A 57459-nucleotide genomic window follows, 5' to 3' on the forward strand; every position below is an offset into this window, starting at 1 on the left:
GTATTCAGCTTTTTTCATAGCTTCGACTTCACGCTCTGCCTCGATGGCACGGCGCTCACGGTTTGAAGATTGAGTCGCAATCTCTGGAATGACCTGTTCAAAATGCTCCGCCACTTCCTTAGAACGTCCATAGTCGCGAATCATTCGGTGAACCAAGAGGTCCGGATAACGACGAATTGGACTAGTAAAGTGAGTGTAATAGTCCGCAGCAAGTCCATAGTGACCATGATTATGCTCAGAATATCGAGCCTGCTGCATGGAGCGGAGAAGCATCATTGATAATACATCTGCATAAGGCTCTCCTTCAACAGCACGCATGATATCTTGGAGAGCTTCCTGACTAATCTCACTCGCAGTCCCATAAATTCTCAAACCAAAACTAGAAGCGTAATCAATAAATTTTTGAACTTTTTCAGCTTTAGGTTCCTCATGGATACGATAGATAAAAGGTAAATCAAGCTTGCTAAAGTGTTCCGCAACTGTTTCGTTAGCAATCAACATAAAGGACTCAATCATACGTTCAGCAACACCACGATGACGAAGAACAATATCAACTGGCTTCCCTTTTTTATCGACTAAAATCTTAGCTTCATTGGTATCAAAATTTAAAGCACCACGCTTAATTCGCATACTTTCCAAAGTCTCATGGAGCTTGGCCATAAGTTCGATACTAGGAACAATTTTCTTATAGTCTTGTCTCTTCTCCTCGTCACCTGCTAGGATGTCATTGACATCGCTATAGGTCATACGGAAACTTGTCTTGATAACAGTCTGGGTAATCGTATAATTACGAACACGACCATGTTTATCAATCTCCATAATAGCAGACTGGGTCAAGCGGTCCACTTGAGGATTGAGGGAACAGATACCATTTGAGAGGCGCTCTGGAAGCATTGGAACTACACGGTCTGTCACATAGACAGAGGTCGCACGATTGAGGGCTTCTTTGTCAAGAGCAGAACCCTCTGTCACATAGTAAGAGACATCAGCGATATGAACTCCAAGTTCATAATTTCCATTCTTCAATAGCTTGATGTGAACAGCGTCGTCTAAGTCCTTGGCATCAGCCCCATCAATGGTAAAGGTAATTTCATCTCTCAGGTCCAGACGGCCTTCCAGATCCTTCTCTGATGGAGCATCTGGCACACTTTCAACTTCTTTGAGAACTGCCTCTGGAAACTCTGATACAATATCCATAGACTCCAAGACTTCAAGGACATCAATCCCTGCATCCGTTGAATGTCCGACAACATCTAAGACACTAGCGACAAAGAAATCGTGTTTCTTACTTGGATACTTATCAATAAAGACCTTGAGAACTTCTGTGCCTTCCAATTGAATAGCTGGCTTTTTAACATAGATTGGTTGACTAATTTTTTGATTTTTTGAACGGATATAGCCCGCATACTTGGGCTTTTCCTCATCAAGAACGATTTGCCCAACAACTGTCGTTAGACTGTGCTCTAGGATGTCGATAATCTTTGCTTCTGCAGCGGTTCCTTTGTTACGGTCAGCAACTTTCTTAATGACAACTTCAACAGTATCGCCATCAATGGCATAGTTAACATCACTTTTTCCAACAAAAAGATCGTCTTCTTCGCCTTCAAGACTTACAAAACCGAACCCATTTTTATGGGCATGGAAAATTCCTTTCAGGGTAATCTCATGTTTTTTCTTCTGTTCTAGGGTTAAACTACCATCTTCTTCAAAGCGAATCTGGTGCTTACGTTCCATCAAGGAAAGAGTTTTGATTAACTCACGGAAGTCCTTTGAACCATCCTTCCCGAGAGCTTGAGCCAAGTCATTGACAGTGACTCGTCCCTTTTCTTTTAAATATTCTTTTATTCTATCTTTCATGTTTTCTTTCTAGATTGTTAAATTTTTTTGGTGTAAAACCTTATTTCTTTTAAAAATAAAAATAGGCTAAGACCCAGTCCCGCCCATTATTTTCTTATCTACTTGATAATACAGTCAATGCTAAGGCAATGGCTAGCCAGAAAAAGACTAAAACTCCTGTCAAACGTTGCATCACAGCTTCAAAACCGCGTGCTTTGCTACGCTCAAACAAATCACCTGCACTGGCATCAAATACATTGCTAGATTGGTTTTTAGTTGGTTGCATAAAAATTGCAATCACAATCACAACAGATAATACTAATAGAATGGTTAATAATAGGTTATACATATCAAACTCCTTAAAATCCCTATTATTCTACCATAATTTCTACTTAGATTCAAGATGTAGAGTCACTTTTCTTTCTTTTGGGCAATACTTTAAGACCTCAATCTTGTCTGGATGTGTTTTGGAGTTCTTACTGGTTAGATAATTGATGCTGCCACAAGAGGAGCATTTGAGATTGATTTTTACTCGCACTAGATTTCCTTCACTTTTAATAATGTTTTAAATTGGATAAGGTTAAATAAACAACTGAGAGCTACACAAAGAGCTGTTGCATAAAATACTGAGTGATAGCCAAATTGTCCCACTACTGCTGATCCTGCTAAGGGACCTATCACTCCTCCTAGATAAAAGAAGACTTGATTAAAGGCAAATACCCTTGAAATGCCAACTTTAGGGGTCATTTTGCTTAGGAGAGCATTGACACCAGGTATCAGAGCTCCCGTCCCCAGACCAAATAGAAAACGATAGAAGCCTAATTGGAATGGGCTAGTCGCATTTGCACATAATAGATATATGAAAACTGAATATACCTGAGCTACGACAAGTAGTCGATGATTGCCCACTTTATCACCTAATTTACCCATGATACCTGCGCTCATCATACTTGAAAATCCCATGCTGGATACAATCAAACCAGAGACAAAGAGAAGATTCTCTTTCTGCCCCAGATCTCGTACATAGAGGGCAAGGATGGGACCGATAGATTGGGCAGCAAATTGAATCACAAAGCTAGTTAGAAATAGATTTATCAAGAGAAAAGGATATTTAACAGAAGTAAAGAGCTCTTTTGTAGGGAGTGCTTTTTCTTTTGGCACTGGTTGAAAGTTTTCTTTGATAAAAAGAATGGTTAAGATAGCTGCCAAGAACAGGAAACTACCGACCAATAAAAAGACATTTCGAATTCCAAAAATTTCGGCAATGAAACCACCTACAAACGGACCGGTCAAAGTTCCAGCGACAACACCAGTTGATAAAGTCCCTAGAGCGTATCCCGATCTATCTTTGGGAACTTGACTTGCAATTAAAGCTGTCGCATTAGGTACAAATCCTGTAAAAACTCCATTAAGAAACCGTAAGAACAAGAGCCAGAAAACATTTGGAACAAAGGCCAGACCACCCATAGTAATAGTCATGGCTAGCCCTGCACGAATCATCATGGGTTTTCGACCATACTTATCTGCCAATATTCCCCAAATTGGTGATACAAAGGCTGCAGAAATGGCTGAGACTGATATAGCTAAACCTGAATAAAAGGCAACTTGATCCCCTTTAACTCCTAACTGTTCCACAAAAATAGGCATGAAAGGGACAACAAGAGAAATGCTGGCTCCCGTTAAAAAGCAACCAAACCAAGCAATACGAAGATTATCCTTCCAACTAATCTCTTGCATGGACATCGCCTCCTTCAAGTAAGGTCACTACTTGATTCAAAAGCTGCTCTCGACTGCCATTATTGTCTAATATATAAGTAGCAAATTTCTTCTTTTCTTCTAAAGGCCACTGTGAAGCTAAACGAGTTTTAGCTGACTCTTGGGATAACTGATCACGGTTCATTAAGCGATCCAGCTGGGTATCTCGCCTTACATAAACTAGCCAAGTTTCATCGAACCATGAAGCATAGTCCTGTTCAAAAAGCAATGGAATATCCATGAAAAATATGTCCTCAGTCTGAGCGAACTTGTCTCTCAAAGAGCCCAATTCTTCACGGATGATTTGTCCTTGAGTCTGTTTAGACCATTCTCTCTCCTCATAGTTAGAAAAGATAAGACTGGCAAGTAATGGACGATTCAGTTCCCCATCTTCTAGAAGGACTTTTTCACCGAAATGCTCTACTAAAATCTGATAAAGGCGACCACCAGGTTTTTGAAGTTGGTGAACAAGAGCATCCGCATCTACCACTTCAAACCCTTTTTGTCTTAGAAAATTTGTGACAGTGGACTTACCTGACGCAATACCACCAGTGATTCCGATTATTTTTCCCATCACTTTCTCCTTTGACATTTTGGACAAAAATGGGTTCCACGACCACCGAGTTGAATTTTTTCGATGATGGCTCCACAGCGAGAACATGCCTCTCCAGTCTTATCATAGACCTGATGAAAGTCCTGCATGGTCCCATCCTCGCCAAAAGCATTGGTATAGGTCCGAATGGTGGAACCACCTTTCTCGACAGCCTGCCCCAATACTTCAATAGTCTGTTCATGAATAGCTGTCGCTTCAGCTCTTGTCAAACTCTGAGAAGAACTAGCTGGATGAACCTTTGCCCTCCAGAGAACTTCATCCACGTAGATATTCCCCAATCCAGCAACCAAAGTCTGGTCGAGAAGATGCGATTTGATCGGTTTTTTAGATTTCTTCAAGAAACCTCTAAAAATCTCTAAGTCAAAATCCTGTTCAGTAGGTTCTGGTCCAAGCTTTTTAGATACAAAGTAAGCATCTAAGAGTTCAGGAGCAAGCAATTCCATAGTCCCAAACTTGCGGACATCCTCATAAACAAGCGTGCCACCATCTTCAAAATGAATCAAAACATGGGCATGCTTACGTTCAGGGACTTGGTCTGGGTAATAAAAATACTTTCCTTCCATTCGCAGATGCGAAATCAAGACCTTGTCTGTCAAATAAAAAAGTAAATATTTCCCACGGCGCCCCATCGATTGAATCTCTTGACCAGGCAATTCTTTCTGAAACTGATCCAAATCTGTCTTAATCATCTTGGGATAACGAATATCAAGACTAGCAATCTTCTTCCCTAGAATCAGTTTTTCAAGACCTCGTCGAACCGTTTCGACTTCAGGTAATTCAGGCATAACTCCTCCTTCTCTAAAAACAAGAAGCAGGCTACCGCCCACCTCTTCTTAATATTCTTTTTCGTTATAGCCAAAGTCAGCCAAATCTAGCTTTTTATCTCGCCAGTTTTTCTTAACCTTGACCCAAGTTTCTAGGAAAACCTTGTCCCCTAGCATAAGCTCGATATCACGACGGGCCATAGTCCCAATTTTCTTGAGCATGGCACCACCTTTACCGATGACAATCCCTTTTTGGCTATCACGTTCGACCATGATAGTTGCTCGAATATGAACCTTGTCTGTATCCTCGTCTCGTTTCATAGAGTCCACCACTACTGCAACTGAGTGTGGAATTTCTTCACGAGTTAAGTGTAAGACCTTTTCACGAATCATCTCAGAAACCAAGAAACGCTCTGGATGGTCTGTGATTTGATCGGCTGGGAAATACTGGAAACCTTCTTCAAGATTTTCACTGAGAATATCGACTAAACGTGAAACATTATTTCCCTGAAGAGCTGAAATAGGAACAATTTCCTTAAAGTCCATCTGATTGCGGAAATCATCGATTTGAGCCAAGAGCTGGTCTGGATGAACCTTGTCAATTTTATTGACCACCAAAATTACAGGAACCTTAGCAGCCTTGAGTCGTTCGATAATCATATCGTCACCCTTACCACGCGCCTCATCTGCTGGCACCATGAAAATTACGGTGTCCACTTCACGAAGGGTGCTATAGGCAGACTCTACCATGAAATCTCCGAGTGCTGTTTTAGGCTTGTGAATGCCTGGTGTATCAATAAAGACGATTTGCTCCTTATCAGTGGTGTAAATCCCCATGATTTTATTGCGCGTTGTCTGCGCCTTATCACTCATAATAGCAATCTTTTGCCCCATAACGTGATTTAAAAAAGTTGACTTCCCTACATTTGGACGTCCTAAAATGGCTACAAAGCCTGATTTAAATGTCATAATTTCCTCTTACTGTTTAAAATAATAAATCCCAAATCCGTGGGAGAAAGATGAGTGCACCTGTCAAAGCGGCAAAAATTGAGACTACAAGCACGGCACCTGCTGCCATGTCCTTAGCTTTCTTTGCCAACATAGAAAAGTGATAGTGACTAGCCAAATCTACTACATTTTCAATAGCTGAATTAATAATCTCAAAAGCTACCACCATGAAAATGCTCATAAGTAGAAATAACCATTCGATTCGTGACACCTGAAAAACAAAACCTGCAAGGACAACTATTAGAGCCGTCACTGCATGCTTTCTCATATTACGTTCTTCCTTAATCGCAGTAAAAATCCCTGTAATGGCAAATTCTAAACTGGATATTAGGTCACGATTTTTCCATTTTCGTTTATTGTCTTGTGAGTCCATAGGCTGTCAAAATTTCTTCTTGTAAACCGAACATCTCCGCTTCTTCCTCGGGAGTGTAGTGATCATAGCCGTTAATGTGTAAAAAGCCGTGCACTGCCAAGAAGCCCATTTCACGTTCAAAACTATGACCGTACTCCTCAGCTTGCTCATGAGCCTTATCAATGGAAATGAAAAGCTCACCGATATAAGCATCAAATTCTGACATCATATCTGCCAAGTCGGGATCATTTTCCAGATCTTCCTCATCAAAGGCAATCTCTAACTCCGGCTTATATTCAAGACTGATGACATCTGTTGGACGATCGGTATCACGAAACTCTAGATTGAGTTCATGGCTTCGTTCGTTGGTCACAAATGTGACCGCCATTTCCTTGTCTTCTTTTCCAATTTTTTTTGCAGCAAATTCTAAAATTTCCTGTGTTTGTTCTAGTATTTCTTTTGAAACTTGTCCAGTTTCATCTACCATTTCAATATACATGTGCTTCTCGATTCTCTTTACTTGGCTTTATTATATCACATTTCTATGATTTTATTCTACCTTTTTGATATAATACTATGGAATACATTCACGAGGAGAGAACCATGTCATTTGATGGATTTTTTTTACACCACATGGTTGAGGAATTGCGATCTGAACTACTAAATGGTCGCATCCAAAAGATTAATCAACCCTTTGAACAAGAACTGGTCTTGCAAATCCGTAGCAATCGTAAAAGTCATCGTTTGCTCCTGTCTGCCCATCCAGTTTTTGGACGCATCCAGTTAACAGAGTCCACCTTTGAAAACCCTGCTCAGCCATCTACTTTTATTATGGTATTGAGAAAGTACCTTCAAGGAGCAGTTATTGAGTCAATCGAGCAGATCGAAAATGATCGTATCGTGGAAATCACGGTTTCCAATAAAAACGAGATTGGGGACCATATCCAGGCCACACTCATCATCGAGATTATGGGGAAACACAGTAATATTCTACTTGCAGATAAGTCTAGTCACAAAATCCTTGAAGTTATCAAGCATATCGGTTTCTCTCAAAATAGCTACCGTACCTTATTACCTGGTGCTACTTATATTGCTCCTCCCGGCACAGAGGCTCTCAATCCTTTTACCATCAAGGATGAAAAATTGTTTGAAATCCTACAAACTCAAGAATTGACAGCTAAAAACCTTCAAAACCTCTTTCAAGGTTTGGGAAGAGATACAGCAACCGAGTTAGAAAAACAACTGCTTAATGATAAACTAGCCACTTTCCGGAACTTCTTTAGACAAGAAACCAAACCTTGCCTAACAGATAAATCCTTTTCTTGTATGCCTTTGTCAACTAAAATTGAAGGACATTTTTCAAGCTTATCTCAACTTCTTGATGTCTATTACAAGGATAAGGCAGAGCGTGACCGTGTGAAACAACAGGCAAGCGAACTCATTCGACGTGTTGAAAACGAACTACAAAAAAATCGGCAAAAACTAAAGAAACAAGAAAAAGAACTTCTGGCTACTGAAAACGCAGAAGAATTTCGGCAAAAAGGTGAGTTACTAACCACTTTCCTTCATCAAGTTCCCAATGACCAAGATCAGGTCATTTTGGAAAACTACTACACCAACCAGCCTATCACGATTGCACTTGATAAGGCACTAACGCCAAACCAAAATGCTCAACGCTACTTCAAACGCTATCAGAAATTAAAAGAAGCTGTTAAATACTTGACTGACCTGATTGAAGAAACTAAGGCAACCATTCTCTATCTGGAAAGTGTAGAGACAGTTCTCAATCAAGCCGGACTCGATGAAATTGCTGAAATTCGTGAAGAATTGATTCAAACAGGATTTATCCGCAGAAGACAAAGGGAAAAAATCCAGAAACGACAGAAACCTGAGCAGTATCTAGCTAGTGATGGAAAAACAATCATCTATGTGGGGCGCAATAACTTACAAAACGAGGAATTGACCTTTAAAATGGCCCGTAAAGAAGAACTCTGGTTTCACGCTAAGGATATTCCTGGAAGTCACGTTGTTATTTCAGGCAATCTCAATCCTACTGATGAGGTTAAAACAGACGCTGCAGAACTTGCAGCCTACTTCTCTAAGGGACGTCTCTCCAACCTCGTTCAGGTGGATATGATTGAAGTTAAAAAACTCAACAAACCAACTGGTGGAAAACCTGGTTTTGTCACCTATACTGGGCAAAAGACCCTCCGTGTTACACCCGACCCTGAAAAAATTCAGTCCATGAAAATCAAATAAGTCTTGTATACTGGTGGGCTGTTACTGCTATAGACTCAATTAAAAATGGGAGGTACGTTCAATGCTACGGCATATCAAATCTATTTTAACCATTATATTCGGAGCTGCCATTTATGCCTTCGGACTCACGTACTTTGTTGTGCCCCACCACTTATTCGAGGGTGGAGCAACGGGAATCACCTTGATTACCTATTATCTCTTTAACATCCCTATCTCCGTGATGAACCTCATCATCAATATCCCATTATTCATTTTAGCCTGGAAAATATTTGGTGCAAAGACCCTATACAGCAGCCTGCTTGGTACTATTTCCTTATCCATTTGGCTAGCAATCTTTGAAAAGATTCCTCTCAGCTTTAATCTTGAGGGAGATCTGGTCATCGTGGCTTTAGTTGCGGGTGTTCTTTTGGGACTTGGTCTAGGTATTATCTTCAATGCTGGTGGTACCACTGGTGGAACAGATATCGTCGCTCGAATTCTGAACAAGTACACCAATATCTCCGTGGGGAAATTACTCTTTGCACTAGACTTCCTCATCTTAATGCTCATTTTAATTATCTTCCAAGACCTTCGTCTCGTTACTTATACACTTCTATTTGACTTCATCGTCTCAAGAGTTATTGACTTGATTGGTGAAGGCGGATATGCTGGAAAAGGTTTTATGATTATCACACAAAAGCCTATGGAAGTGGCAGATAAAATCAATGAAGAGTTAGGTCGAGGTGTCACCTTCATATCTGGACAAGGTTACTACAGTCAAAAAGATTTAAAAATTATCTACTGTATCGTAGCAAGAAATGAAATGGTTAAGATGAAAGAATTGATTCATACGATTGATCCTAAGGCCTTTATTACCATCACTGAAGCTCACGAAATTCTAGGAGAAGGCTTCACCTTTGTAAAAGAAGAAACTTCCTAACACATAGACAACAAAAATAGTAACTTCGAATTTGAAGTTACTATTTTTTGATGATAAAAACGGAAGAAGCAAATCTTCCGTTTTACAAATCATTATTTTTCAGCTGTAAGTGCAGCCATTGTGATGTAATTGTATGGTTTGTTGAAGTGTGGCAAGAAGAATAGGTCTGTCAATGCCAATTTTTCAATTGTAACATGTTCTTGGATAGCCAATGAGAACATGTGAATTCCCATGCTGATTGCTGAATCACGAGATACCATTTGAGCACCAAGGATTTCACGGCTGTCTTTATCAAAGACAATCTTGATTGCTACTTCATAGTTGTCATGTTTCATAAATTCTGGTTTTTGAAGATCGTTGAAGCCTGTTTCAACAGCATTGTATCCTGCTGCTTTAGCTTTTTCAAGAGTCAAACCAGTTGAAACCATGTGAAGACCATAGATAGAGATACCGTTTGATCCTTGAACACCGATTCCTTCAAGTTCATGTCCACAAGCATTGTAAGCACCTACGATACCAGTACGTACAGCATTTGATGCAAGAGCGATGTAGCTAGTGTCTTTACGAGCGTTGTCATAAACAGTCGCACAGTCACCCACAGCGAATACTCCTGGAAGTGATGTTTCTTGTTTCTTGTCTACAAGGAAGGCACCGTTGCGGAAAAGTTCAATCTTGCCATCAGCAAGAGCTGTGTTAGGACGGAAACCAACTGCAAGAACAACCATGTCAACATCGAATGTTTCTTTGTCAGTGATCAAGCGTTCAACTTTACCGTCACCTTCGATAGCTTTAACAGTTTGTCCAAGTGCCAAACGGATGTTGTGGTCTTCCAAGTTCTTAGCCATCAATTGAGTGAAGTCTTTGTCGTAGTAACCGTTCAAGACTGTGTCTACGATGTCAACAAGGACAACTTCTTTTCCAAGACGTTCGAATGCTTCAGCAAGCTCAACACCGATGTATCCACCACCTACAACAGCGATACGCTCAAGATGTTTGCTCTTGTCAGCAAGTTTGTTGATAACTTCTTCTGCGTTTTGGTACAATTTAACGAATTGTACATTTTCAAGAGTTGCTTTGAATTCGCGGTTACCTTTAACAATTTCAACACCTTCGATTGGTGGTAAAATTGGAGTTGAACCAGTCGCAAAGATCAATTTTTCGTATGATTCTTTGTGTTCTTTTCCATCAACTTCAGCAGTAACAACTTTATTATCATAGTCAATTGAAAGAACTGGTGAGTTCATATAAACTTTAGCACCTTTTGCTTCCAATTTTTCTTTATCTGAGTAGAAGAGACCTTCTGGACCATCGATTTGCTCACCAATCCAAAGAGCCATTCCACATCCTAGGAATGAAATGTTTGAGTTTTGGTCAAAGACAACGATTTCATTTTCACTTCCAAAATTGTCCAACATAGTGTTGATACAAGCAGTTCCAGCGTGGTTAGCACCCACGACTACGATTTTACTCATAAGATAATTCCTACCTTTAATTTTTTATTTACCTTTCTAGTATATCATTATCTGTGAGCGTTTACAAGCTTTTTGACTAGTTTACTGTTTTTTTGAAATTTTTTTGAAATATATATCAATTTATTTTCAATCTTTTCAAAGTTTTTTGCACATTTTTTATTTATTCAAGCATATTTCTTGACTTTTTGTAAAAAATAATTTGTGAAAACGCTGACTTTATGATATTCTATTTGTATGGAAATGAAATATAAATCTTCAGATTGCTTTCATATCTGGATTTACAACTATTTCCAATTGATTTGAAGGGAGTTGATTTTTTGCCTTTCAGTTCATTATCTGAACGGTTAATGGGAACTACGATTACTATTTCCTTGGTACATGAACAAGCGGATAATCTTCTCCGTCAAGCTTTTGATTTGCTCAAGGAACTTGAATTTCGATTTAATGCGAATAGCACCGAATCGGAATTGATGGAAATTAACTATCAGGCGGGAATTGCCCCAGTTAAGGTCCATCCTGATTTGTTTGAACTGATTTCTTTAGGATTAGAACACAGTCTAGCTCCTGGAAGTCATCTCAACATTAGTATTGGTCCCTTGGTACAAACCTGGCGTATTGGTTTTTCCGATGCAAAAGTTGCTAGTCCTGAAGAAATTTCTTCGGTTTTACCATTGATAGATCCCCGTTTTATCAAGCTTGATTCAATTGATTCTACTGTTTTTTTAGAAAAAAAAGGGATGAAAATTGACTTAGGTTGTTTAGCTAAGGGCTATAGCGCAGATAAGGTTGCAACTTTCTTAAAAGAAAATGGCGTCACTTCTGCTCTTATCAATCTAGGAGGAAACATCCTTACCATTGGAAACAACCAATCAAAAGATGATCGACCGTGGCAAATCGGTATTCAAGACCCTAATCACCCACGCGGTAATCACCTGATGACCTTGTCTATTACTGGAAAGTCAGTTGTTACATCTGGAATTTATGAACGGCATCTTGAAATCGATGGAAAGGATTATCATCACATTTTTGATAGTGAAACTGGCTATCCTATTGAAACGGATTTGGCTAGTTTAACGATTATATCTAACCGCTCAGTTGATGGTGAGATATGGACCACACGATTGTTTGGTGAGCGCAGCGCTTCTATCATGTGGCAAATCGAAAATATCGATGGAATCGAAGCCATCCTTATTGATAAAGATGGACATATCGCTTGTTCATCCGGTATCCAAAGATAATTAATAAATAATGCAAAAAGAGAAAGGAAAGCTCATGCTAAAACTTATTGCTATTGTAGGAACTAACTCTAAACGTTCCACAAACCGCCAACTGCTTCAATATATGCAAAAACACTTTGCTGATAAAGCAGAAATCGAATTGGTAGAAATTAAAGACCTACCAGTCTTCAACAAACCTGCAGATAAACTTATTCCTGCAGAAGCCTTAGAAATTGTTGCAAAAATCGAAGCAGCTGATGGTGTAATTATCGGCACTCCTGAATATGATCACTCAATTCCTGCTGTTCTTATGAGCGCTCTTGCTTGGATTTCTTATGGAGTATTTCCACTTCTTAACAAACCAGTGATGATCACAGGTGCCTCATACGGTACACTCGGTTCTTCACGTGCTCAATTGCAACTCCGTCAAATCCTAAATGCGCCTGAAATTAAAGCAAATGTTCTCCCAGATGAGTTCTTGCTCTCTCATTCTCTTCAAGCATTCGATAAGAATGGTGACTTGGTAGATCTTGATGTTATCAAGAAATTGGATGCCATCTTTGATGACTTCCGTATCTTTGTCAAGATTACAGAAAAATTGCGTAATGCACAAGAACTTCTTCGTAAAGATGCAGAAGAATTTGACTGGGAAAATTTGTAAGATAGGAGATCGAAAGAATGAAATTTGTTGGACTTGTTGGATCAAACTACGACCAATCATATAACCGCAAACTCTTGGAATTCATCCGTCGTAACTTCAAACTGAAATTTGAATTAGAAGTTCTTGAAATCGATGAAGTTCCAATGTTTAACCAAGACGAAAAATGGGACGAAAGCTTCCAATTGCGCCTTCTTTACAATAAAATTACTCGTGCTGATGGTGTGATTATTGCCACTCCTGAGCACAACCATACAATTTCTGCTTCACTCAAATCAGTTCTTGAATGGCTTTCATATGAAGTACATCCATTTGAAAACAAACCAGTGATGATCGTGGGTGCTTCTTACTACGACCAAGGTACTTCACGTGCTCAAGTTCACCTTCGTAAAATCCTTGACGCACCTGGGGTGAATGCCTACACATTACCAGGTAATGAATTCCTTCTTGGAAAAGCTAAAGAAGCTTTTGATGCTAACGGAAATATTATCAACGAAGGAACTGTTAAATTCCTTGAAACTTGCTTAGATAACTTTGTCAAATACGTAGGAGTCGTTTCTAAATTGAAAAAACCAAAACCAATTGAACCAGAAGACTTGGATTGTGGAAAACCAATCGCTACAACTATTACAGAAGTTGATCCTGACGATCCAAACTGGGTAGAAAAAGTCGCTGAAATTACAGGTGCTGTTTCAGGTGATACATATGTTAAACTTGACCATGGTATCTTGACTGTTAACCAAATCGATATGTTCTTGAAAGCTATGCCTTTTGAATTGACATACGCTGACGATAACAACCAATTCCTCTACTACAACAACGCTCACCAAGATCCTGATACAATGTTTGCAAAACGTGTACCATCTCAATCTGGTAGCCGTATGTCTACAGTTCACGGATCACTTCCACCAGCACGTATGAAAAACGTTGAGTGGGTAATCGGAACTCTTCGTAACGGAAACCAAGACTACGTACGTACAATTGTTCCAGGTTCACCTGCTGGTGTTATCAATACTCACAACTACCAAGCAATGTACTATCCTGATGGATCATATGCTGGTATTAATGAAATCGTCTTTAACTTCCAGCCATGGCTTGACTGGTACTTGAAAGAAACTGGCCAACGTTTGGTAGGTGGTTGCGGACCTTTTGCTCCCGCTGCAGGTCATGGTGATGCAGATGCTACTTCTGGAGCTTCTGACTCAGCCGATGGTGGCCATGGAGCTGCTGATGCTACTTCTGGAGCAAGCAACTAAAAACTACTGATAAAGGAACCATTTTAGGTTCCTTTTTTAAGAAACAACAAACCTCGGTTAGCAGACACTAACCGAGGTTTTATTTAGCTTATGAATTTGGATCGTCAAGACTTCGACCATGCAAACCCTTTTCACGTTGTACCTGACGAAGTTTTTCAGGAGTCACATCATTTCCATCGTCATCTACGATTTTGATTCCTTCAATGTGATGACGAACTGAACGACGATAGCCTTCAATATATTCCTCACGAAGTTTAGCTTGTTCTACTTTTTCTTCTGCAGTCAAGCCTTCTGTTTTTTTCTTTTTCGCAAGCTCATTAATACGAGCGATTTTTTCTGGTGTCATATTTGGACCTCCAATCTACTATTTAATTTCTATTTTGTATTAAGAAGATTAAAAGCAGCGACTGTTTTCGCTTTATTCACAAGTTCAGTTAGAATAGCTAGACGATTATTCTTAACATCAACATCCTCTGCCATAACCATAGTATTGTCAAAGAAAGCATCAATAACAGGACTAAGGGCAAATAGTTGCGTCAATTTATCGTTAGCTGAACCTTTCAATTCAAGACTTTCGACAGCTTGAGCTAGTTCTTTTTCTTGTTCATTTTCAAAGAGGCTAGTATCAACTTTGACTGAGCCTTCTGCTTTTTCCGCTAGATTAAAGGCACGAGATAATGATTCAACTGATGATTTGTAGTTTTCAGTTTTTGCAGCTTCAGTTAAGGCTTCTGCTGCTTCAATCATATCTGCAACAACAAAGTTTGAACTTGCTAGAACAGCCTCTTTAATATCTTTTGCAGTAGAACCCATCATCTTATCAACACGAGCTTTGATGAAGTTAAGCACTTCTTCTTGATTATCGTAAGTTAGGCTATCAAATGATAAAGCATAAAGGCTAGCAATCAATTCGTCCATTGGAATATTCCATCCAAAGTCTTCCAAGATACGGACAATCCCTTGTGTTGCACGACGAAGAGCATAAGGGTCATTTGAACCAGATGGAATCAAGCCAACAGAGAAGAAGGACAAAAGAGTATCCAATTTATCAGCTAGTGCAAGGATAGCTCCGACTTTAGACTCAGGGAGAGCACCATCTGCAGAATCTGGAAGGTAGTGTTCACGGATAGCTTGTGCCACTGCAGCATTTTCACCTGCAAGAAGCGCATACTTCTCACCCATGATCCCTTGAAGCTCATCAAATTCACCAACCATACCGGTTAAGAGGTCAAATTTATAAATGGCTGCAGCACGAGCAAGATCAATAGATTCATCGACTGATAGACCAGCTTTTTCTGCCAAAAGGATAGCAATTTGCCCAGTACGAATCATGTGTTCACGAAGTGAACCAATCTTTTCATGGAAGGTAACGTGTGATAATTTAGCTACAAGATCTTCAATCTTCAATTTTTGGTCTTCACGCCAGAAAAATTCACCATCTTCAAGACGCGCAACTAAGACTTTCTCATTTCCTCGGATGACATTATTCAAATACTCTGCATTTCCGTTACGAACAGAAATAAAGTTTGGTTTTAGATTTCCATCAAGGTCACGAACTACAAAGTAGCGTTGATGAGTCTCCATTGAAGTGACCAAAACCTCTTCTGGAACCTCTAGGTACTTAGGATCAAAATTCCCCATGAAGGCAGTTGGGTATTCAACCAAATTCAGAACTTCATTCAAGAGTCCTTCATCAATTTGTACCTGAACACCTTCTTCAGCTTCAATAGCCTTAATTTGCTCACGAATCATATTTTCGCGTTCAGTGCTATCAGCAATAACATAAACTCTGCGCAGGTCTTCTTCATAGCTGTCAGCATGCTGAATTTCTACTTCGTGACCAAGGAAACGATGTCCACGACTGACTCTTCCTGAGTGAATATCTAAGAAATCCATATCGAGTGCCACATCATCCAAAAGAACTGTCAATGTATGGACTGGACGGATATATTCAAAGGTATTGTTTGCCCAGTGCATACTTACTGGGAAGCTTAAACTAGCCAAAACTTCTGGAATTCCAGCCAAAACTTCCTCAGCTGGTTTTCCAGCTTCATGTTTGGTCACGTAAACATATTCTTCACCTTTAATTTCACGGAATTCAATATCATCCACAGTTAAGCCTTTTCCACGGACAAAGCCTTGCGCTGCTTTAGAGAAATTTCCTTCTGCATCCAAAGCAATTTTTTTAGAAGGTCCTTTAAAATCTTCAGTCAAATCCGTTTGTTGGTCTGCCAAACCAAGTACGCGAACAGCCAAACGACGTGGAGTTGAGAAGGTTTGAATCCCTTCGTATGAAAGACGGTTATTATCCAAGAAGGCTGCCATTTTTTCGCCTAGTTGTTTTTCACTTGGTGTGACAACGTAGGCAGGTAACTCTTCGAGTCCTAGTTCTACTAATAAGTTTTTTGTCATGTTTTTTCCTTTACAAAATTAATTTTCTTCAACAAGACCTTTAGTAGTGGGGGACGCAAGCAAACCTTCGGTTTCATTGCTAACTGCCAAGCCTTAAGTCTCGTCAGTTCCCCAGTCGAATAAGAAACTTCTTATCCGACTTTCACTACAGCGGTCTTGTTTTATTTAGCGACCTACGGTCGACTTTCAGTCATTTATTCCTGTAATTCTGTCTATTCTTCCTCTTCTGCTAGGAGTTTTGCGCGTGTAGCTTCGTCAAGAAGTGGGTATCCAAGTTTTTTGCGTTCTGCTACGAATGTTTTAGCTACGACACGGGCTAAGTTACGGATACGGGCGATATAACCAGCACGTTCTGTAACTGAAACTGCTCCACGAGCATCAAGCAAGTTGAAGGTATGTGAACATTTCAAAACGTAGTCGTAGGCTGGATGCACAAGACCTAGTTCTAATGCACGTCCAGCTTCTTTTTCAAATTTTTCGAAGTTTTCAAGAAGCATGTCTTGATCTGAAACTTCAAAGCTGTATTTTGAATGCTCGTATTCAGGTTGAAGGAAAATTTCTCCGTATTTAACACCAGGAGCCCACTCGATATCGTAAACTGAGTCTACTTCTTGGATATAAGAAGCCAAACGTTCCAAACCATAAGTTACCTCAGCAGTTACAGGCCCTGTTGCCAATCCACCTACTTGTTGGAAATAAGTAAACTGAGTGATTTCCATACCATCAAGCCAAACTTCCCAACCAAGACCAGCTGAACCAGTTGATGGGTTTTCCCAGTTATCTTCAACAAAGCGGATATCATGTTCCAAAGGATTGATTCCTAATTTTTCCAATGACTCAAGGTAGAGTTCTTGGATGTTTGAAGGCGATGGTTTCATAACCACTTGGAATTGGTGGTGTTGGTAAAGACGGTTTGGGTTTTCTCCATAACGTCCATCTGCTGGACGACGAGAAGGCTCAACATAAGCTGCATTCCATGGTTCAGGACCAATGGCACGAAGGAAAGTGTAAGGACTCATGGTTCCCGCACCTTTTTCATTATCATAAGCCTGCATAAGCATACAACCCTGATCATTCCAGTATTGTTGCAAAGTCAAGATAATCTCTTGGAAGGTTAGTTTTTTAGACATTATTAACTCCTTTTTTATCTAATTTCTTGCGACACGAGTCTGCCTCGTCGATTATACGAGGCAAGACGAGTTAGTACTGCGTCTAGCTCAGACACCCTAGTACTGAGCGTAAGGCAGTCCGACTGTAAGGAGGTCTCTGCCACTGACACAGTAAAATGTTAATTTCTTAGACATTGAATACTCCTTAATTAAAATTAATTTCTTGCGACCTAGAATACAAAAAGAACCGTGTCTTTGCTCCTAAGTCAAGTGACCTAGGGGCGTCAGAAACGCGGTTCCACCCTAATTTATTACTTCATTATTTATAAAAAATATACCAAAAGCGCCACACTCATCCCTCAATCACCTGACTCTCACTACCACAGGCTCGCTTAGGATTTACTGATAAGATATTCTTTCTTGTCGTCTATTATATCAAAAAGGAATAAAAAAGTAAAATTATTTTATTAGGAAACTTACAAAATAAATTAGATATAGATACACAAAATAATGATCTGTTCCCTTTTTTGCCCCTTCTCGAACAAAAAGAAAAACCGCTACTCCTAAGAATAGCGGTTTAATCATGTTTTTAAGCTACTAAAGTAGTTGCTCTATTATTTAAGAGTAACTGAAGCTCCTGCTTCTTCCAATTTAGCTTTAAGTTCTTCAGCTTCTGCTGCTGCAACACCTTCTTTAACAAGTGCTGGTGCACCATCAACAAGTTCTTTAGCTTCTTTAAGACCAAGACCAGTGATTTCACGTACAACTTTGATAACGCCGACTTTTTTGTCGCCTACAGCTGTCAATTCAACGTCAAATGAATCTTTAGCAGCTTCTTCAGCACCACCAGCAGCAGCTACAGCTACAGGAGCAGCTGCAGTTACACCAAATTCTTCTTCGATAGCTTTTACAAGGTCGTTCAATTCAAGGATTGAAGCTTCTTTAATTTCAGCAATAATGTTTTCAATGTTCAATGCCATTGTTATTTCCTCCAAATAAGTTTTAAAATTAGTTTTTTATTTTTTTCGTAGCTAGGCTACGCTGCGTAGCTTAAGATTAAGCTGCGTCTTCTTTGCTTTCTGCAACCGCTTTGACTGCAAGAGCAACGTTGCGCACTGGCGCTTGAAGTACAGAAAGGAGCATAGAAAGAAGTCCTTCGCGGTTTGGAAGAGTTGCAAGAGCAACGATTTCTTCTTTTGATGCGACAGCGCCTTCGATTGCACCACCCTTGATTTCAAGTGCGTCAGCAGTTTTAGCAAAGTCGTTCAAGATTTTCGCTGGTGCGATAACATCTTCGTTCGAAAATGCTACAGCAGATGGTCCAACAAAAACAGATGCCAATTCTCCAAGTCCAGCTTGTTCAGCTGCACGACGTAAGATTGAGTTTTTGATAACTTTGTACTCAACTTCGCTTCCACGAAGCTCACGACGAAGAACTGTATCTTGTTCAACTGTCAAACCACGAGCATCTACAACGACGATTGATGCAGCAGCTTTCATTTTCTCAGCTACTACGTCAACTAGTTCCGCTTTTTTAGCAATAATTGCTTCACTCATTAGTGTGTTCACCTCCGTAATTATTTTGCTTGGGGAATTTTCCCAAAAGAAAAACGCGCCCAAACCTAGACACGAAAGTACAATACGCTTCTTTTTAAATGATACGTTTTGTCCTCGGTAGGATATTTATGAGTCGAGCTCCCCTACTGTCTTAGGCAGTTTTTTCAAACCGTTTATAAGTATACCACACTACTTTGATTAGTGCAAGAGTTTTTGCTTATTTTTTTAAAATTTTATTGATTCTTTTTAGCATTCTTTTTCCTCACTTAAAAATAATCTTCTCTAAAATCAATTTTGCCTCTTGACTTTCTTGATTTTTTATTGTACTATACAACTGTATATACAGATAAAAAGGAGTTATTATGAATACACAAAAGAAAACACAATTCATGACCTTGACCGCATTGCTAACCGCTATCGCTATTTTGATTCCTTTGGTGATGCCCTTTAAAATTGTCATTCCTCCCGCTTCTTACACTCTAGGAAGTCACGTTGCTATTTTTATCGCTATGTTTCTTTCTCCCTGGATGGCAATTTTTGTCATTATAGCTTCTAGCCTAGGATTCCTCATGGCTGGTTATCCAATTGTCATTGTACTTCGAGCTTTTTCCCATATCTTTTTCGGAACTTTGGGAGCCTTCTATCTTCAAAAACATCCTCAAACCTTAGATAATCCTAAATCCTCTTTGATTTTTAACTTTATCCTAGGTTTGGTTCATGCCATCGCCGAAGTTTTTGCATGTATTATCTTTTATGCAGGAACTGGAACAAATGTAGAAAATATGTTCTATGTCTTATTTGTCTTGGTCGGTATTGGTACAATTATTCATAGTATGGTAGACTATTACTTAGCCTTAGCTGTTTATAAAGCATTAAAAAAACGTCATTAAGAAAGAAACTATGACAAAAAATAGAAAAGAAATCCTTTTACAACTCTTAAAAGAAGCTCAAAAACCTCTAAACGGAAAAAGCTTAGCAGACCGTTTTCATGTAACTCGCCAGATTATTGTTCAGGACATTGCTGTTCTTCGTGCAGACGGTGCTCCTATCTTATCAACCAATCGTGGCTATATTTATAAAGAAAGCAAAACCAATCCGTATGTTCACAAGCTGTTTAAAGTAAAGCACGAGATGGAAGAAATCGGTCAAGAACTTCTAGCTATCGTCGATAATGGAGGACGTGTTCAGAATACCTTGATTGATCATCCTGTCTACGGAGAAATTGAAACCTTGCTCAAACTCTCTTGTCGCCGTGACGTTCAGCATTTTTTAGAGCAAGTCGAACGGTCTGACTTTAGACCACTTTCTGAATTAACAGATGGCGTCCATTATCACCTAGTCGAAGCTGAAAACGAACAAGACCTCCTCTATATTGAGAAGGCCTTGGACAAATTAGGATATTTGGTAAAGGATTAAAAAGTTCTCTTTTCCCATCCATCTTCTGTACGGCGAGGGTAGAAAAATTCTGACTTATCAGGAGCGTCCATCATCTCCATCAAAGGTAACATATCATAGGCCAGATCCAAGTTTGGAATCTGGTTTTTTTGCACCCAAGAAACTTCTCCTTCATCTGAAGAACGAAGGGTACCAGAGAACTCAGTCGCCTTATAACAAACGACAATATAGCGGCCACCTGTATCTAGTGGCCAATTTTTAATGCCGACAAGTTGAGGATTTTGAATCGTTAGACCTGTTTCCTCATAAATTTCACGAATAACAGATTCTGCAAAAGCCTCTCCATCTTCAACATGGCCTCCTGGAAAAGCATAGCCAGACCAGCGATTGCTTTCGGGTGAACGATACTGCATGACTACGCGCTGATTTTCAAGGTCTTCAATCAGGCAAATATTAGTTAAAATGGTTAATTGTGCTCGAGACATAGGACTCACTTTCTAATGTTTAATTTTTTTCTACATACTTAACTTTAGATTTCATAATCAAAGGATTAACTAAGTCATGATATTCATGAATTTCATGGAGTAAGAATCCTCTGATGATTCTGATTTCATTTTTTTCCCTAATCACATAGTAGTCTAAATTGATAGGCATAGATGAATCTGGAACCGTGGAGAAAAAGAAAAATATCATAAACCAGATTATGAGAGCAACGAATCCGCTGAGAGCTTGAAAAATCAGATGATGCCATTGAAAGATTCTAGATTTATAAAAGATAGTCCACGGATGGATAAATAGGGTTAAACAAAGACCAAAGAACCAGAAATTCCACAAGACTGGCGTAAAGGCTAAGCCAAACAATCCTAAGATAAAATGAATAAGGGCGAATAACAGGAACAGAAGGTAAATTACCCTAAATATAGTTAGATGTTTTATCATGATTAACTCCTTTTCTTTTCAATATAATTCATTACTAGAGTTATAATAGATGCCAAACTGAAAAAGATCATATAAGTTGCAATAGGAAACCAGATGTAGCGGTGATCTAGGGATAAGAGAGAAGGCAAAATTCCTTTACTATTTTTCCCACCAATCCCAATAAAGAGATGAACTATTAAACCGATACTATTAAGATAGATAAATAAATCTGCATATCTTTTTATCGTCATTCTTGTCCTAGTCAAGTCTAGGAACCAATAGTCAAATAATCGATACACCAGACAAAAAATATTTATATATATTGGAAAACTATAGTTGATATCTCTGTAGGGCAACGGAATAGGAAGGAGTTTAAAAACAAGGGTAACACCTAGCCCTATTCCTAAGATTAGACCAAATACCAAGAAGAAACCTAATAATTTATGAGAATCCATCCAAAGCCGAAAACTTTCGTTCCTTGGGCGATTCTTTTTTGTATTTGAGTTACTTTTATTTGAATGTATTTTCCCCATTATTTTCTTCCTCCTTTTTCTTTTCAATATGCTTGGAAATTATAATTGTCACAATAGGCAATAGAAAGAAAATAAAATAAGTAACGAGGGGAAACCAGATATAGCGATAGTCTAATGCCCATATCGGAAGTAATCTTCTTCCTCTTTTAGAGGTCATCCCAATCGTTAACTGTAATACACAAGCAATTCCGTTAAGATATAATAACATTTTTGCAAAATTTTGCAAGGAAATCCAGTCTTTCCTAAAGGTACGAAGGAAAGAATGATAAGATGCATTCACCAAAAAAACGATATTTAAATAAAGTGGAAAACTATAATCCAGTTCCCGATAGGGACTTGAAATAATGGTTGTTCCGTACAATAGATATAATATTCCTAGAGCAGAAAAGAACAGAACGCTTGCATCAAGGATCCAGGCAATTGTTGAATGTTGCACAAATCACAGATTCATGCGGTCTAGTAGACCAAGCTTTCGCTTTGATTTCTGGTGTTTTTTTAATGTTTTCTGTCTCTTATTTTTTTGTTTCATGATAGTTTTTAACTTCTTCTGCTACTTTTTGGAGATGCTCTTCACGCATACTTGCTGTATTCACATCCCGGCCGACTTCTCCCAAAATGCTGACACGCTTGGTTTTAATCCCACAATGGTTCAAGACGGCATTTTTCAAAACAGAGATACCATAGCTGTCTGGAATGTTGAAAGGACCCGAAAAGATTTTGTACCACCAAGTGGGCGCCATGGAAGTTGCGTAAATACTGGCTGTTTTCCCTTTTAATAACTTTTTAAACTGCTTGCCTCTGAGGTAATTCCAGATAAAACTCCCCTGATCGTTAGCAGAGTAAGCAATCCCCGGTGTAAAGACCCGGTCAATCCAGCCCTTCATAAGGCTCGGCATACTACTCCACCAGATGGGATAAACAAAGATCAGGTGATCCGCCCACTGGATTAATTCTTGGGAACGAAGGATAAAAGAATCTTCTTCCATACGTTTTCGATAGCCATAACGTAAAACAGGATCAAAGTCCTCTTCATTAAGGTTGATGACTTCAAGTTCATGGCGACCTGAGTCAATATTTTCTACAATGGTTTGAAAAATAGCCTGACAGTAACTTTCCTTATCAGGGTGTCCATTGATGACTAGAATTTTCATTCGTCTTCTCCTTCATCTCTTTGTTTCATTCTATCTATTTCACTTTTTATACTTGATTAATTGATAATGGTTCAAAGATTGATAGATACTTACTTTAGGAATTTTTATTTGAAGAACACATCATCCGCAATTCCTTAACAGGTTTTCCAAGTTTAAGTATTTTTTCTTGGCCATCGAAAGTAAAACCTATTTTTTGATAGAAAGCAATGGCTCGCTCATTATCTTTCAATACCCATAAATAAATTTCAGAGAAATGATCGAGAGCAACAAATGCAGCATGCATTAGCTGTTCACTCACACCTTTTCCATAGTAATCTTTTAAAACATATAAGGCTATGATTTCACCAGCTTGAATGGCTTCATCACGAAAATTTCCATAGCTGATAAATCCAATGACCTGCTTTCCATCCATAGCAATCAAGGTATTTTCTGGATATTTTTGACTAAAGAATCGACATCTTTCTAATGTCATCGTCTCCTGAAATTCCGCAGGTAAAAGATCGTCATAAGCCTCTCTCCACGTTTGCCAATGAACGAGGGATTTCCCTTCTACCTCTTCAGGAGTCTCCATTGTTTTAATGATAATCTTCATTCGCTTTATCCTATCTAATCCAACGCCTTGACTTCCAACATCATATCACGAATCTGAGCAGCCAGTTCAAAGTCAAGCACTTCGACGGCTTCTTGCATTTGTTTTTCCAGTTTCTTGACCAATTCTTTGCGTTCTTGTTTGTTAAGGCTATTGATATCGACTTCCTTGTCCTCTTCTTTAGCCACAGTTTTGGTAACAGAAATAAGATCACGGATTTCCTTCTTAATAGTTTGTGGCACGATACCGTGTTCTTCATTATAAGCCATCTGAATCTGACGACGGCGGGCCGTTTCATCGATGGCTTTTTGCATAGATTGAGTCATAGTATCAGCATACATGATCACATGCCCTTCGCTATTACGAGCAGCACGACCAATGGTCTGAATGAGTCCACGCTCATTACGAAGGAAGCCTTCCTTGTCAGCATCGAGAATGGCAACTAAACTTACTTCAGGTACGTCAATCCCTTCACGAAGGAGATTAATCCCGACCAAGACATCAAATACTCCCAATCGCAGGTCACGGATAATCTCCGTACGCTCTAAAGTCTTGATATCCGAGTGCATGTATTTGACCTTGATGCCCATTTCTTTGAAGTAGTCAGTCAAGTCTTCTGCCATTTTCTTGGTCAAGGTTGTAATAAAGGTCCGTTCGTTCTTTTCAACACGGGCATTGATTTCACCCAAAAGATCATCAATTTGTCCCATAGTCGGACGGACTTCCACTTCTGGATCCAAAAGACCAGTCGGACGAATGATTTGCTCAATAACGGTGTCCGTTTGTTCCATCTCATAATCACCAGGTGTCGCTGAAACATAGACAATCTGATGAACATGACTTTCAAACTCTTCACGACGAAGAGGACGATTATCCAAGGCAGATGGCAAACGGAAACCATAATTAACCAACATTTCCTTACGCGAACGGTCACCATTGTACATGCCCTTGATTTGCCCCATAGTCATGTGACTCTCATCTATCATAATCAGGAAATCATCTGGGAAGAAATCAAGAAGCGTATAAGGTGGTTCTCCTTCACTTCGTCCATCCATGTGACGTGAGTAGTTTTCGACACCATTTGTATAGCCCATCTCACGCAACATCTCGATATCGTACTCTGTCCGTTGTTTCAAGCGTTGCGCTTCAAGGAGTTTACCTTCTTTTTCAAAGATAGCTAACTGCTCCTCCAATTCAGCCTGAATCTTAGCAATAGCTACTTCCATGTGGTCATCATTGGTCACAAAGTGAGTCGCTGGGAAAATCGCCAAATGATCCACTTCGCCGAGAACTTGACCAGTTAAAGCTTCGACTTCACGAATACGATCAATTTCATCTCCAAAAAACTCTACACGAAAGGCATGCTCATCACGAGAGGCTGGGAAAATCTCCACCACATCCCCACGAACACGGAATCTTCCACGCTGAAAATCAATGTCATTGCGTTCGAACTGAATATCAACCAAGTCATTGAGCAGTTTATCTCGAGAAATCTCAAGACCCGGACGCAGACTTACGACGCTATCAGCGTATTCCTTAGGCGAACCCAAACCGTAGATACAAGATACAGATGCTACAACGATGACATCGTTACGCTCTAAGAGTGCTGAAGTCGCGGAGTGACGAAGCTTATCAATTTCATCATTGACCGAGCTATCTTTTTCGATGTAGGTATCGCTCGATGGCACATAGGCTTCTGGCTGGTAGTAATCATAGTAAGATACGAAGTACTCGACGGCATTTTCAGGGAAAAATTCCTTAAACTCCCCGTAGAGCTGGCCTGCAAGAGTTTTATTGTGGGCGATGACTAGGGTTGGTTTATTAACTTGAGCAATGACCTGGCTCATGGTATAGGTCTTCCCCGTACCAGTCGCTCCCATCAGGATTTGCGCCTTCTCACCACCCTCGATATTATCTACTAACTGTTCAATAGCTTGCGGTTGATCCCCAGAAGGTTGGTACTTGGATACGAGTTTAAATTTGTTGTCTGTAATTCTATTGATCATCTCTTTGTCCTCACATATATAGACCTTATTTTACCATAAATCACCAGAATTCTCTGAGTTGGGGAATAAAAGGGGAATAAAAGATGTAACAAAATAATCCAGTAAATAAGTACATCTTTAAATTACAAAATAATTAAATGAACTCATATTAGAAGTGAAAACTAAACAAGACTCTCGAAATTACTTCGATAGTCTTGTCTTTTATTCTAAAACAATACAATACGTAATAAACGTCAACGTCAATGAATTACAGAATTAGTAAAGCTTGTTCATCAGCATCATTTTTATGAGACCACTTTACTACTTAACTTCTTGATTCTTTATCAAAAGGTAAAGAGTTGCTCCAAGTGAAAACACCAATTCAAGAGCATAAACACATAGTTGCAGGTAGGAAGCTCTCCCTAGTATTGTATCCGCAACAATATTATAAAATAGATAACTAGTCATTGGTTCCACTACTCTTTCTATGAAAGGTTGTAACAAAATAGGAAATAGCAACAAAATAGCTAAACTCCCCATTGGACTTTTGAAAAAATAACTTAAAAAGTAAGAAATTAAAAAGTATTGGATGGAACCAATCAAATAGAAACTGAAAATTTCTAAACCGACACCATTTTCGCTACTTAAAAAATGAAACCATATATGCAGTACAATGAAATATAAAGTTGATTGTAGTAACACATCAAATAACTCTACGAACAGGATACTCGTTGAACTTAAGATCCTTTTTCCACTCACCAAATAAACTAATTTTGTTTCATGTGATTGTAAGTCTACAAATGCATTAACACACCCAATAGCAACAGAGAACATTGATGCAAAAACAAGAGCTTGCTTTAAAGATAATTCTACAATTCTACCATTGATTGCAACTGGTAACACACTTAGTAGGCACACAAATCCTACCAAAATTGACTGTATAGCTATCTGGTACTTTACGGGTTTTAAGCTATATTTTTTGACGATAAGACTGATAAATATTCTTGCCATTCTTCCTCCTCATTCGAATCATTTCTACAACAATTATCAATACCAAGAATACGACTCCTTCTACTACTAAAAGAGTAAATCCATACAATTGGCTCGTTTGAGTCCCTTCAATTCGACCAAAAGCAAATGACTTTGCTCCAATCAAAGGCAATAGATTCTCTATGTTAGAAGAAAGTCCTCTTAGAATACCTGATAGAGTGATTACTAATAATAAAACGATTGCAATTAATGATGAAATGGATTTTTTTGTGACTCTTACTAAAAATATAGCTAATAAAGTGAGGACAATCGCAAATATCATAACTCTTACCGTAACATCTAAAAACAAAGTAAATTCTATATAGTTCTTTAAAGTAGAATCTAGAAAAATGAGTAAAACAACAGCATTTACTATCGAAAATATTACAGTAGAAAGTAGTGATAAGACAATCGAACTAGCAATAAAACCAGTAAGTCGAACTTTCCAGTTAGGAATTATTAACTGAGTAAAATAATTATCACCAAATTGATAATGGGTTGAATAAACAAGTGAAACCAGAATTGGCAAGAAAATAACACTAGCTTGGTAGGGTGAAGATAAGAGAGCATCCCTGACTGTATAGACTGAATTCGATGATAAGATAGATGGATCAAGGTTTACTTCCCGTCCATTTCCTTCTACTAAGGCATTTATCACCTGAATATTTTGAATTGTAAAAAATATGCTGACTCCCAAAATAAGAGAAAAAGTTATTTTAAAAGTAGGTAAGCTACTATATTTATAAAGGTCACTAAAAAAGGAACGCTTTAACATATTATTCACCTTCTTTCCCTTCGAGCGCTTTAAAATATGCTTCCTCAAAAGAGCCAAACTGTTTCAAAATATCTTTTGTAGGAGCATCAATAACGATCTTCCCATTAGAAATACCAACTAAATGATCTACAGTTAATTCTAACTCACTCATATAATGACTTGTCATTAATACAGTTTTACCTTCACTGACAAAAGATTGTAAAAAATTGCGTACCCAGCGTATCCCCTCTGGATCTAGTCCATTGATTGGTTCATCTAAAATTAAGATGTCAGGCTTTGCTAATAAGGCTGTTGCTAATCCAAGACGTTGCTTCATTCCTAATGAATAGTCTTTTACTTTTTTATTTCTAGCTTCACTTAACCCCACCAAGTCTAAACATTCCTTGCACCTATTTCTGTCAACACCACAAGCCAAGCCAATCCACCGAAGATGCTGAAATCCTGTTCTTGTTGGATAAGGTTGGCAACTATCGAGGAATGATCCAACAATACAAAAAGGATTATTACCCAATTGCGAGTATTTTTTGCCATTGATCAATGCCATTCCTGTTTGACTATTTTCTAAACCAAGTAAAATTCTGATTAAAGTCGATTTCCCAGAACCATTTGGTCCAATCAATCCAGTTACCTCTCCTTTCTTAGCTTTGAAAGACACATTTTTCAGAACAATTTTATTATTATATTCCTTATGTAGATTTTGAATTGTTATCATTCCTTCTTTTCCCTTCTAACTTTTTGTGAAATTTCACCTTCACTTGGAGCAAGTATATCAGGCGAATATCAGGAAAAAATCAGAATAAACATTTTTATAATTATTTTTTCATTTCTAACAAATTACTTTTTATGTTTGCTATAATATACACAAGTAATTGGAGGAACTATGAAGTATAAAATTTTAGCAATTGATGATGATGAAAAAATCTTACGATTAATAGTGAATGCATTAGAAGCAAACAACTTTAACGTAGAAACTCGGTCAAATACAGAAGAAATCGACATCTGCGACTTTACTGGATTCGATCTGATTTTACTTGACGTCATGATGCCTATTTCTGGTTTAGAGATTTGTCGCTCCATTCGTTCACAAATTACTACTCCAATCCTGTTTCTAACCGCTAAAAATTTTGAAGAAGATTTACTAAAGGGGATACAAGCTGGAGCAGATGATTACATCACAAAACCATTCAGCATTAAGGAATTGATTGCAAGAATTCAAATGCATCTTCGTAGAGAGGAAAGATCTCACCCTGCCTCTAAAGAAGAATTGATTTCAGATATAACTTTTTATCGAGATAGTCAAGAAGTTTATTATCAATCCAAGAGCATTTCTCTAACTAAGCGAGAATTTGATCTACTTTATCTTTTAGCTAAAAATGAGAACCGAATATTTAGCGCAGAGGAACTTTACGATTACCTCTATCCTGTAAGCTCTGATGTACAGCTACGGTCAATCACCGAATACATCTATCAAATCAGACAAAAATTTAAGGCTCATCAAATTGATCCTATCAAAACGGTTTGGGGAGGAGGATACAAATGGCAAAAGAAATGACAATCAAGCAACTCATTAAGCGTACTTATCTTACAATCATTTGGCAATTTCTTTTATGTCTTTTACTTTTTTACATAGTCCCAGCTCTTCTATCTTCTGTATCTGGAATCAATGAGAAAAATGCCAATTTCTTTGCTTTATTTTTTAGCGTCAGTTCTTGGATTTATCTTTGCATCATTTTAATTCTTATCATTGTAACAAATATTCGACAATTATTAACCAAGATTCAAAAAGAAATGAACATGGTTTATCATAGTGGTCTATATTTCAACAAAAATAATCATCAGCATTTTCAGATTAAAGAATTTATTGAAACAAATGATCTGATCGAAAAAATGCAATCTGATATAAAAAATAGGATTGAAAATGAAAAAGAACAAAAAAAAGAACTCATGTTTCAAGTATCTAGCGCTGCACATGATCTTCGAACTCCTCTAACTGTCATCAGAGGAAATGCTGAATTCCTACAATCTACCAAACAAACACCCCAAGTAATGGAATGCCTAAAAGATCTGGAGCAAGCAAGTATTCAGTTAAATGAGTATTTCAACCACTTCATCCAATACTCCAAAACTTTTTATGACCATGATATTCAACTTGAAAACATATCAATTAAACAAGTAACTCATCAATTAAAGGAACATATCACACCTTTACTTCCTAGAAATACACACTTTGTTTTTACAAACACAGTAAATCCATCAACACAAATTGCAATTCATTCCAATCTATTTTTCCGAGCAATCACAAATATTATTAATAATGCAATACAACATCAAAAAGAGAATGATGCACAAATCCACCTAACAATTTCACAAGAAAATAGTCAATTAGTTCTAACTATATGGAATAACCAATCTTGTTTTTCAAAAAACATATTACAAAATGCTGGAAATCTTTTCTATAAAGATGACCAAGCAAGAACACCCTCTCAAGAAAGTCACTATGGACTTGGTTTATCTTTCGTCAAGCGCGTCATGAAACTTCATAATGGAACTATGCACTTAGAAAATAGTAATCATGGTGCACAAGTCAAGCTAATCATTCCCATTATATAGAACAAGCCGAACTCATCAACATGTGTTCGGCTTTTCTTCCTTTTTAGATCAAAAAATCAGTATCATAAAATTTTTATGTAACATCTTCTTACATAAAAACACTAAATATTTGCCAACTTTTTTAGTTTCTGCTATAATGGGTAAATATTCTAAAAAGGAGACTAAACATGAAGAAAAAAATCCTTGCATTTTTATTATTTTTATTTCCGCTATTCTCTTTAGGCTATGCTAATGCGGACACTATCAAGATTGTTAGTGATACTGCTTATGCGCCCTTTGAGTTTAAAGATACAGACCAGACTTATAAAGGAATTGATGTTGACATCATCAATAAAGTCGCTGAGATAAAAGGATGGAATATCCAAATGTCTTATCCAGGCTTTGATGCTGCTGTCAATGCGGTCCAATCAGGGCAAGCAGATGCGATCATGGCTGGTATGACAAAAACCAAAGAACGTGAAAACGTCTTTACCATGTCTGATACATACTATGATACAAAAGTTGTCATCGCAACGACTAAGTCTAATAAAATCACTAAGTATGAAGAACTCAGTGGTAAAACTGTTGGTGTTAAAAACGGTACTGCTGCACAACGTTTCCTAGAAAGTATCAAAGATAAATATGGTTTCACTATCAAAACCTTTGATACTGGCGATTTGATGAATAACAGTCTCAGTACAGGTGCTGTAAATGCCATCATGGATGACAAACCAGTTATCGAGTACGCTATTAACCAAGGGCAAGATCTCAGTATCAACATGGACGGAGAAGCCGTTGGAAGCTTTGCTTTTGGAGTTAAAAAAGGTAGCAAGTACGAATACCTAGTTACAGAATTTAACGAAGCTTTAGCACAAATGAAAAAAGATGGTAGCTTGGACAAAATTATCAATAAATGGACAAATTCTTCTAAAACTAGTTCACAAGTGACTTCTCTCACTTCAACTACAAGCGCAGGTCAAAAAGCTACTCCAGTCAAATCAAAATACGTTATCGCTAGTGATTCTTCATTCGCACCATTTGTCTTCCAGAACTCAAGCAACCAGTACACTGGTATTGATATGGACTTGATCAAGGCTATTGCCGAAGACCAAGGTTTCGAGATTGAAATCACTAACCCAGGATTTGACGCTGCTATTAACGCAGTTCAATCTGGTCAAGCTGATGGTATGATTGCTGGTATGTCTGTTACAGACGCTCGTAAAGAAACCTTTGATTTCTCTGATTCTTACTATACAGCTAATACTATTCTTGGAGTTAAGGAATCAAGTACCATTTCTTCTTATGAAGATCTGAATGGTAAAACCGTTGGTGTTAAAAACGGTACTGCTTCTCAAACCTTCCTAACTGAAAATCAAAGCAAATATGGTTATAAAATTAAAACCTTTGCAGACGGTTCATCTATGTATGACAGCTTGAACACTGGTTCAATCGACGCTGTGATGGATGACGAACCAGTTCTTAAATACTCTATCAGTCAAGGTCAAAAATTAAAAACACCAATCGAAGGTACTCCAATCGGTGAAACTGCTTTTGCAGTTAAAAAGGGAAGCAATCCTGAATTGATTGAAATGTTCAACAACGGTCTTGCAAATCTTAAAGCAAGTGGTGAATTCCAAAAGATTCTTGATAAATACCTTGCAACTGATTCAACAAGTGAATCATCAACTGTTGACGAAACTACTATCTGGGGCTTGTTGAAAAACAACTACAAACAACTTCTAAGTGGACTTGGAATTACCCTTTCTCTAGCTTTGATTTCCTTTGCAATTGCGATTGTTATCGGGATTATCTTTGGTATGTTCAGCGTTAGTCCTTATAAATCACTTCGTCTTATTTCAGAAATCTTTGTCGATGTGATTCGTGGTATTCCATTGATGATTCTTGCTGCCTTTATCTTCTGGGGAGTTCCTAACTTTATCGAATCTCTTACAGGTCAACAAAGTCCAATCAACGACTTTGTCGCTGGTACAATCGCCCTCTCCCTAAACTCAGCTGCCTACATCGCTGAAATTGTTCGTGGTGGTATTAAGGCTGTTCCTATCGGACAAATGGAAGCTAGTCGAAGTCTTGGTATCTCTTACAGTAAAACCATGCGTAAGATTGTCTTGCCACAAGCAACCAAACTCATGCTTCCAAACTTCGTCAACCAATTTGTTATCGCACTTAAAGATACAACTATTGTATCTGCAATCGGGCTAGTAGAACTCTTCCAGACTGGTAAGATTATCATCGCCCGTAACTACCAAAGTTTCAAAATGTATGCAATTCTCGCAGTCTTCTATCTTGTGATTATCACTCTTCTTACTAGACTTGCAAAACGCTTAGAAAAGAGGATTCAATAATGGCTAAATTAAAAATCGATGTTGATAATTTACATAAACAATATGGTAAAAACAAAGTCCTTAAAGGAATCTCAGCAAAATTCTACGAAGGAGATGTTGTTTGTATCATTGGACCTTCTGGTTCAGGTAAATCAACTTTCTTGCGTAGCTTGAATCTCCTTGAGGAAGGTACAAAAGGTCATATCACGGTTAATGGTTATGATTTGACGGATAAAGCAACCAACGTGGACCACGTTCGTGAAAATGTCGGAATGGTTTTCCAGCACTTCAATCTTTTCCCACACATGACAGTATTAGAAAATATCACTTTCGCTCCAGTAGAGCATAAGTTGATGACTAAGGCTGAAGCTGAAAAATTGGGAATGGAACTCCTTGAAAAAGTTGGATTGGCTGATAAAGCTAATGCAAACCCTGAAAGCCTATCAGGTGGACAAAAACAACGTGTAGCTATCGCTCGCGGTCTAGCCATGAACCCTGATATCATGCTCTTTGACGAACCAACTTCTGCCCTTGACCCTGAGATGGTCGGCGACGTTCTTAACGTTATGAAGGAATTGGCTGAACAAGGCATGACTATGATCATCGTAACCCACGAAATGGGATTCGCCCGCAAGGTTGCCAATCGTGTGATCTTTACTGCTGACGGTGAATTCCTCGAGGACGGAACACCCGACCAAATCTTTGATAACCCACAACATCCGCGTCTTAAAGAATTTTTAGACAAGGTTCTAAACGCCTAGAAAAGATAGGACTAAAAGTCTTTATAATCAAAAAAACGCATTGTATCAGGTGTTAAAAGCTTGATATTATGCGTTTTATTGTGGGAAAATTTACTTCGGTTTCTCCTAATACTCAATGAAAATCAAAGAGCAAACTAGGAAGCTAGCCGAAAGCTGTACTTGAGTACGGTAAGGCGACGCTGACGTGGTTTGAAGAGATTTTCGAAGAGTATGAAATTGAGTTTTGCCTAACCTCTTAGTATAGCCGTATTGGATTTTTGGATTTTTTAGAAAATTATGATAAAATAAAGGATATGAAAAATGGGGACTCCTCATGCCTAGTTTAACTAGGAAACAAAATAGAAATTAGGTAGCTAGATGTCATCAAAAGTTATTGTTACAATTTTCGGTGCAAGTGGGGATTTGGCCAAACGTAAGCTCTACCCTTCACTTTTTAGACTTTATAAATCAGGTAATCTTTCTGATCATTTTGCTGTTATTGGAACTGCTCGTAGACCTTGGAGTAAGGAGTATTTCGAATCTGTCGTTGTCGAATCTATTTTAGACTTGGCAGATAGTGTGGAAGAAGCTCAAGCATTTGCGAGTCATTTTTACTATCAAAGCCACGATGTTAATGACACTGAGCACTACATCGAATTACGTAAACTTCAGGCTGAATTAAACGAGAAATATCAGACTGAGCACAACAAACTCTTCTTCCTCTCAATGGCACCTCAGTTCTTTGGTACCATCGCCAAACATCTCAAATCAGAGCAAATTGTTGATGGTAAAGGCTTTGAACGTTTGATCGTTGAGAAACCTTTTGGAACAGACTATGAGACTGCAAGCAAACTAAACGAAGAACTCCTAGCTACTTTTAACGAAGAGCAAATCTATCGTATCGACCACTATCTTGGTAAGGAAATGATTCAAAGCATATTTGCCATTCGTTTTGCTAATATGATTTTTGAAAATGTTTGGAATCGTGAACACATCGATAATGTTCAGATTACCTTTGCAGAACGTCTAGGGGTTGAAGAACGTGGTGGCTACTATGATGAGTCTGGTGCCCTTCGTGATATGGTTCAAAACCATACACTCCAACTCCTGTCGCTCTTAGCTATGGATAAACCAGCAAGCTTTACCAAGGATGACATTCGCGCAGAGAAAATCAAGGTCTTCAAGAACCTTTACCACCCTACAGATGAGGAACTTAAAGAGCACTTCATCCGTGGTCAATATCGTTCTGGTAAAGTTGATGGCATGAAATATATTTCATACCGTAGCGAACCAAATGTCAACCCAGAATCAATGACAGAAACCTTCGCTTCAGGTGCCTTCTTTGTAGATACCGACCGCTTCCGTGATGTACCTTTCTTCTTCCGTACAGGTAAACGCCTAACTGAAAAAGGAACACACGTGAACATTGTCTTCAAACAAATGGATTCAATCTTTGGAGAACCTTTAACACCGAATGTTCTGACCATCTACATCCAACCAACCGAAGGATTCTCTCTCAGTCTTAACGGTAAAAAGGTCGGAGAAGAGTTTAGCCTCGCACCAAATTCGCTTGACTATCGAACAGATGCTACAGCTACAGGTGCTTCACCAGATCCATATGAAAAACTCATCTATGATGTTTTGAACAATAACTCAACTAACTTTAGCCACTGGGATGAAGTGAGTGCATCATGGAAATTGATTGACCGTATTGAAAAGCTTTGGGCTGAAAACGGGGCTCCACTTCATGACTACAAGGCTGGTAGCATGGGACCTCAAGCTAGCTTTGAACTCCTTGAAAAATACGGTGCCAAATGGACATGGCAACCAGATATCGCCTATCGTAAAGATGGTCGTTTAGAATAATCAAAAACAATCCTGCAAGAATTCTTGCAGGATTTTCTTTTATATCAAACCTTCTAGAAGGCCCTTCATAAAGTTTTCAGAGTTAAATTCACCGATATCATCGATTTTTTCACCAAAACCAATCAACTTAACAGGGATATTCAGTTCTTCACGGATAGCAAGAACGACACCACCTCGGGCAGTTCCATCAATCTTGGTTAAGACAATTCCTGTAACAGGAGTAATTTTTGAAAACTCTTTGGCTTGTACAAGAGCGTTTTGTCCTGTTGAGGCGTCAAGTGCTAGGAAGGTTTCATGCGGAGCTTCTGGCACGACACGTTTAATGATACGACCAATTTTTTCCAACTCTGCCATCAAGTTTTCCTTGTTTTGTAAACGGCCAGCTGTATCAATCATCAAAATGTCAACACCTTCTGCTACTGCACGTTCCATCCCATCAAAGACAACACTAGCCGGATCTGCTTTTTCAGGTCCAGTAACCACAGGAACATCTACACGACGGCCCCATTCTGCTAGCTGAGCTACCGCACCAGCACGGAAGGTATCCGCAGCAACAAGCATGACTTTCTTGCCTGCTTGCTTGTAGCGATGCGCTAATTTACCGATTGAAGTTGTTTTCCCGACACCATTAACACCTACAAAGAGCATGACTGTCAAACCATCTTGGAAGTTAATGTTTTCATTGTATTGTCCATCTTTTTCGTAAAGCTCTACCAATTTTTCGATGATCACACGACGGAGAACATCTGGTTTCTTGGCATTTTCAAGTTTTGCTTCATAGCGCAATTCTTCAGTGAGATTTGAAGCTACCTGTACACCAACGTCACTCATGATTAAGAGTTCTTCTAGTTCTTCGAAGAATTCTTCATCAACAGAGCGGAAGTTAGCAAAGAAGGCATTCAAACGAGCACCAAATCCCGTACGAGTTTTCTTGAGACTACGGTCATATTTTTCCTGTACAGTCTCTTGAACTTGAGGAATTTCTTCGATTACTAAATCTTCTTCCACTTCTTCAGAAGTGTCTGCTTCCGTTTCGTCTGATTGAACTTGATTAGCTTCTTCATCGTCGCTATCACTTGAAGGTACTTCTTCGACTGGTGACTCAGGTTCTTCTGCAACAAACTCAACTACTTCTTGAGAGCTGTCTTCAGTTTCTTCAACTTCTGTTGACTCTGACTCTTCCTGACAACAATGACACTCAGTTTCCTCTTCAAACTGAGTTGCTTCTGGTTCAACTGTTTCTAGAGTAGCTTCTGCCTCTGGTTCTGCAGACTCACTAACTTCTTTAGAATAAGTTTCCTCAACTTCTGAACTTTGATCGATTTCCTCAGTATTTTTCACTTCAACTTCTTCAGTTCTAAGTGCTTCAACTTCCTCGCTAGGTTCTGTCAGATCCAAGTTTTCCAAAGCTTCTTTAACGACTTCTTCGATTTTTGGTTCTTCTTTTCTCCCAAATAAACGGTCAAATAATCCCATTCTTTAGTTCTCCTTCAGTACATATTTTTCAATGGCCCAGGCAACAGCTTCCTCGTCATTGGTCATAGGGGTTACTACATTTGCAACTTCCTTGACCTCAGGAACAGCATTTTGCATAGCAACACCAAGTCCTGCCCATTCAATCATGGAAAGGTCATTGGCCTCATCTCCACAAGCCATCACTTGACTTTGGTCAATTCCTAGATGGTCGATCAATTTAGCTAATCCAGTAGCCTTATGAACGTTCTTAGGTGACCATTCCAAAAGCATGTCGCGAGATTTAAAAATTTCATAATTGTTAAACAAGTCTGGTGAAATATTAGCAATTGCGACATCCAGTGGTTCTTGGGCAAAAGCGGTCACACATTTGTTGTAGGTCATTTGACTAGACAAATCTTCAAAGTCAATTGGAACAAAAGTCAGAGCAGGATTAAATTTAGCATACAGACTTTCTTGATCTGATTGGATTTGGTAAACTGTACCTTCTGAAATGGCATCTAAAGGAATGCCTAGTTTTTCAGTTTCCTCGTAAATACGTGTCACATCATCAATAGAGAATACTGTCTTATCGAGGATTTCACCTGTATTTTTCTGAACTAATCCACCATTAAAGGTGATAGTATACTCGTCATCATGGCCGTCTGTTCCAAGCTCTTTAAGGAAGAAATCCATAGCCTTGAGGGGACGTCCAGTTGTCAGTACCACTTTGACTCCCTGATCACGCGCAGCCTTTAAAGTTGCCTTAGTACGATCAGTCAATTTCTTGTCTGTCGTCAGCAAAGTCCCATCTAAGTCTAGGGCAATTAATTTAATATCTGCCATTACAATCCCTCCATATAAGCAATAACTGATTGGTCTTTGTGATGTCCGATAACTGTTTCAGCTAGTTCTAAAATCTCTGGACGAGCATTTTCAGGTGCGACTGGGTGCCCTACAACTTGCATCATGTGCAGGTCATTAAGATTATCACCAAAGGCCATCACCTGGTCCATATCTAGATTTAACTTCTTGGCCAATTCGACAATAGCAACTCCCTTGTCAACATGGTCTAAAACGATGTCAATGGATTCAAAGCCTGTCGTCATAGCCTTGACCCCAGGAACATGTTCATTGACCCAAGCTTCTCCAGCGTCAACCGTTTCTTCAGTAAAGTTAGTTGTGAATTTGAAAATCTCATCGGTAATATCTTCTAGTCTGGCTACTTTTTTGATATTTTCATTGTAATGATGGCTAAACATAAGATAGATTTCATCTACTGTATCTAAGACATAGCAAGCCTCTTTACCAGTCAAGAGCATCTTCTTCTCATCGAAATAAGGTGAAGTCTTTAGCTTTTCAAAAGTTGATAGGTAAAAATCTCTAGGCATGGTCGCTTCATAAAGGTCCTCTCCATGAAAACGAACCAAACTACCATTTTCAGCAATAAAGATTATCTCATCTTTGACATCCGCAAAATGCTTTTCAAGTGACAAAAGCCCACGACCAGATGCAACAGCAAAATAGATTCCTTTTTCTTTATAAGAATGGAGCAACTTTTTCAGACGCTCCATATCAAATTGACCGGCACCATCCAAAAAAGTACCGTCCATATCCGTTGCTACTAATTTAATCATAAAATTCTTCATACTCCAATTAATAAATCTACCTTCTATTATACCATAGAAAAAGTAAAAAAAGACGTGCTGAATTGACACGTCTTTGTCTTCTATAAATAATCCCATAGGGCCAATTTAAAGGCCAGGCTGATTTGCTTACTTTCTTTTAAATCCAACCTCTCAACACTTTTCTTCCAAAGTTCTTGATTGAAGTCTATTCTGAGAGTTCATCAGCTATTGCGTAAAAATTATCAATCTTTGGCTGAGATACATTTGTCACAATCATAAATAGCATATAGTTCTTGACATATAATCTTGCATATGAAAAAATACTTGTTGGAGGTTAATAATATGACTGAAAAAATCAAAAACTGGGTTAATATTTGCGTTTTGAAAAATCAAGAAATTTTATTACTTAATAGACAGCACGATAATTTTCCTGGCTGGATTCCACCGGGGGGAAAAGTTGAATTCCCTGAAAGTTTTTTTGAAGCTGCATTACGGGAACTTAAGGAAGAGACTGGTCTCACTGCATTAAATCTTGAATTAAAAGGAATTTCAGGCTTTACTAATTCAATTGGTAATGAGAGATTTGTCTTCTATGACTTTTTATGTACTCAGTTTACTGGTGAACTAAGTACATCTGCTGAAGGTGAGCCAAAATGGTGGAATCTAAAAGATATTGATAAAATACCAATGCAAGATGAAATAAGAAAAAGGCTACCGCTTTATTTAAGAAAAGGAAGCTTTGAAAGTATTAATTATTGGGATGATAATAAAAAATGCATTAGTGAAAACAAAACAATTTTATTTGACTAATATTCTATACGGTATAATCAAATGCAAAAATCTCAATACATTAGTAAATTTTGTATAATTCAATACTCAACATAATCTGTCTTTAACAACATATAATTTAACGTTTTACAAAACATGAGTATCCAAATAAAAATCATCTACTCTAGCAATCTTTTCCTTCTACCTATAGATAGCTATAAGAGTCTGGGACAATAGTCGCCTAGCACCAAAAAAAGCAACGGATTTGCCGTTGCTTTTTACATGGTTGCGATAGTCTTGGTAAAATAGAATTGCACAATAAACCATTTAGAAAGGCTATCTCATGCATATTCACTATAACACAAATCAAACAACTTTACCACTAGAAATCTGTTCTTTCTTGCCACAAGACCATCTCGTTTTTACGATTGAAAAAGTGGTGAATTCATTGGATGATAGTCACTTCCACGCCTTCTATCATGCCTTTGGTCGCCCGTCTTATCACCCTAAAATGCTTGTAGCTACTCTTCTATTTGCCTATTCACAAGGGATTTTCTCTGGTCGAAAAATTGAAAAAATGATGATTGAAAATCTAGCTATGCAGTACCTAACAGGACAGTTGGTTGTCAGCTATCGCACCATCAATCGTTTTCGTGTCGCTGAAGGGATGGAAGAACTCATTCGTAATCTTTTCATCGACCTCAATCTTCGTCTAAAATATGTGGGACGCTAAACGTCGCGTATTGAAAATAAAATCACTAAAACATGGAATTATTCAAGACAAAAGAGGTAATGTCATGCGTACAGTATTTGGAATTGATGCAAGTAAAACAAGTTCTGAGGTAGCAATTTTAGTCAACGGCGAAAAGGTTCATGGCTACACCATGCTCAATGATGCCATTGGATTCAATCGCCTGTTGGGGGACTTGAAAGTCGTTCATAACCCTGAGATTATATTTGAGGCCACAGGCGTCTATTCTCGACGTCTTCAGGCCTTTCTTCTTGAGGAATGTGGTTACAGCTTATACACGGCTAAATCCACTGGAAGCTAAGAAGCAACTGGACAGTCTGCGAGTTCGTAAAACAGATAAAATTGACGCTGAAAAGTTGGCTAAATCTCAGCTTGTGCACAATCGTAAACCAACTTGCGTGCAGGAAGAAATTTATCAACACCTGCCTGATTTAAGCCGTTTCTATCAAAATATGACTGAAGATCTTGTTCGAGCTAAAAACCGTCTGCACAAGGTCCTTCAAGTCACCTTTCCTGAATGGGAAAATCTCTTATCCACACCAACTGGAGAACAATATTGGAACTTAGTGATGGCTTTCCCATGCAAAGAGTTTGTATTAAGCCTATCTCAAAGTGACTTGTGTGAGATTATCCGTCAATCTACTTCCAAACGCATCTCTGAAAAGCGTATTGCTTACCTGACTGATAAACTTATAAAACTCGCTAAACAATCTTTTTGTGCGGTCAAGAAAACCTCTCCAATGCTTGAAGAGGTTCGTTACTATGCCCAAGAATGGCTTCGTCTTTCTGAACGCAGACAAGTTGTCTTAAACGACATGGTAGCTCTAGCTCAGCCTTTACCAGAGTATGATATCTTACGGTCAATTCCTGGCATCGCAGAAACCACAGCGACATCTATCATTGGCGAATTGGGAGATATTCGTCGCTTTCAGTCTACCAATCCCTGCCATATCGCTGACTTTTATGAGAAACGAAAAAGACAATCGACAATAGCTTCAACTAAGAGCCCAAATTTTACAATCGAAAACACAAAAAAGGCTCTATAATATTTGTAGTGGGTAAATCCCTATGGATATTATGGAGCTTATTTTGTTGCAGAAAAAAATCCCATAAGATCTATAATGAAAAGCGATCAAACAACTCATTAGAAAGAATCATATGGAACCATTACATTTTATCACAAAACTACTCGATATCAAAGACCCTAATATCCAGATTCTAGACATCATCAATAAGAATACTCACAAGGAAATCATCGCTAAACTGGACTATGACTCCCCGTCTTGTCCTGATTGTGGAAATCAAATGAAGAAATATGATTTTCAAAAGACTTCTAAGATTCCTTACCTTGAAACAACTGGTATGCCTACTAGAATTCTCCTTAAAAAACGCCGTTTTAAGTGCTATCATTGATCTAAATTGATGGTCGCTGAGACTTCTATCGTCAAAAAGAATCATCAAATTCCTCGCATCATCAATCAAAAGATTGATCAAAAGTTGGTTGAAAAGACTTCTATGACCGATATTGCCCATCAGCTGTCCATTTCAACTTCAACTATCATTCGTAAGCTCAATGACTTTCATTTTAAGCATGACTTTAGCCGACTTCCTGAGATTATGTCTTGGGACGAATATGCCTTTACAAAAGGAAAGATGAGTTTTATTGCTCAAGATTTTGACAAACTCAATATCATCACCCTTCTTGAAGGTAGAACTCAAGCCGTCATCCGAAATCACTTTCTTCGCTACGATCGAGCTGTCCGTTATCAGGTGAAAGTCATTACCATGGATATGTTTAGTCCTTATTATGACTTGGCTAAACAGCTTCGCTTTCGGATTTCTAGGCTCAGGCTGAAACAGTCTCCCAGACTGTTTCACTCCCATGTGCTAAAATTGTTCTAGATCGTTTCCATATTGTCCAACACTTGAGCCGTGCTATGAGTCGTGTGCGTGTCCAAATTATGAATCAATTTGAACGAAATTCTCATGAATACAAGGCTATCAAACGCTACTGGAAGCTCATTCAACAGGATAGTCGTAAACTCAGCGATAAACGTTTTTATCACCCTACTTTTCGTATGCACTTGACGAATAAAGAGATTCTAGACAAGCTTTTAAGCTATTCCGAAGACTTAAAATCTCACTATGAACTCTATCAGCTATTGCTTTTTCACTTTCAGAATAAAGAGCCCGAGAAATTTTTCGGACTCATTGAGGACAATCTAAAACAGGTCCATCCTCTTTTTCAGACTGTCTTTAAGACATTTCTCAAGAATAAAGACAAGATTAACAACGCCCTTCAATTACCTTATTCCAACGCCAAATTGGAAGCTACTAATAATCTCATCAAACTTATTAAACGAAATGCCTTTGACTTCCGGAACTTTGATAACTTTAAGAAACGAATTTTCATCGCTCTGAATATAAAAATGGAGAGGTCAACAATTGTCCTCTCCAGATGTTAGCCGCTTTTATTCAACCCACTACAGTTGACAAAGAGCCGGAACCTCTAGCTTTTTTGTGGCTGAGAACTATTTTGTCTCAGACGCTTTTTTGTTTATTTAGATTTGATATAGTTGATACCATCTGCCTTCGGTGCAACTGCTTTACCAAAGAAGGCTGCTAGAACGACGATGGTCAAGAGATATGGTGCAATTTGCAAGTAAACGGCTGGAACTCCTTGCAAGAAAGGAAGTTGAGAACCGATAACTGCCAAACTTTGAGATAATCCGAAGAAGAGACTTGAAAGCATAGCTCCAACAGGATTCCACTTACCGAAAATCATAGCAGCAAGTGCGATAAATCCAGGTCCAACGATGGTAGTAACTGAGAAGTTAACGGAAATTGACTGAGCGTAGATAGCTCCACCGATTCCTCCAAGGAAACCTGAAATCACAACTCCAAGATATCTCATCTTGTAGACATTAATCCCCAAAGTATCTGCTGCTTGTGGGTGTTCACCAACTGAACGGAGGCGAAGTCCAAAGCGAGTTTTAAAGAGGACAAACCATGCTAAGAATGAGAAGGCAATTGCTAGGTAACCAAGTAAACTTGTTGACTTGAAGAAGATATCTCCGATAACTGGGATATTAGCCAAAAGAGGGAAATCAAAACGTCCAAAAGTTTGCGTTAAGTTATCCGTTTGTCCCTTGTTATAAAGCACTTTGACTAAGAAAACAGCCAAGGCTGGCGCCATCAAGTTAAGTACGGTACCACTGACAACATGGTCAGCACGGAAATGAACTGTAGCTACTGCATGAATCAGTGAAAAGATAGCTCCAACTAATCCACCAACTAGCAAAGCCAACCAAGGAGTTAATGCTCCCAAATCTTGTGCAAATTCAAGATTAAACACAACTCCAGAAAAGGCACCCATAACCATGATTCCTTCAAGTCCAACGTTAACAACTCCACCACGTTCAGAGAAAACGCCTCCGATACTTGTGAAAATAAGTGGTGCTGAATAAATCAACATTGAAGAAACCATAAGGGTTAACATTGTTGTAATCGACATCCTTATTTACCTCCTTTAAGTTGTTTTCTTGGTTTGACAAAGCGTTCGATGATGTAGTGAACGCTGACAAAGAAGATAATTGAGGCTGTAACGATACTTACAAGCTCTGATGGTACTTGTGCTGCATTCATACCAGGGGCTCCAACTTGAAGCACTCCGAACAAGAAGGCTGCAAAGAGAATTCCAATCGGTGAGTTTGCAGCAAGTAGACTTACCGCCATACCATTAAATCCGATTGCCAATGATGAACCCTGAACATAGACGTTTTGGAAGGTACCGAGTCCTTCTACAGCTCCACCTAGACCTGCAAGAGCACCTGAGATAATCATTGATAGAATAATGGTGCGTTTCGCTGAAATCCCTGCGTATTCAGAAGCATTTGGATTGAGACCAACTGCACGGATTTCAAAACCGAGAGTTGTCTTCTTAAGCAAGAACCAGATAACTGCAACTGCAATGATGGCAAAGAAAATCCCAATATTCATACGAGAGTTTCCTGTTAACTCAGCAAGCCAAGGTGTTTGATAAGTTGCGTTTGCACTTACTCGGATTGATGAGTCTGTACTTTGCATGATATCTTTAGGGAAAGAGTGGATAAAGGCATTACTTGTATAGAGAACAATGTAGTTCATCATGATGGTTACGATAACTTCAGATGTTCCAAGATAAGCTCTTAAAATACCAGGAATGGCGCCAACAATTCCTCCAGCAACCAGCGCAATGACAACTGTCGCAAGAATCAACAATGGACGTGGTAAATCCGGATTCGAAAGAGCAAACCAACCACTCATAACCCAACCAGCGAGTGCTTGTCCTGGAAGACCAACGTTAAAGAAGCCAGCACGACTCGCAACTGCAAATCCAAGAGCAATCAAGACTAATGGTCCCATGGCACGGAAAATTTCACCGATTCCACGAACACTACCGAAGGCTGTGTAGAACAACTCTTCATAACCCCAAATAGCATCGTAGCCAAAAATCCACATGACGATGGCTCCAAGCAAGATTCCAAGGATAACAGAAATCAAGGGAACCGAAATTTGTTGTAATTTTTTAGACATCACTCTTCTCCTTTTTCCAATTCACCACCAGCCATCAAGACACCAAGTTCTTGCTTGTTGGTTGTTTCTGGTGTTACGATCCCTTGAATCTTACCATCATGAATAACAGCGATTCTATCTGAGACATTTAGAATCTCGTCTAGTTCAAAGCTGACTACAAGGACAGCTTTTCCATTATCCCGTTCTTGAATCAAGCGTTTGTGAATGTACTCAATGGCACCGACGTCCAAACCACGAGTTGGTTGGCTGACGATGAGGAGATCAGGATTTCGATCAATCTCCCGAGCGATGATTGCTTTTTGTTGATTTCCTCCAGAAAGGGCCGAAGCTGGAACAATCTCGCTAGCAGCACGAACATCAAACTCCTGCATCAATTTTTTTGCATAGTCAATGATATTCGTATAATTTAAAATTCCCTTTTTGCTAAGAGGTTCCTTATAGTAGGTTTGAAGAGCGATATTTTCAGAAATCATCATTTCCAAAACCAGACCATCACGGTGACGGTCTTCAGGAACGTGACCTACGCTTAGTTCAGTGATTTGGCGAGGATGCAAACCTACGATAGATTGGCCTTTCAACTCTACGCTACCAGATTCAATCTTACGAAGTCCTGTGATAGCTTGAATCAATTCAGACTGACCATTCCCATCAATACCGGCAATTCCGACAATTTCACCAGCTCGAACATCGAGTGAGAGATTTTTAACAGCAGGAACGCCACGGTTTTCATTAACAACCAAGTCTTTAATGGACAGTACAACTTCTTTTGGTTGAGGTGCCTGCTTCACAGTTTTGAAGGAAACTGAACGCCCTACCATCATTTCTGCCAAGTCAGCGTTAGTCGCACCAGCAATCTCAACTGTTTCGATAGACTTACCACGGCGGATAACTGTAACACGATCAGATACTGCGCGAATCTCATCCAACTTATGGGTAATCAAGATGATTGATTTGCCTTCTTTGACAAGGTTCTTCATGATGGCCATCAACTCATCGATTTCTGATGGCGTCAAAACGGCAGTTGGTTCATCAAAGATAAGAATATCGGCACCACGATAAAGTGTCTTTAGGATTTCAACACGTTGTTGAGCACCAACAGAGATATCTGCTACTTTGGCAGAAGGATCCACAGCAAGACCATAACGCTCCGATAGTTCGTTAATTTCTCGAGTTGCTCGAGCAATATCTAGGACACCATTTTTGGTTAATTCACTTCCCAAAATGATATTTTCAGCAACTGTGAAAGCTTCAACCAACATAAAGTGCTGGTGAACCATCCCAATTCCTAAGCTAGCTGCTTTTGATGGCGAGTCTAGTTTTACAACTTGACCGTTGACCACAATTTCACCACTAGTTGGTTCTAGAAGCCCTGCTAGCATGTTCATAAGAGTGGACTTCCCAGCTCCATTTTCTCCTAAAAGTGCATGAATTTCACCTTTACGAAGTTCAAGGTTAATCTTGTCGTTAGCGACAAATTCACCGAAAACTTTGGTAATTTCACGCATCTCAATGACATTTTCGTGTGCCATGTGCTCTTCCTTTCAGAGTTTTATTTTATTTCAATAAAACCTGCTAAAGAGATTTAGCAAGCTCTATTGAGACAAAACAATTTGTCTCAATTCTTAAAGAAGCGGCCACAGGCCGCTCCCCTAAGAAATGACTTTCATCCATTATTTTTCAGGAACTTTTACACTTCCATCAAGGATTTTAGCTTTTGCATCTTCAACAGCTTTTTTACCTTCTTCAGAAAGGTTAGTTGTTACTAGATCAACCCCTTTATCCTTCAATGAGTAAACGATCACTTGACCACCAGGAAATTCACCTTTTTCAGCTTTGTTGGCAAGGTCTTTTACAGCTGTACCAACTTGTTTTAAAGTAGAAGCAAGTACGAAGTTTGATTCTTTACCATCTTTAGAAGTGTATTTACCTTCTTCTGCTTGGTCACGGTCTACACCGATAACCCAAACTTTTTCGCCTTCGTTTTTGCTTTCATTCAAAGATTTAGCTTCTGAGAATACACCCGCACCAGTACCACCAGCTACTTGGTATACTACGTCTGCACCAGCTGCGTATTGAGCAGCAGCGATAGTTTTACCTTTAGCAGCATCACCAAATGAACCAGCATAGTCTACTTGAACCTTGATAGATGAGTCAACAGAGGCAACACCTGCTTTGAAACCAGCTTCAAAACGTGAGATAACTTCAGATTCCATACCACCTACAAAACCAATTTGTTTAGTTTTTGTAGTTTTAGCTGCAGCCACACCTGCAAGGTAAGCTGCTTCGTTATCAGCAAAAGTAGCACTTACAACATTCTTTTGATCTTTAATCACATCGTCAATCAAAACATAGTTTAAGTCTGTATGTTCTTTTGCAGCATCTGCAACTGCATTTTTAAGTGCAAAACCAATACCATAGATTAAGTTGTAGTTTCCAGCTGCTTGTTGCAAGTTGTTAGCGTAGTCAGCTTCACTTGTTGATTGGAAGTAAGTGTAACCATTGTCTTTTGAAAGGTTGTGTTCTTTACCCCAAGCTTGAAGACCTTCCCAAGCTGATTGGTTGAATGATTTGTCGTCAACACCACCAGTATCTGTAACGATAGCTGCTTTAGTCTTCAAATCAGAAGATGAAGAAGCTGCGTTACGAGAAGAGCGATTACCACATGCAGCAAGTCCAAATGCTGCTACTGCAACTAGACCAAGGCCTAGCCATTGTTTCTTGTTCATTACTGAACCTCCTAAATAAGATGCGCAACGAAGTTGCAAGTATGGATTGATTGGCCACAAGGACCTTGTCACTCAAAGAGTGACGCAGACTAATGCAAGTCTGTAAATGAGTATGGAAGTAATTCCCCGACCGTCATCTCGACCGTCGATTTATCTTTGGCAACTAGAGTCACCTTTAGATCTTGTTCAAAAAATTCGACCATAACTTGGCGACAAGCTCCACAAGGAGAAATAGGTTTCTCAGTTTGACCGTAAACAATCAACTCTGAAAACTCACGTTGTCCTTCGGAGATAGCTTTAAAAATAGCTGTTCTCTCACCACAGTTGGTCAAGGGGTAGCTAGCATTTTCAATATTGCATCCTGTATAAACACTACCGTCCTTGGCAACCAAAACAGCACCAATCGGAAAATGTGAATAGGGTACATAGGCGTTTTTACTAGTCTTAATCGCTAAGTCAATCAACTCAGTAGTCGCCATCTGCTAACTCTCCTTTTAAGATTGCTACACCAGAAGATGTTCCGATACGAGTAGCTCCAGCTTCAACAAAGGCGACTGCATCTGCATAAGAACGAGCTCCACCAGCAGCCTTAACCCCCATATCAGGTCCAACTGTCTGGCGCATTAATTGAACATCCGGTAGGGTTGCACCACCTGTTGAGAAGCCTGTTGATGTCTTGACAAAGTCTGCCCCTGCCTTTTGAGCGAGTTGGCAAGCCAAAACTTTCTCCTCATCAGTTAACAAACAAGTCTCGATAATAACCTTAACCAGTTTGTCTCCGCTTGCTTCAACAACAGCTCGAATATCTGACTCAACTAATGCAGCATTTCCTGATTTGAGTGCACCAACATTGATAACCATATCAATTTCATCAGCACCATTTTGGATTGCTTCTTTGGTTTCATAAGCTTTGACAGCTGAAGTTGTAGCTCCAAGAGGGAATCCTACTACTGTACAAACCTTGACATCAGTATCTACGAGTGCAGTTTTTGCATTCGAAACCCAGCAAGGATTGACACAAACACTGGCAAAATCGTACTTTCTTGCTTCAGATAGCAAACGATCGATTTGTTGTTCGGTCGCATCTTGCTTTAAAAGCGTATGATCAATATATTTATTTAATTTCATTTCGGATTTTCCTTAAATTAGGAGATAATTTCGATGATTTCACGCGATTTTATCACTTCATCACTCATTTTAATTTTAACATATTTTTGGAAATCTGTAACTAGTTCCGGAGAAATTTTGCCATTTGCATATACTTTTGCGACAATTTCACCTTTTTTGACTGATTCTCCAACTTTCTTCTCAAAAACAATCCCTGTCTCATAGTCAAGAGCATCTGTTTTAACGGCACGACCAGCACCCAATCTCATAGCAAAAAGACCAAACTCCTTGGCTGGAAGTTCTGCGATAAGTCCGTCTTCTTGAGCAGGAATATCAACTACATGGTCAACTTTTACTGGACGATAGAGGTCTTCTAGGTCTCCACCCTGAGCTAGAACCATCTCTTCAAATTTCTTGAGGGCCTGCCCATTTTCAAGATGTTGCCTTACTTCCTCGACTGTTTTTTCAACATTTGCCAGAGAAAGCATAATCTGAGCTAACTCACAGATAAAGTGACTAATATCTTGACGGCCTTTACCTTGAAGAATTTCTAGTGCTTCTAGAATTTCCAAACGGTTCCCAATGGCACGTCCTAAAGGTTGACTCATATCCGTAATGACTGCTACTGTCTTGCGACCAACAGCTTTCCCAAGATTCACCATGGTTTGAGCCAGTTGACGTGCCTCATCAACTGTCTTCATAAAGGCACCTTCACCCACTGTTACATCAAGTAAGATAGCATCAGCTCCAGCTGCAATTTTTTTACTCATGACTGAACTAGCAATCAAGGGAATGGTATCCACTGTTGCCGTCACATCACGAAGGGCATAGAGAAGTTTGTCAGCCTTAACCAGTTGATCGGATTGCCCAATAACTGAAACCCCAATATTCTGGACTTGTTTGATAAAATCATCTTGACTTCGCTCTACTTGAAATCCTTTAATGGACTCTAATTTATCAATTGTTCCACCTGTGTGTCCCAAACCTCGACCACTCATCTTAGCAACTGGGACATCAAAACTGGCTACCAAGGGTGCTAGGATTAAAGTTACCTTGTCACCAACACCACCCGTAGAGTGTTTATCAACCTTGACACCATCTATAGCTGACAAATCAAACTCCTGGCCTGTCTTAACCATATTCATGGTTAAATCAGAAATTTCTCTCGTGGTCATTCCTTGGAAGTAAACTGCCATGGCAAATGCTGACATCTGGTAGTCAGGAACAGTTCCTGCCACATAGCCTTCGATCAACCATTGGATTTCGTTCGAACTGAGTTCTTGCCCGTCTCTTTTTTTCTGGATTAGATCTACTGTTCTCATTCTTTTACACTTTTAAGGATGTAATATCCCTTATCTTTCTTTACAACCTCGCAATTGCCAAATACATCTTCCATCTTACTTTTGGCACTTGGGGCTCCTTGTTTTTTCTGGATAACGATCGTCAAATCTCCACCATCTACTAAAAAGTCTATACTTTTTTCGATGATTTCGTGAACTACTTGCTTGCCTGCACGTATGGGTGGATTCGAAATGACATGGTCAAATTGTCCTTCTACCTGCTCATAAATATTAGACTGGAAGATAGTCGCTTGAACCTTGTTTTTCATTGCATTTTGCTGGGCTAAATCCAGGGCACGATTATTGATATCCACCATAGTCGCCTGGGCATCATAAGCCTTAACCAAAGACAAGCCTATTGGACCGTAGCCACAACCAACATCAAGAATTTTTTCACCTTTTTCAACATCAAGGCATCTTAACAACAACTGACTTCCAAAGTCAATCATTTTTTTGCTAAAGACACCTGCATCCGTCAAAAAGGTCATCTTTTGCCCAAGTAGCTCAACTCTAAGCTCATGAACATCATGGGCTGCATCTGGATTTTCTGCATAATACATTTTACTCATGACACTATTTTACCATAAAAATAAGTTATTTGTAAATCGTTTGCAAAGGTATCAAGCCCTTAAATCACATTGTATTTTTTCAAAAATAATATAAATTCGGATTAACATTAGGGACCTAGTAAAAAGCTCCCCACTGCCATGGTAATCGGAAAAGCAAAGATACAAGCTAAACCAAAAAAGAAGAGCCACCACTTTCTTTTAAAGAAAGCTAACACAAGGTAGCCAAGTCCTATGAGTGGCAATAAGATAAAAAGGACAAAAATAGTCCAGTTATAGGAGTAAGGTCCTATTGAAAAGGAAAAATTCACCCAGTTAGGTGATAACCATAAAACAACTACAAATAGGCTGATAAAAACCAGCGTTTTTTCTCTTAATCTAGCTTTCATCTTAGTCCTCCTTTATAGGTTTTCCCTCTTAGATTTTAACAAAGAAAGCGCTATTCTTCAATCTCAATCAATTATTGGAAACGAATGACAAGTCATTGGGAGCTACAAGATATAACAGTCAGGATAAAACAACAAATTTATTGTCTAAAATCAGACGCATTTTGATTACTATTGCTTTACCTTCAAATACTTAATTATCAACAGTATTCCCAATAAGATGTTTAAATAAAAGCCCAACTGATAAGTTTTTGTTAGGATTTCCAAACTTGTCCACAGTCGTATCAAATCTTCTATTGACATGCGGAATAAATAACCCTCTGTAGCAATCCACAAAATCAAAAATAGATAACTACTAGCAGCAAGCCATTTCGTCCACCGTTTTTTTAGTAAGAAAGCAATTAAGAGCGAACAGATAAAGACAGCTGTTACAATAGCATGATCCATCAAAAAAGTAAAACCGTAATAGATTTCCACAAAACGTCTACCATTATCTGCATTGGCTCCTTTTATAAAAGGTAAAGCAAAACTTAAAATAAAACAGAGTTCCAATATGTAACTTTTTAAGATTTTCATAGTACACCTCCTATAAGTTGTGAACTAAAAAGCCCCCTTTATTATCTGATAAAATCAGGAGAAACCAGCTCCTACTTCATCAATAATTTGTTCATCCTCTACCTACTTATAGTATATACTACTGACTTACCACATTCAAGAAACCGCTTCATTTTTTTAGCTTTTTATGGTATGATAGACAAAATATCTAGGGGAAAACAAATGACCAACGAATTTTTACATTTTGAAAAGATAAACCGCAAAACTTGGCAATCCTTGCATCGCAAAACAACTCCTCCCTTGACCGAGGAAGAATTAGATTCAATCAAGAGTTTCAATGACCAGATTAGCCTACAAGATGTTACTGATATCTATCTGCCACTGGCACATCTGATTCAGATTTACAAACGTTCCAAAGAAGACCTCGCCTTTTCAAAAGGCATTTTCCTTCAAAGAGAGAGCAAAAAACAGCCCTTTATTATCGGAGTTTCAGGAAGTGTTGCCGTAGGTAAGTCAACTACTAGTCGTCTCTTGCAAATTTTGCTTTCTCGTATAGTCCCTGGAACAAGTGTTGAACTGGTTACTACGGATGGTTTTTTATACCCAAACAGTGTCTTAATGGAGCAAGACATTCTCAACCGCAAGGGTTTTCCTGAGAGCTACGACATGGAAGCTTTGCTCAATTTCCTAGACCAACTCAAAAATGGGCAGGATGTTGATATCCCAGTTTATTCCCATGAAATCTATGATATTGTGTCAGGTCAAAAACAACGAGTAGAAGCCGCTGATTTTGTCATTGTTGAGGGAATCAACGTATTCCAAAATCCTCACAATGCACGTCTCTATATTACTGATTTCTTTGACTTTTCAATCTATGTCGATGCCGCTGTCGAAGACATTGAAAGCTGGTATTTGGATCGTTTCTTAAAACTTCTTAGCTTTGCTCAAGATGATCCAAGTAACTATTACTACCGTTTCACTCAACTTCCTCTTAGCGAAGTCAAGGATTTTGCCCATCAAGTTTGGACCAGTATCAACCTAACCAATCTCCAGAATTACATTGAACCGACACGAAATCGTGCAGAGGTCATTCTCCATAAATCTAAAAATCACGAAATTAATGAAATTTACTTAAAAAAATAATTTTCCCTTGTCAAAACGTAAGTTTTCAGATATAATGGTATAGTTAGTAAAAATGGAGGTAAGAACATTGGCAAACATTAAATCAGCTATCAAACGCGCTGAATTGAACGTTAAACAAAACGAAAAGAACTCAGCTCAAAAATCAGCTATGCGTACTGCTATCAAAGCTTTTGAAGCAAACCCATCTGAAGAACTTTACCGTGCTGCCAGCTCAGCTATCGATAAAGCAGAAACTAAAGGTTTGATCCACAAAAACAAAGCTAGCCGTGATAAAGCACGTCTTGCAGCTAAACTTGGTTAATCATTAACTGCATACAAAATGAGCTCCTCGGAGCTTTTTTTGTGCACATTTTCTGGAGGTTATTATGAAAATAGCTATCATTGGATATTCTGGATCAGGCAAATCCACTCTGGCAGAAAAACTAGCTAGGCACTACTCTATCCCCAAACTTCATATAGATACTCTCCAATTTCAGCCAGGGTGGCAAGATAGTGACCGTGACTGGATGCTGAACGAAATGAAAACTTTTCTAGTCAAAAACGAAAACTGGGTCATTGATGGCAACTACTCTTGGTGTTGTTATGAGGAAAGAATGGAGCAAGCTGACCAGATCATCTTTTTAAACTTCTCTGCTTGGAATTGTTTGCTAAGAGCCTTTAAGCGCTATTTAAAATATAGAGGGAAGGTGAGAGAAAGTATGGCTAAGGGATGCCCCGAGCAATTCAACTGGGAATTTATTCGTTGGATTCTCTGGGATGGTCGAACAAAAAATGCTAAGGATAGATACCAATACTTAAACAATACTTACCCAGAAAAGATGCATATTCTCCATTCTCAAGCAGAGATTGATTGTTTTTTGCGATCTTTAAAAAAGTAAACAATATAGTAGCATTTCATTAAAATCAGCATGTACTGATTGACTAAAAAAGGAAGTTTTTCATCCAGAAAGTCTTCCTTTTTTCCTTTTATTCAACAATTAAAAATAACTCGAGCAATTTATAAATCAACAATAAAATTCCCCTAGAAATGAAGAGAATCTTGTTCATAGTTTCTGAGTTCGTGATACAAAAAAACTGAAGGAAGTATAGTTCTACTTCTTTCAGTTTTTTATTGTCTCAATTTAGAAAAAACTTCTCCAATCTTCCCTTCGATAACTAAATCAGCTTGGCTATCTTGAGGAGTGCTGGACTTGTTGATAACGACAAGATTTGACCCTGAAAAATAATTGATGAGGCTAGCTGCAGGGTAAACAACTAAGGAAGTTCCACCAATGATCAACAAATCTGCTTGCTGAATGGCTCGAGCTGCGCGACTAAATACATCCATATCTAGCGCTTCCTCATAAAGGGTTACGTCAGGTTTGACCACCTTGCCACAATCTAAGCAGTAGGGAACTGGACCTTCAAGTTCCAAAAAGGCAGTCAAATCATAAAAGCGATGACAGCCCAAACAGTAATTACGATCTGCACTACCATGCAGTTTCAAAACTTTCTGAGATCCTGCCATTTCATGGAGGCTATCGATATTTTGCGTCACAATCGCCTTTAATTTGCCTGTTTTTTCCAACGATGCTAGATAATCATGTGCTAAATTCGGCTTGGCATCTGGATAGACCAGATACTTTTTGTAGAAATCAAAAAAATCCTCTGGATAGCGCTCAAACATAGTGCGTGAAACAAGTTGCTCAGCAGTAAAATGGCGCCCTAGTTTCAGACTATAGACACCATCTGAACTACGAAAATCTGGAATATTAGACTCTGTAGAAACCCCCGCACCACCAAAAAAGACAATTTTCTGACTTTGATCAATAATACCTTGTAGTTGTTCAATTTTATCCATTTTGTACTCCTAGGAATTTCCAAGTTAAAAAGTTGAAAGCCTTGACTTCTTGTCAACTTGGCTTCCAACTTCATTTGATTATGATTTAGATATTAAACTGACTAGTCTCGGTCCTTTGACACAATTAGGCTTTCTTCAATTTCCTTATTCTTACCTATTTCAGGATTGATTCATTGTTGGTGGTTATCATTTTGAGAACAAGAGAAATCATTCTGAATATAGCCTACCTTTAGTCAGCAATCAATGTTTCCAAACCAACCTTCATCATATCAGTGAAGGTGTTTTGACGTTCTTCTGCAGTTGTATCTTCATCTGGATTAACCAAACTATCTGAAATAGTCATGATAGCAAGGGCATCAACATGATGTTGAGCTGCAAGGTAGTATAGGGCTGCCGCTTCCATTTCCACAGCTTTAACTCCCCATTTACCAAGTTCAATGTTCTTTTCAAAATAGTTTGAGTAAAAGACATCTGATGACAAAACATTTCCTACGTGAGTAGTCATGCCGAGGTCTTTGGCAATATGGTAGGCTTTATCTAGCAAATCAAAGCTAGCAATTTGAGGAAAATCGTATTGAGGCCAGTCGTTGCGGATGATATTTGAATTGGTAGCAGCTGCTTGTGCCAAGACCAACTCACGAACGTGAACATCCTCATTCAATGAACCGGCTGTGCCGACACGGATCAATTTTTTCACACCGTAATCGACAATCAATTCACGCGCATATATGGAGATTGATGGCATTCCCATCCCTGTTCCCATGACAGATACACGATGGCCCTTGTAAGTCCCAGTGTAACCAAACATGTTACGGACTTCATTGAAGCATACAGCGTCTTCAAGAAAATTCTCAGCGATAAACTTCGCACGAAGAGGATCCCCAGGAAGAAGAATTTTATCAGCAATTTCACCCTGCTTAGCAGCAATATGGATAGACATAGTTTATGATACAAAGAGCGACCAGAAAGCGACTGAAAATTAGGAATCTGACAAGAAATCCTGATTTCTCAGTCAGATTATCTATTTTCCGAGCTTTCCGCTCGTGTTCAAATCTGAACACATGCTCTACCTTTCTTTATTCTAAAAGTGATACGTGGAAAGATACCAAACCCGTCAAAAAGCAAAGGGAAAATAGGAGTTGGGCGCAGTGAGTGATGCTCGCTAGACCAACTATCTTTTTCCAACTGCTTTTAGGGTGGGTTCAATTCCTTTCTTTCTTAATTTTGATAATATTGAGAAGATTAGACCGGCTTCAATTCAAACCCGAACTCCCCTTCTCTTCTGAGTTTTTAGAAAAGCTTTCCGCTCGTGTTCAAATCTAAACACACGCTCTACCTTTCTGTTATTTTTAATTTGTTAATGAATCCAAAAATGCATAGAGTTTTGCATTCATTTCTCGATAATCATAGTTACGAATAGCTTCAGGCTTTTGAACATAGGTCAATTTTTTGCTTTGTTCTTCCAAGACTTCTTCACCATCCGCAGCAATCAAGAGATCGACGGCTTCTGGATCAAATTCCAAATGAGCTTGGAAAGCATAGTGTTTAGGACTAAAGCGAATAATCTGACGTGGACAACCTTGACTGGTCGCAAGGACGACAGCATCCTCTGTTAATCCCGGCATATCTCCATGCCAGTGGCCGATATTTAAAGTTTGTCCAAAAACTTTGACATGATTGTCTTTTAATCCAGCTTCAGTTAGCGTTATTGGAAAAACACCAATCTCACGCTCTGGACTATGTTCATACTCTGCGCCATAAGCAACAGACAAGAGCTGAGCACCAAGACAGACACCAACAATATAGATATCTGCAGCAATCGCCTCTTTCATAAAAGCAAGCTCAGCCTTAGGGTCATAGTAGGGAAAGTTTTCTCTATCCTCATCAGGAGATTGAGGACCACCCATAACAATCAGAAAATCAATCCCATCAATAGTTTTCGGAAGAAGTTCTTTTTCATAAACCTTGGTTGTAGTCACCTGATGACCACGCTCCTGCGCCCATTTTAGATAAGCGCCCGGTACTTCAAATGTTTCATGTAGTACAAAATGTACCTTCATCTTTTCTTCTCCCATCTCTTTCGAATCATGTAAGACACTCCAGCAGCAAGTACAAGCTGGATTGTCAAACTCCAAGGTTGTCCAGTAAAGCCAATACTTAAGGCAATAGCCGTCAAAGGCGCTTGTAAGGTTGTCCCCAAAAAGACTGTCGCTCCTAGTAACATTCCCAGAGTTGGATTCAGATGAATACCAACTGCTGCAAAGATCAAAGTCACAAGATAGCCTGCTCCAACTCCTAAAGCAAATGATGGGGTCAAGGTTCCCCCATAGGCACCATTGCGCAAGAAGAGATAAACCAAAAGCCCCTTAACTGCAAGAGTTAATGGAAGATAAGGAATCGGTTGGTTAGACAACAAGGCTTGAGCTAGTACCTGACCATTTCCCATAAAGACAGGAAAAAAGAATGCCAGGCTCGCTAGTACTAGAAAAGCAAGAGGAAGAGCCCAAAGAATCGTCTCATCCTTACGACGTTTGTGACTAGCTCGTTTGGTTAAGTAAGAAAAGACCAGAGCTAGCGGAGTAACCAAGAGAGCAATCAAAATAGCATGAAAGAAACTGTTGAACGACCAAGAAACTGGGGGCAGGTGATAGAGGACAGCATGACCAACAATAGGCTGAACAATCCAATTTGCCAAATAGGTACTTGCCAAAACTAGAAGAATATTTTGCCAACTATAACCAAGTCCTAAGGTCTCAAAGACGAATAAGCTACTGGCAAAGGGAACCTGATAAACCGCAGCTAAGCCGGCTCCTGCTCCACAGGCAATCAAAACTCTTCGCTCTTTAATAGTCAAAGACAATATTTTTCCCAAACGGCCAGCTATAAGAGCACCAACCTCGCGTGGAGCTGCTTCTTTCCCGACCGAAGCACCTGCTCCAACAATCACGATTTGCATGACTGCATGAAGTAGATGGGCTAGGAGCGCTGGTTCTTTATCTCCAACCAGGTCAATTTGACTTCGAATGGAAAGGATTTTATAACGCCGTTGTAGGACATACCAGAACCATGCTGCCAAAATCCCTGTCACAGATAGAACGATAAATCTACGGAGTCCTCCAGCTTGTTTGAATTGTTGGAGCAAATCTGATCCGTCTTGACCAAAGGCTAGCCATTGCACACCTTCCAGTAGATAATGGCAGGTAGTTCCGACTAGACCCGTTCCTATTCCCAAAGCGAAAGTCGCTAAAACCAGACGCCACCCGTAGGGCAGGACTTGGAGTCGTGCTTCCATTGGATTAGAGTTCAGCAAGAATAGCTTTTAGCAAGCCTTTGAAGTCGCCTTTGACGCGTTCTGTCACTTCCACTACTTCTTCGTGGTTGAGCTCTTCTTGGAAACCAGCCGCAAAGTTGGTAATACATGAAATACCAAGAACTTTCAAACCAGAGTGAGCCGCAATGATGACTTCAGGAACAGTTGACATACCGACAGCATCTGCTCCCAATGTCTTATAGGCACGGATCT

The 57459-nt window shown here is 39.0% G+C and carries 59 protein-coding genes, 4 pseudogenes and 1 other annotated feature (2 of these 64 only partly in view); of the genes and pseudogenes, 19 read left to right on the plus strand and 44 right to left on the minus strand.

The window, feature by feature from the left end:
* From rnr to ybeY, 9 genes are all read right to left on the minus strand, one after another.
* Nucleotides 1-1857: the 5' portion of a ribonuclease R gene (rnr, locus tag O3633_RS01735; RefSeq protein ID WP_371620175.1), read on the minus strand. 486 nt of this gene lie to the left of the window's left edge; 1857 of the gene's 2343 nt are visible here — the first part of the coding sequence; it begins with the start codon at nucleotides 1855-1857; the stop codon falls past the left edge of the window.
* A 94-nt stretch (nucleotides 1858-1951) separates the two neighbouring features.
* Nucleotides 1952-2185, minus strand: coding sequence for a preprotein translocase subunit SecG (gene secG, locus O3633_RS01740; protein ID WP_000282515.1), 234 nt, complete (start codon nucleotides 2183-2185; stop codon nucleotides 1952-1954).
* 39 nt (nucleotides 2186-2224) lie between these two features.
* Complete coding sequence (rpmG, locus tag O3633_RS01745; RefSeq protein ID WP_001809104.1) at nucleotides 2225-2374, minus strand: 50S ribosomal protein L33; 150 nt, start codon at nucleotides 2372-2374, stop codon at nucleotides 2225-2227.
* Entirely contained in the window at nucleotides 2374-3573 is a 1200-nt protein-coding gene (gene pmrA / locus O3633_RS01750) for a multidrug efflux MFS transporter PmrA (RefSeq protein WP_371620176.1), read from the minus strand. Before pmrA ends, rpmG begins: the two co-directional genes overlap by 1 nt.
* Complete coding sequence (gene coaE, locus O3633_RS01755; protein ID WP_371620177.1) at nucleotides 3560-4165, minus strand: dephospho-CoA kinase; 606 nt, start codon at nucleotides 4163-4165, stop codon at nucleotides 3560-3562. The genes pmrA and coaE overlap by 14 nt, the downstream gene beginning before the upstream one ends.
* Complete coding sequence (gene mutM, locus O3633_RS01760; protein WP_371620178.1) at nucleotides 4165-4989, minus strand: DNA-formamidopyrimidine glycosylase; 825 nt, start codon at nucleotides 4987-4989, stop codon at nucleotides 4165-4167. The genes coaE and mutM overlap by 1 nt, the downstream gene beginning before the upstream one ends.
* A gap of 48 nt (nucleotides 4990-5037) precedes the next feature.
* Nucleotides 5038-5937, minus strand: coding sequence for a GTPase Era (era, locus tag O3633_RS01765; protein ID WP_049530465.1), 900 nt, complete (start codon nucleotides 5935-5937; stop codon nucleotides 5038-5040).
* A gap of 16 nt (nucleotides 5938-5953) precedes the next feature.
* Nucleotides 5954-6349: a diacylglycerol kinase family protein gene (locus O3633_RS01770; protein WP_371620179.1), complete on the minus strand. Its 396-nt coding sequence runs from the start codon at nucleotides 6347-6349 to the stop codon at nucleotides 5954-5956.
* Nucleotides 6330-6827, minus strand: coding sequence for an rRNA maturation RNase YbeY (gene ybeY / locus O3633_RS01775; protein WP_000275150.1), 498 nt, complete (start codon nucleotides 6825-6827; stop codon nucleotides 6330-6332). Before ybeY ends, O3633_RS01770 begins: the two co-directional genes overlap by 20 nt.
* Nucleotides 6828-6931: 104 nt before the next feature.
* Between ybeY and O3633_RS01780 the strand changes: the two genes are divergently transcribed.
* Together O3633_RS01780 and O3633_RS01785 are read left to right on the plus strand one after the other, a co-directional pair.
* Entirely contained in the window at nucleotides 6932-8587 is a 1656-nt protein-coding gene (locus tag O3633_RS01780; RefSeq protein WP_371620180.1) for an Rqc2 family fibronectin-binding protein, read from the plus strand.
* Nucleotides 8588-8648: 61 nt separating this feature from the next.
* On the plus strand, nucleotides 8649-9506 hold the full coding sequence (locus O3633_RS01785) for a YitT family protein (RefSeq protein WP_049530468.1): 858 nt from the start codon (nucleotides 8649-8651) through the stop codon (nucleotides 9504-9506).
* Nucleotides 9507-9598: 92 nt separating this feature from the next.
* Here the strand turns inward: O3633_RS01785 and nox are convergent, their stop codons facing one another.
* Nucleotides 9599-10978: a H2O-forming NADH oxidase gene (gene nox / locus O3633_RS01790; RefSeq protein ID WP_049525814.1), complete on the minus strand. Its 1380-nt coding sequence runs from the start codon at nucleotides 10976-10978 to the stop codon at nucleotides 9599-9601.
* A 347-nt stretch (nucleotides 10979-11325) separates the two neighbouring features.
* Here nox and O3633_RS01795 point away from each other — a divergent pair, with 347 nt between their 5' ends.
* From O3633_RS01795 to O3633_RS01805, 3 genes are read left to right on the plus strand one after another with little or no spacing between them, the layout of a single operon-like run.
* A complete protein-coding gene (locus O3633_RS01795; protein WP_371620181.1) occupies nucleotides 11326-12216 on the plus strand; it encodes an FAD:protein FMN transferase in 891 nt (296 codons plus the stop codon).
* Between the two features lie 34 nt (nucleotides 12217-12250).
* Nucleotides 12251-12856, plus strand: coding sequence for an NADPH-dependent FMN reductase (locus tag O3633_RS01800; protein WP_000915942.1), 606 nt, complete (start codon nucleotides 12251-12253; stop codon nucleotides 12854-12856).
* Between the two features lie 17 nt (nucleotides 12857-12873).
* Nucleotides 12874-14109: an NAD(P)H-dependent oxidoreductase gene (locus O3633_RS01805; protein WP_371620182.1), complete on the plus strand. Its 1236-nt coding sequence runs from the start codon at nucleotides 12874-12876 to the stop codon at nucleotides 14107-14109.
* A gap of 88 nt (nucleotides 14110-14197) precedes the next feature.
* Here O3633_RS01805 and O3633_RS01810 read toward each other — a convergent pair whose 3' ends face one another.
* The 5 genes from O3633_RS01810 to rplJ all read right to left on the minus strand — a co-directional run bounded on the left by O3633_RS01810 (nucleotide 14198) and on the right by rplJ (nucleotide 19187).
* Nucleotides 14198-14455: a DUF896 family protein gene (locus tag O3633_RS01810; RefSeq protein ID WP_371620183.1), complete on the minus strand. Its 258-nt coding sequence runs from the start codon at nucleotides 14453-14455 to the stop codon at nucleotides 14198-14200.
* A 29-nt stretch (nucleotides 14456-14484) separates the two neighbouring features.
* A complete protein-coding gene (gene glyS, locus O3633_RS01815) occupies nucleotides 14485-16521 on the minus strand; it encodes a glycine--tRNA ligase subunit beta (RefSeq protein ID WP_371620184.1) in 2037 nt (678 codons plus the stop codon).
* A gap of 212 nt (nucleotides 16522-16733) precedes the next feature.
* Nucleotides 16734-17651, minus strand: a complete 918-nt coding sequence (glyQ, locus tag O3633_RS01820) for a glycine--tRNA ligase subunit alpha (RefSeq protein WP_000038760.1) — start codon at nucleotides 17649-17651, stop codon at nucleotides 16734-16736.
* 593 nt (nucleotides 17652-18244) lie between these two features.
* A complete protein-coding gene (gene rplL / locus O3633_RS01825; RefSeq protein WP_001196970.1) occupies nucleotides 18245-18610 on the minus strand; it encodes a 50S ribosomal protein L7/L12 in 366 nt (121 codons plus the stop codon).
* Nucleotides 18611-18686: 76 nt separating this feature from the next.
* On the minus strand, nucleotides 18687-19187 hold the full coding sequence (rplJ, locus tag O3633_RS01830; RefSeq protein ID WP_049503273.1) for a 50S ribosomal protein L10: 501 nt from the start codon (nucleotides 19185-19187) through the stop codon (nucleotides 18687-18689).
* Nucleotides 19188-19225: 38 nt separating this feature from the next.
* Nucleotides 19226-19361 (minus strand) — a sequence feature (ribosomal protein L10 leader region).
* A 188-nt stretch (nucleotides 19362-19549) separates the two neighbouring features.
* Here rplJ and O3633_RS01835 point away from each other — a divergent pair.
* On the plus strand, nucleotides 19550-20077 hold the full coding sequence (locus tag O3633_RS01835; protein WP_001095970.1) for an ECF transporter S component: 528 nt from the start codon (nucleotides 19550-19552) through the stop codon (nucleotides 20075-20077).
* Between the two features lie 10 nt (nucleotides 20078-20087).
* Nucleotides 20088-20603 carry a transcription repressor NadR gene (locus O3633_RS01840; protein WP_000164965.1) on the plus strand — a complete coding sequence of 172 codons (516 nt, stop codon included), beginning with the start codon at nucleotides 20088-20090 and terminating at the stop codon, nucleotides 20601-20603.
* Here the strand turns inward: O3633_RS01840 and O3633_RS01845 are convergent.
* From O3633_RS01845 to O3633_RS01890, 10 genes are all read right to left on the minus strand, one after another.
* Entirely contained in the window at nucleotides 20600-21067 is a 468-nt protein-coding gene (locus O3633_RS01845; RefSeq protein ID WP_371620185.1) for an 8-oxo-dGTP diphosphatase, read from the minus strand. The genes O3633_RS01840 and O3633_RS01845 overlap by 4 nt on opposite strands.
* A 19-nt stretch (nucleotides 21068-21086) precedes the next feature.
* Nucleotides 21087-21521 (minus strand): hypothetical protein, encoded by a 435-nt coding sequence (locus O3633_RS01850; protein ID WP_000589796.1) that lies wholly within the window; start codon nucleotides 21519-21521, stop codon nucleotides 21087-21089.
* 2 nt (nucleotides 21522-21523) lie between these two features.
* Nucleotides 21524-22033 (minus strand): hypothetical protein, encoded by a 510-nt coding sequence (locus tag O3633_RS01855; RefSeq protein WP_239681989.1) that lies wholly within the window; start codon nucleotides 22031-22033, stop codon nucleotides 21524-21526.
* Nucleotides 22011-22469 (minus strand): hypothetical protein, encoded by a 459-nt coding sequence (locus O3633_RS01860; protein WP_134806216.1) that lies wholly within the window; start codon nucleotides 22467-22469, stop codon nucleotides 22011-22013. Before O3633_RS01860 ends, O3633_RS01855 begins: the two co-directional genes overlap by 23 nt.
* 76 nt (nucleotides 22470-22545) lie before the next feature.
* Entirely contained in the window at nucleotides 22546-23184 is a 639-nt protein-coding gene (locus O3633_RS01865; protein ID WP_049530483.1) for an NAD(P)H-dependent oxidoreductase, read from the minus strand.
* 94 nt (nucleotides 23185-23278) lie between these two features.
* Nucleotides 23279-23776: a GNAT family N-acetyltransferase gene (locus O3633_RS01870; protein WP_371620186.1), complete on the minus strand. Its 498-nt coding sequence runs from the start codon at nucleotides 23774-23776 to the stop codon at nucleotides 23279-23281.
* Nucleotides 23777-23790: 14 nt separating this feature from the next.
* A complete protein-coding gene (gene uvrB / locus O3633_RS01875; protein WP_049530486.1) occupies nucleotides 23791-25779 on the minus strand; it encodes an excinuclease ABC subunit UvrB in 1989 nt (662 codons plus the stop codon).
* A gap of 300 nt (nucleotides 25780-26079) precedes the next feature.
* Nucleotides 26080-26769: a hypothetical protein gene (locus O3633_RS01880; RefSeq protein ID WP_371620187.1), complete on the minus strand. Its 690-nt coding sequence runs from the start codon at nucleotides 26767-26769 to the stop codon at nucleotides 26080-26082.
* The gene (locus O3633_RS01885; protein WP_075228327.1) at nucleotides 26729-27562 is read right to left on the minus strand and encodes a hypothetical protein; all 834 of its coding nucleotides are present in this window, start codon (nucleotides 27560-27562) and stop codon (nucleotides 26729-26731) included. Before O3633_RS01885 ends, O3633_RS01880 begins: the two co-directional genes overlap by 41 nt.
* A 1-nt stretch (nucleotide 27563) precedes the next feature.
* Nucleotides 27564-28274, minus strand: coding sequence for an ABC transporter ATP-binding protein (locus O3633_RS01890; RefSeq protein ID WP_371620188.1), 711 nt, complete (start codon nucleotides 28272-28274; stop codon nucleotides 27564-27566).
* 168 nt (nucleotides 28275-28442) lie between these two features.
* Here O3633_RS01890 and O3633_RS01895 point away from each other — a divergent pair, with 168 nt between their 5' ends.
* From O3633_RS01895 to zwf, 5 genes are all read left to right on the plus strand, one after another.
* Nucleotides 28443-29114 carry a response regulator transcription factor gene (locus O3633_RS01895; protein ID WP_049530491.1) on the plus strand — a complete coding sequence of 224 codons (672 nt, stop codon included), beginning with the start codon at nucleotides 28443-28445 and terminating at the stop codon, nucleotides 29112-29114.
* A complete protein-coding gene (locus O3633_RS01900; protein WP_371620189.1) occupies nucleotides 29099-30172 on the plus strand; it encodes a sensor histidine kinase in 1074 nt (357 codons plus the stop codon). Before O3633_RS01895 ends, O3633_RS01900 begins: the two co-directional genes overlap by 16 nt.
* A 167-nt stretch (nucleotides 30173-30339) precedes the next feature.
* Nucleotides 30340-32514 carry an ABC transporter substrate-binding protein/permease gene (locus O3633_RS01905; RefSeq protein ID WP_371620190.1) on the plus strand — a complete coding sequence of 725 codons (2175 nt, stop codon included), beginning with the start codon at nucleotides 30340-30342 and terminating at the stop codon, nucleotides 32512-32514.
* Entirely contained in the window at nucleotides 32514-33254 is a 741-nt protein-coding gene (locus O3633_RS01910) for an amino acid ABC transporter ATP-binding protein (protein WP_049503260.1), read from the plus strand. Before O3633_RS01905 ends, O3633_RS01910 begins: the two co-directional genes overlap by 1 nt.
* A gap of 357 nt (nucleotides 33255-33611) precedes the next feature.
* Nucleotides 33612-35099 (plus strand): glucose-6-phosphate dehydrogenase, encoded by a 1488-nt coding sequence (zwf, locus tag O3633_RS01915; RefSeq protein ID WP_371620191.1) that lies wholly within the window; start codon nucleotides 33612-33614, stop codon nucleotides 35097-35099.
* 39 nt (nucleotides 35100-35138) lie between these two features.
* Here zwf and ftsY read toward each other — a convergent pair whose 3' ends face one another.
* From ftsY to O3633_RS01930, 3 genes are read right to left on the minus strand one after another with little or no spacing between them, the layout of a single operon-like run.
* Complete coding sequence (gene ftsY, locus O3633_RS01920; protein WP_049530498.1) at nucleotides 35139-36575, minus strand: signal recognition particle-docking protein FtsY; 1437 nt, start codon at nucleotides 36573-36575, stop codon at nucleotides 35139-35141.
* A 3-nt stretch (nucleotides 36576-36578) separates the two neighbouring features.
* Nucleotides 36579-37397 carry a Cof-type HAD-IIB family hydrolase gene (locus tag O3633_RS01925; RefSeq protein ID WP_049530499.1) on the minus strand — a complete coding sequence of 273 codons (819 nt, stop codon included), beginning with the start codon at nucleotides 37395-37397 and terminating at the stop codon, nucleotides 36579-36581.
* Nucleotides 37397-38188 carry a Cof-type HAD-IIB family hydrolase gene (locus O3633_RS01930; protein ID WP_049530501.1) on the minus strand — a complete coding sequence of 264 codons (792 nt, stop codon included), beginning with the start codon at nucleotides 38186-38188 and terminating at the stop codon, nucleotides 37397-37399. The genes O3633_RS01925 and O3633_RS01930 overlap by 1 nt, the downstream gene beginning before the upstream one ends.
* A gap of 333 nt (nucleotides 38189-38521) precedes the next feature.
* Here O3633_RS01930 and O3633_RS01935 point away from each other — a divergent pair, with 333 nt between their 5' ends.
* Nucleotides 38522-38989, plus strand: a complete 468-nt coding sequence (locus O3633_RS01935) for an 8-oxo-dGTP diphosphatase (RefSeq protein ID WP_000136624.1) — start codon at nucleotides 38522-38524, stop codon at nucleotides 38987-38989.
* A gap of 159 nt (nucleotides 38990-39148) precedes the next feature.
* Here O3633_RS01935 and O3633_RS01940 read toward each other — a convergent pair.
* A pseudogene (locus tag O3633_RS01940) lies at nucleotides 39149-39330 on the minus strand (hypothetical protein).
* Nucleotides 39331-39347: 17 nt separating this feature from the next.
* Here O3633_RS01940 and O3633_RS01945 point away from each other — a divergent pair.
* The 3 pseudogenes from O3633_RS01945 to O3633_RS01955 all read left to right on the plus strand — a co-directional run.
* Nucleotides 39348-39665, plus strand: a pseudogene (locus O3633_RS01945) (transposase); the annotation flags it as partial.
* 79 nt (nucleotides 39666-39744) lie between these two features.
* A pseudogene (locus tag O3633_RS01950) lies at nucleotides 39745-40702 on the plus strand (IS110 family RNA-guided transposase); the annotation flags it as partial.
* A gap of 154 nt (nucleotides 40703-40856) precedes the next feature.
* Nucleotides 40857-42163 (plus strand): annotated as a pseudogene (locus O3633_RS01955) (transposase).
* Nucleotides 42164-42255: 92 nt separating this feature from the next.
* Here O3633_RS01955 and O3633_RS01960 read toward each other — a convergent pair.
* The 10 genes from O3633_RS01960 to O3633_RS02005 form a co-directional block, all read right to left on the minus strand.
* Nucleotides 42256-43212: an ABC transporter permease gene (locus tag O3633_RS01960; RefSeq protein ID WP_049509105.1), complete on the minus strand. Its 957-nt coding sequence runs from the start codon at nucleotides 43210-43212 to the stop codon at nucleotides 42256-42258.
* A 2-nt stretch (nucleotides 43213-43214) separates the two neighbouring features.
* The gene (locus O3633_RS01965) at nucleotides 43215-44273 is read right to left on the minus strand and encodes an ABC transporter permease (protein ID WP_000038693.1); all 1059 of its coding nucleotides are present in this window, start codon (nucleotides 44271-44273) and stop codon (nucleotides 43215-43217) included.
* Nucleotides 44273-45802, minus strand: coding sequence for an ABC transporter ATP-binding protein (locus O3633_RS01970; RefSeq protein ID WP_049530803.1), 1530 nt, complete (start codon nucleotides 45800-45802; stop codon nucleotides 44273-44275). Before O3633_RS01970 ends, O3633_RS01965 begins: the two co-directional genes overlap by 1 nt.
* A 141-nt stretch (nucleotides 45803-45943) precedes the next feature.
* Complete coding sequence (locus O3633_RS01975; RefSeq protein WP_049530804.1) at nucleotides 45944-46999, minus strand: BMP family lipoprotein; 1056 nt, start codon at nucleotides 46997-46999, stop codon at nucleotides 45944-45946.
* An 89-nt stretch (nucleotides 47000-47088) separates the two neighbouring features.
* Nucleotides 47089-47478 (minus strand): cytidine deaminase, encoded by a 390-nt coding sequence (locus tag O3633_RS01980; protein WP_049530806.1) that lies wholly within the window; start codon nucleotides 47476-47478, stop codon nucleotides 47089-47091.
* Nucleotides 47465-48127 carry a deoxyribose-phosphate aldolase gene (deoC, locus tag O3633_RS01985; RefSeq protein ID WP_049530808.1) on the minus strand — a complete coding sequence of 221 codons (663 nt, stop codon included), beginning with the start codon at nucleotides 48125-48127 and terminating at the stop codon, nucleotides 47465-47467. Before deoC ends, O3633_RS01980 begins: the two co-directional genes overlap by 14 nt.
* Before the next feature lie 17 nt (nucleotides 48128-48144).
* The gene (locus tag O3633_RS01990; protein ID WP_371620192.1) at nucleotides 48145-49428 is read right to left on the minus strand and encodes a pyrimidine-nucleoside phosphorylase; all 1284 of its coding nucleotides are present in this window, start codon (nucleotides 49426-49428) and stop codon (nucleotides 48145-48147) included.
* The gene (locus O3633_RS01995) at nucleotides 49425-50015 is read right to left on the minus strand and encodes a class I SAM-dependent methyltransferase (protein WP_371620193.1); all 591 of its coding nucleotides are present in this window, start codon (nucleotides 50013-50015) and stop codon (nucleotides 49425-49427) included. Before O3633_RS01995 ends, O3633_RS01990 begins: the two co-directional genes overlap by 4 nt.
* Nucleotides 50016-50122: 107 nt before the next feature.
* On the minus strand, nucleotides 50123-50401 hold the full coding sequence (locus O3633_RS02000) for a 1,4-dihydroxy-2-naphthoate prenyltransferase (protein WP_371620194.1): 279 nt from the start codon (nucleotides 50399-50401) through the stop codon (nucleotides 50123-50125).
* A 168-nt stretch (nucleotides 50402-50569) separates the two neighbouring features.
* Nucleotides 50570-50974: a hypothetical protein gene (locus O3633_RS02005; RefSeq protein ID WP_371620195.1), complete on the minus strand. Its 405-nt coding sequence runs from the start codon at nucleotides 50972-50974 to the stop codon at nucleotides 50570-50572.
* A 201-nt stretch (nucleotides 50975-51175) separates the two neighbouring features.
* Here O3633_RS02005 and coaA point away from each other — a divergent pair, with 201 nt between their 5' ends.
* The 3 genes from coaA (at nucleotide 51176) to O3633_RS02020 (ending at nucleotide 52974) form a co-directional block, all read left to right on the plus strand.
* Entirely contained in the window at nucleotides 51176-52096 is a 921-nt protein-coding gene (gene coaA / locus O3633_RS02010) for a type I pantothenate kinase (protein WP_371620196.1), read from the plus strand.
* A 52-nt stretch (nucleotides 52097-52148) separates the two neighbouring features.
* Complete coding sequence (gene rpsT, locus O3633_RS02015; RefSeq protein WP_029689628.1) at nucleotides 52149-52397, plus strand: 30S ribosomal protein S20; 249 nt, start codon at nucleotides 52149-52151, stop codon at nucleotides 52395-52397.
* Between the two features lie 64 nt (nucleotides 52398-52461).
* On the plus strand, nucleotides 52462-52974 hold the full coding sequence (locus O3633_RS02020; RefSeq protein ID WP_371620197.1) for a DNA topology modulation protein: 513 nt from the start codon (nucleotides 52462-52464) through the stop codon (nucleotides 52972-52974).
* Between the two features lie 230 nt (nucleotides 52975-53204).
* Here the strand turns inward: O3633_RS02020 and O3633_RS02025 are convergent, their stop codons facing one another.
* The 5 genes from O3633_RS02025 to O3633_RS02045 form a co-directional block, all read right to left on the minus strand.
* Entirely contained in the window at nucleotides 53205-53936 is a 732-nt protein-coding gene (locus O3633_RS02025) for an NAD-dependent protein deacylase (protein WP_371620198.1), read from the minus strand.
* 229 nt (nucleotides 53937-54165) lie between these two features.
* Nucleotides 54166-54876 (minus strand): purine-nucleoside phosphorylase, encoded by a 711-nt coding sequence (gene deoD, locus O3633_RS02030; RefSeq protein ID WP_045763751.1) that lies wholly within the window; start codon nucleotides 54874-54876, stop codon nucleotides 54166-54168.
* Between the two features lie 409 nt (nucleotides 54877-55285).
* Nucleotides 55286-55996: a type 1 glutamine amidotransferase gene (locus O3633_RS02035; protein WP_006147328.1), complete on the minus strand. Its 711-nt coding sequence runs from the start codon at nucleotides 55994-55996 to the stop codon at nucleotides 55286-55288.
* Complete coding sequence (locus O3633_RS02040) at nucleotides 55993-57228, minus strand: chloride channel protein (protein WP_371620402.1); 1236 nt, start codon at nucleotides 57226-57228, stop codon at nucleotides 55993-55995. The genes O3633_RS02035 and O3633_RS02040 overlap by 4 nt, the downstream gene beginning before the upstream one ends.
* A 4-nt stretch (nucleotides 57229-57232) precedes the next feature.
* Nucleotides 57233-57459: the 3' portion of a purine-nucleoside phosphorylase gene (locus O3633_RS02045; RefSeq protein ID WP_371620199.1), read on the minus strand. The gene runs 583 nt beyond the window's last position; 227 of the gene's 810 nt are visible here — the last part of the coding sequence; the start codon falls outside the window, past its right edge; its stop codon occupies nucleotides 57233-57235.

It is taken from the genome of Streptococcus sp. 27098_8_22 (assembly GCF_041432415.1).
GTDB lineage: Bacteria > Bacillota > Bacilli > Lactobacillales > Streptococcaceae > Streptococcus > Streptococcus pseudopneumoniae_M.

Bases quoted from the DNA above. Each gene is read 5' to 3' on its own strand.
- O3633_RS01925 (WP_049530499.1), bottom strand. From the start codon at position 37,397: ATGGCAGATATTAAATTAATTGCCCTAGACTTAGATGGGACTTTGCTG.
- O3633_RS01930 (WP_049530501.1), bottom strand. From the start codon at position 38,188: ATGATTAAATTAGTAGCAACGGATATGGACGGTACTTTTTTGGATGGT.
- O3633_RS01865 (WP_049530483.1), bottom strand. From the start codon at position 23,184: ATGAAAATTCTAGTCATCAATGGACACCCTGATAAGGAAAGTTACTGT.
- O3633_RS02000 (WP_371620194.1), bottom strand. From the start codon at position 50,401: ATGAAAGCTAGATTAAGAGAAAAAACGCTGGTTTTTATCAGCCTATTT.
- O3633_RS01890 (WP_371620188.1), bottom strand. From the start codon at position 28,274: ATGATAACAATTCAAAATCTACATAAGGAATATAATAATAAAATTGTT.
- O3633_RS01885 (WP_075228327.1), bottom strand. From the start codon at position 27,562: ATGTTAAAGCGTTCCTTTTTTAGTGACCTTTATAAATATAGTAGCTTA.
- glyQ (WP_000038760.1), bottom strand. From the start codon at position 17,651: ATGTCTAAAAAACTAACCTTCCAAGAGATTATCTTGACTTTGCAACAA.
- rplL (WP_001196970.1), bottom strand. From the start codon at position 18,610: ATGGCATTGAACATTGAAAACATTATTGCTGAAATTAAAGAAGCTTCA.
- O3633_RS01975 (WP_049530804.1), bottom strand. From the start codon at position 46,999: ATGAACAAGAAACAATGGCTAGGCCTTGGTCTAGTTGCAGTAGCAGCA.
- O3633_RS01960 (WP_049509105.1), bottom strand. From the start codon at position 43,212: ATGTCGATTACAACAATGTTAACCCTTATGGTTTCTTCAATGTTGATT.
- O3633_RS01770 (WP_371620179.1), bottom strand. From the start codon at position 6,349: ATGGACTCACAAGACAATAAACGAAAATGGAAAAATCGTGACCTAATA.
- pmrA (WP_371620176.1), bottom strand. From the start codon at position 3,573: ATGCAAGAGATTAGTTGGAAGGATAATCTTCGTATTGCTTGGTTTGGT.
- O3633_RS01900 (WP_371620189.1), top strand. From the start codon at position 29,099: ATGGCAAAAGAAATGACAATCAAGCAACTCATTAAGCGTACTTATCTT.
- uvrB (WP_049530486.1), bottom strand. From the start codon at position 25,779: ATGATCAATAGAATTACAGACAACAAATTTAAACTCGTATCCAAGTAC.
- rplJ (WP_049503273.1), bottom strand. From the start codon at position 19,187: ATGAGTGAAGCAATTATTGCTAAAAAAGCGGAACTAGTTGACGTAGTA.
- O3633_RS01990 (WP_371620192.1), bottom strand. From the start codon at position 49,428: ATGAGAACAGTAGATCTAATCCAGAAAAAAAGAGACGGGCAAGAACTC.
- era (WP_049530465.1), bottom strand. From the start codon at position 5,937: ATGACATTTAAATCAGGCTTTGTAGCCATTTTAGGACGTCCAAATGTA.
- O3633_RS01840 (WP_000164965.1), top strand. From the start codon at position 20,088: ATGACAAAAAATAGAAAAGAAATCCTTTTACAACTCTTAAAAGAAGCT.
- O3633_RS01895 (WP_049530491.1), top strand. From the start codon at position 28,443: ATGAAGTATAAAATTTTAGCAATTGATGATGATGAAAAAATCTTACGA.
- O3633_RS02025 (WP_371620198.1), bottom strand. From the start codon at position 53,936: ATGGATAAAATTGAACAACTACAAGGTATTATTGATCAAAGTCAGAAA.
- O3633_RS01845 (WP_371620185.1), bottom strand. From the start codon at position 21,067: ATGTCTCGAGCACAATTAACCATTTTAACTAATATTTGCCTGATTGAA.
- O3633_RS01980 (WP_049530806.1), bottom strand. From the start codon at position 47,478: ATGGCGACTACTGAGTTGATTGACTTAGCGATTAAGACTAGTAAAAAC.
- O3633_RS01870 (WP_371620186.1), bottom strand. From the start codon at position 23,776: ATGAAGATTATCATTAAAACAATGGAGACTCCTGAAGAGGTAGAAGGG.
- O3633_RS01785 (WP_049530468.1), top strand. From the start codon at position 8,649: ATGCTACGGCATATCAAATCTATTTTAACCATTATATTCGGAGCTGCC.
- deoD (WP_045763751.1), bottom strand. From the start codon at position 54,876: ATGTCTATCCATATTGCTGCTAAGCAGGGTGAAATTGCTGATAAAATT.
- coaA (WP_371620196.1), top strand. From the start codon at position 51,176: ATGACCAACGAATTTTTACATTTTGAAAAGATAAACCGCAAAACTTGG.
- O3633_RS01970 (WP_049530803.1), bottom strand. From the start codon at position 45,802: ATGGCACACGAAAATGTCATTGAGATGCGTGAAATTACCAAAGTTTTC.
- ftsY (WP_049530498.1), bottom strand. From the start codon at position 36,575: ATGGGATTATTTGACCGTTTATTTGGGAGAAAAGAAGAACCAAAAATC.
- O3633_RS01880 (WP_371620187.1), bottom strand. From the start codon at position 26,769: ATGGCAAGAATATTTATCAGTCTTATCGTCAAAAAATATAGCTTAAAA.
- zwf (WP_371620191.1), top strand. From the start codon at position 33,612: ATGTCATCAAAAGTTATTGTTACAATTTTCGGTGCAAGTGGGGATTTG.
- secG (WP_000282515.1), bottom strand. From the start codon at position 2,185: ATGTATAACCTATTATTAACCATTCTATTAGTATTATCTGTTGTGATT.
- O3633_RS01805 (WP_371620182.1), top strand. From the start codon at position 12,874: ATGAAATTTGTTGGACTTGTTGGATCAAACTACGACCAATCATATAAC.
- O3633_RS01855 (WP_239681989.1), bottom strand. From the start codon at position 22,033: ATGGGGAAAATACATTCAAATAAAAGTAACTCAAATACAAAAAAGAAT.
- O3633_RS01850 (WP_000589796.1), bottom strand. From the start codon at position 21,521: ATGATAAAACATCTAACTATATTTAGGGTAATTTACCTTCTGTTCCTG.
- O3633_RS01910 (WP_049503260.1), top strand. From the start codon at position 32,514: ATGGCTAAATTAAAAATCGATGTTGATAATTTACATAAACAATATGGT.
- nox (WP_049525814.1), bottom strand. From the start codon at position 10,978: ATGAGTAAAATCGTAGTCGTGGGTGCTAACCACGCTGGAACTGCTTGT.
- O3633_RS02005 (WP_371620195.1), bottom strand. From the start codon at position 50,974: ATGAAAATCTTAAAAAGTTACATATTGGAACTCTGTTTTATTTTAAGT.
- O3633_RS01835 (WP_001095970.1), top strand. From the start codon at position 19,550: ATGAATACACAAAAGAAAACACAATTCATGACCTTGACCGCATTGCTA.
- ybeY (WP_000275150.1), bottom strand. From the start codon at position 6,827: ATGTATATTGAAATGGTAGATGAAACTGGACAAGTTTCAAAAGAAATA.
- O3633_RS01995 (WP_371620193.1), bottom strand. From the start codon at position 50,015: ATGAGTAAAATGTATTATGCAGAAAATCCAGATGCAGCCCATGATGTT.
- mutM (WP_371620178.1), bottom strand. From the start codon at position 4,989: ATGCCTGAATTACCTGAAGTCGAAACGGTTCGACGAGGTCTTGAAAAA.
- O3633_RS01965 (WP_000038693.1), bottom strand. From the start codon at position 44,273: ATGTCTAAAAAATTACAACAAATTTCGGTTCCCTTGATTTCTGTTATC.
- O3633_RS01905 (WP_371620190.1), top strand. From the start codon at position 30,340: ATGAAGAAAAAAATCCTTGCATTTTTATTATTTTTATTTCCGCTATTC.
- O3633_RS01935 (WP_000136624.1), top strand. From the start codon at position 38,522: ATGACTGAAAAAATCAAAAACTGGGTTAATATTTGCGTTTTGAAAAAT.
- O3633_RS01780 (WP_371620180.1), top strand. From the start codon at position 6,932: ATGTCATTTGATGGATTTTTTTTACACCACATGGTTGAGGAATTGCGA.
- O3633_RS02020 (WP_371620197.1), top strand. From the start codon at position 52,462: ATGAAAATAGCTATCATTGGATATTCTGGATCAGGCAAATCCACTCTG.
- O3633_RS01800 (WP_000915942.1), top strand. From the start codon at position 12,251: ATGCTAAAACTTATTGCTATTGTAGGAACTAACTCTAAACGTTCCACA.
- deoC (WP_049530808.1), bottom strand. From the start codon at position 48,127: ATGAAATTAAATAAATATATTGATCATACGCTTTTAAAGCAAGATGCG.
- O3633_RS01795 (WP_371620181.1), top strand. From the start codon at position 11,326: ATGGGAACTACGATTACTATTTCCTTGGTACATGAACAAGCGGATAAT.
- coaE (WP_371620177.1), bottom strand. From the start codon at position 4,165: ATGGGAAAAATAATCGGAATCACTGGTGGTATTGCGTCAGGTAAGTCC.
- O3633_RS01810 (WP_371620183.1), bottom strand. From the start codon at position 14,455: ATGACACCAGAAAAAATCGCTCGTATTAATGAGCTTGCGAAAAAGAAA.
- rpsT (WP_029689628.1), top strand. From the start codon at position 52,149: ATGGAGGTAAGAACATTGGCAAACATTAAATCAGCTATCAAACGCGCT.
- O3633_RS02040 (WP_371620402.1), bottom strand. From the start codon at position 57,228: ATGGAAGCACGACTCCAAGTCCTGCCCTACGGGTGGCGTCTGGTTTTA.
- glyS (WP_371620184.1), bottom strand. From the start codon at position 16,521: ATGACAAAAAACTTATTAGTAGAACTAGGACTCGAAGAGTTACCTGCC.
- O3633_RS02035 (WP_006147328.1), bottom strand. From the start codon at position 55,996: ATGAAGGTACATTTTGTACTACATGAAACATTTGAAGTACCGGGCGCT.